Genomic DNA, 49,893 nt, shown 5'->3' on the forward strand with positions numbered 1-49,893 from the left:
GCCTACCCTTGACCTACAGACGCCAGCCCAACGGCTGGCCCAGCTGCTCAATCCAGCAGCTTGACCAACCGTTGCTTCGACCGGTTGAGATCGCCCCCTTCACAAGGTAGCCAGGAGCATGGGGGCGATAGCCGCGGGATGGCGGACGCTGTTGCCTCAGTTGGCTACTGGCCATGCCCGTCTCAGGCGGGTCGCCTGGAACGGACGGGCAGGGTCATCAGTCGGTGATTGATGCGCCGTGGACTGGCGGCACCGCCAACTGCAGCGCCAGCCGGATCGGTTCTGCCCGCCGCAGCGCATCGGCAGGTTAGTCGCCCGGCAGGAGTGGCAGAACAGGGCTGTGCGCGAGGACGCAGATCAGCGATCGCCCCATCGTGGGCTCGGGATGCATGCGGGCACGGCGGCGCAGGCCAGCCCGGGATCAGCCGGTTCGGGTGCGCCTGGTGAACCGGATCTGCCCGTCGGGGAGCCGCTCATAGGCGTAGTTGGGGTCGTGGATCCGGCGATGGTCGCTCGCACACAACAGGACCATGTTGGCCAGATCGGTTCGGCCGCCTTCGGACCAGGGTTTGAGGTGATGGGCTTCGGTCCAGGCGGCGGGTGCGTCGCAGTCTTCGGCTTGGCAGCACTTGTCCCGTAACCGGAGTGCCTTGTGTTGGACCGGATACGCCAACCGGGCGGTACGGCCGAGGTCGAGGATCTCGGAGTCGGTACCGAGCACCACCGGGACAAGATCCGCGTTACAGGCCATCCGGCGGGCCTCCGCGGCGGTGATCTGCTCCCCGTCGAAACCCAGGGCGGCGGTGCCGAGGTCCTTGTGGAGGTCCTCGACGCTCATGGTGATGAACACCGTGGTGCCGTGGCCACCGTGGCGGGGGAGTTGGTCGACGTCGTAGGTCTCGATCACGCGGGCGAAGGCTTGGCCCAGGAGCCGGTCGTAGGGTGCTTTGCGGCCCTTGTCCTCGGCCGAGAGCTTCCGGGGCTGGGCCAGGGAGTCCAGCAGGGTGCGCAGCCGCAGCCCGACCGCACGCGAGACCCTCGCCTGGATGTCGATGGTGCCGTCACCGTTGTCGCGTGACTGGAAGAAGGTGCGCCGTTGGGCGTGCTCCTCTTCCCGCTGGAGTGCTTTGGCCTCGGCCTGCTCGAATCGCTCCGGGTCGATCTCGGCCAGGATCCGTTTCCCGACGATCTTCAACTCGTTCGCCGTCAACCGGGTCGCATAGTCGACCAGCAGCTTCTCGGCGAGGATCAGGTCCTCGGCACTCGCGGCCGGGTCGGCCTCGATGGCATCGAGAGCGTGGGTGATCACCCTCGCCTTGTCTTGGGACACCACCCCCTCGGCCAGGCCATCGGCAACAAGGTCGTACTTGGTCACCGCGGCGGCGAGCTTCACCTGGGAGCGGGCCACGCCCTTGTCGACCAACAGTTCAGTGCGCATCCATCCGGATGCGTCCTTGGCGCTGGTCTCCTCGGCGATGTCGCCGGCCGTGGCCAGCACCCGGAGCTTCAACGCGGCTTGTTGGGCCTGGAGCTTCTCCAACCGCTCCAGCAGGTCCTTCTTCTGCCCGGTGCGCCAGTAGGCCGGATCGGTGGCCAGCAGGTCTTGGAGGGCGGACTCGATGGCGGTCAAGGCAGCGTCGATCGCATCGCCGGGGTTGGTGTCCCCGTGGTCGATCGAGCGGCCGAGACTCATCGCTGCCCTCTCCTTCAGAGGTGTGCTGTGATGGCTCTGATTCTACGCTTCTCGCGCCCTGTCTGGCCACCTATTTTCCCTGATCAGAGACCATTTTCGCGGTGAGCGAACGACCTAGCATCTGTGGATGGTAAGTGGCCCGAAAGGCCACCCTCCACCCCATCAACCTCACCCCTCCCGAAGCACGATTCCGCTGCGCCACACCCGGGCCGCCGCCCCGATAGCCAGCCAAGTTTTTTCTCGATCTGGTCCGGAGTCCAGGACCGCCGAAGGCGGCCGGCGAAGCCGGCGCCCGAAGGGCGTCCTTGACGCCGGTCCAGATCGAGAAGACCTCCAAGAACGGGTCGGCGGCCCCACGCCAACCACAAGAAACAGTCAGCGACAGAGCCCAACCAGAAAAACAGCCCTAAGCCGCCGGATGCTCGTACGCCGCCGCAACCCGCTCGCGGAGCTTCGCGTGGATCTCCTCCGGCGTGCGCTGCGTACGCTGGCGGTGGTTGCGCGCAATGATGACGCCTGTCGCGGTGACTCCGGCCAGTCCGGCGAGACCGACGATCTTCCACACGCGTGCACTGCCGAAACTCATAGGACCCCCTGCTCACGATGTCTGATGACACCACTATCTCCCTTGCCGACGCCGTGGACCAGACCCGGACCGGTGATCTGTGGCTCTTCCGCGGGCGTTCGGTCGCCGACCGGGCGATCCGGATGCTCAGCAACGCCCCGGTCAATCATGTCGGGATGGCGGTGGTGCTCGACGACCTGCCGCCGCTGATGTGGCACGCCGAGCTCGGCAAGGGGCTGCTCGATCTCTATACCGGCACCCACCACCGTGGCGTACAGCTCCATGATCTGCGTGCCGCGGTCGAGCAGTGGGCGGGGCGTTACGAGCAGCAGGTCTGGCTGCGCCAGCTGACTGCCGACATCGACCGCCCTCGCGAGGACGCGCTGCTCCGGACGATCGCCCGGCTCGACGGCACACCGTTCCCCTCGACCGCCGCCCTGGCCGGACGCTGGGCGCGGGGGAGAGTGCGCTCGAAGGCAGGCCTCGAGCAGGTCTTCTGTGCCGAGGTCGTCGCTGCGACCTATCAGGAGATGGGCCTGCTCGACGACGAGCGCCCGACCAACTACTACGACCCGGGTCGCTTCTGGTCGGGCGACCACCTGGCCCTGCAGGACGGCGCCGTCCTAGGTAGTGAGGTACGCGTCGTCGGCTGAACCGCGGCCCGCGAGGCGGAGGGCGACGGAGACCTCGCCGCTCTCGACCAGGGTGCCGATGACGAGCGCACGGAGCCCGCGAAGCAGCGCGTCGGGGTCGACCAGGTCGGGTGCTGCGAGGGCGTGCAGCAGGTAGCCGTGCACGAGGGCGAGCACGGAGCCGGGGTCGGTCCGGGTCGCGCCCGCCACGGTCGCCGCGCGGTCCGCGACGGCACGACCGGCGGTGAGCGCCTCGGCCACCACCGGGCGGAACTGCGGTTCGCGGGCGGCGTGGAGCAACCCCTCGAGGAAGGCGAGCGAGTCGGTCGGCGGGGACATCAGCGCCGCGGCGAACGCCTCGGCCATCGCGTCGGTGCCGGACTCCGTCGCGGCGAGCTCGTCGGCGAGCGTACGCAGCCGGGCGACGTCCTCGGCGACGCCCGTGCGCATCGCTTCGGCCGCCAGGTCCGTGATCGAGTCGAAGAAGTAGCCGACTGTGGCCAGCGGTAGCCCGGCGCGCTCGGTCACGGCCCGATGGGTGACCCCGGCGATGCCCTTCTCGGCGGCCACCTCGATGGTGGCGCGGACGAGGGCGTCGCGTCGCTGCCTGGCGCTGTCGCCGTGCCGTCGCTTCATGCGCAGAGTGTTTCACGCGAGCCGACAAGAAGTCTGGAAGATCTTCTAGACTTTTGCGAGCCGATCCAGCACGCTGTCCGACATGACCGCACCGGCCCGCGTCCACGCCTTCACCGACGACGCCCTCGGAAACCACGACGCTGTCGAGCTCGCCCGCCTCATCCGGGCGAGAGAGCTGAGCGCGGGCGAGGTCGAGGCGGCGGCGGTCGCCCGGCTGCGACATGTGGCCCCGGGCCTGCACGCGATGGCGTACGAGGCCTACGACGCGCCCCGCCGCCCGGACGCCGACACCGGCCTGCTCCATGGTGTGCCGACCCTGCTCAAGGACAACACCGACCTGCTCGGGATGCCGACCAACCACGGGTCGGAGGCGTTCCGGGCGCGTCCGGCCACACACGACGGGCGATACACGACGCAGTTCCTCAGTGCCGGGGTGACCGTGCTGGGCAAGAGCCGGATGCCCGAGTTCGGGCTGAACGCGACCACCGAGTTCCGAAGCGGGCCGCCGACGCCAAACCCCTGGAACACGCGCCACTCCGTCGGGGCATCCTCCGGCGGGGCGGCAGCGCTGGTCGCCGCCGGAGCCGTGCCGATCGCGCACGCCAACGACGGCGGCGGCTCTATCCGGATCCCGGCCGCGGCCGCCGGACTCGTCGGGCTCAAGCCGAGCAGGGGAAGGCACATCGACGGCGAGATGGCCCGCACCCTGCCGATCAACATGGTCAGCGAAGGGGTGGTGACCAGGACGGTACGCGACACCGCGACCTTCCATGCCGCGCTCGAGCGGCACTGGCGCAACCCGGCGCTGCCGCCCCTCGGGCTCGTCGAGGGCCCCGCGCGGCGGCGGCTCCGGGTCGCGATGATCATCGAGTCGGTGACCGATGCTGTCGTGGACACGCCGACGAAGACGGCCGTGGAACGCACCGCGACCCTGCTGGAGGAGCAGGGCCACAGCGTCGAGCCGGTCCCGATCCCCGTCGACGCGCGCTTTGGGGACGACTTCCTCAGCTACTGGGGTCTGCTCGCCTTCCTCGCCGGCAACCTCGGCCGCCTGACCATCGACCGGACGCTCGACCAAGGCCGCCTCGACGGCCTCACCGACGGCCTGCGTCGCGCCTTCGCCTCCGGCGGCTGGCGCCGTACGCCGATCGCGCTGCTCCGCCTGCGGCGGGCCGCGACGGCGTACGCCTCCGTCTTCGACCAGCACGACGTGGTCCTGTGCCCGGTCGTCGCCGGCGTCACCCCGCCGCTGGGTCATCTCTCCCCGAACGTGCCGTTCGAGGACCTCGTCGACCGGCTCCGTCGTCACGTCGCGTTCACGCCGCTGCAGAACATCACCGGTGCGCCGGCGATCTCGCTGCCGATGGGGCTCAGCGAGGAGGGGCTGCCGATCGGCGTCCAGCTCTCCGCGGCGTACGGCGACGAGCGGACGCTCCTCGAGCTCGCCTACGCTCTCGAGGAGCAGTCGCCGTGGCCACGCATCCAGCAGTGAGCGAGGTCAGAGCATCGTCGAGGCCTTCTCCAGCACCCGGCGCAGGATCTGCTCCATCTCGTCGAACTCGGCCTGGCCCACGGTGAGGGGCGGGGAGAGCTGGATGACCGGCTCGCCGCGGTCGTCGGCGCGGCAGTAGAGGCCCTCGGACCACAGCGCCTTGGAGACGTATCCGTAGAGGATCCGCTCGCACTCCTCCTCGGTGAAGGTCTCCTTGGTCGCGCGGTCCTTGACCAGCTCGATGCCGTAGAAGTAGCCGGTGCCGCGTACGTCGCCGACGACCGGCAGGTCCTTCAGCTTCTCCAGGGTCGCCAGGAAGGCGTCCTCGTTGCGGCGTACGTTGCCGAGCAGGTCCTCGGCCTCGAAGAGGTCGAGGTTGGCCATCGCCACCGCGGTGGAGACGGGGTGACCGCCGAAGGTGTAGCCGTGGTAGAAGGTCTCCTCGCCCTCGAGGAAGGGCGCCATCAGCCGGTCGGAGATGATCGTCGCGCCCAGCGGCGCGTATCCCGAGGTCAGCCCCTTGGCGGAGGTGATCATGTCGGGCACGTAGCCGAACCGCTCGCAGCCGAACATCGTGCCCAGCCGCCCGTAGGCGCAGATGACCTCGTCGGAGACGAGCAGCACGTCGTACTCGTCGCAGATCTCCCGCACCCGCTGGAAGTAGCCCGGGGGAGGCGGGAAGCAGCCGCCCGAGTTCTGCACCGGCTCCAGGAAGACCGCGGCCACGGTGTCGGGGCCCTCGGCGCGGATCACGACCTCGATCTGGTCGGCGCACCAGCGTCCGAACGCCTCCGGGTCGCTCCCGTCCATCAGCCCACCGGTGATCTCCGAGGCCCGGTAGATGTTGGTGTTCGGCACCCGGAAGGTCGAGGGGACCAGCGGCTCGAACGGCGCCTTGATGTCGGCCAGGCCGGTGATCGACAGCGCCCCGTGCGTGGTGCCGTGATAGGCGATGTTGCGCCCGATCACCTTGTGCTTGCCCGGCTTCCCGCGCAGCTTGAAGTAGTTCTTGGCCAGCTTCCACGCGGTCTCGACGGCCTCGGAGCCGGAGTTGGTGAAGAAGACCCGGTTCAGGTCGCCGGGGGCCAGTGAGGCCAGCCGTGCGGCCAGCTCGATCGCCGGCTCGTGCGCGTAGGACCACAGCGGGTGGAAGGCCAGCTGCTTGGCCTGCTCCGCGCCCGCGTCGGCGAGCTCCGCGCGCCCGTGGCCGACCTGGGAGACGAAGAGCCCCGCGAGACCGTCGAGATAGCGGTTGCCCTCGATGTCGTAGATGTAGGCGCCCTCACCCCTGGCGATGATCGGCACGTCGGCCTCTGCGTAGCTCGAATGCCGCGTGAAGTGCATCCAGAGATGGTCCTTGGCGTCGCGCTGCAGCTGCTCGTAGTTGCCGGTCATGACTCAATGGTCACCCAATGCATCTCGCTTTCGCAAGCGAATCAGTAGCAAACCATCAATTCCACTTCGGATTCGGTTGTGACATCCCTGTTACAGGAAGGAGTTAGTCTCTACCGCATGGCTGACCAGACCTTCAGGAACGTGATCGGCGGCGAGCTGCGCGAGGCCGCCGACGCCGCGACGTACGACGTCGTCGACCCCGCTACCGGCGAGGTCTACGCGCAGGCGGCGATGTCGGGGGAGACCGACGTCGACCAGGCGTACGCCGCGGCCGCATCGGCCTTCGAGGCCTGGGGCGAGACCACACCCCAGGAGCGCAGCCTGGCTCTGCTCCGGATCGCCGACGCGATGGAGGCCCGGGCCGAGGAGCTGACCGCCGTGGAGGTCAAGGACACCGGCAAGCCGTTCCAGCTGACCCTGGAGGAGGAGCTGCCGCCGACGATCGACCACTTCCGCTTCTTCGCGGGCGCCGCGCGGACCTTGGAGGGGAAGAGCGCAGGCGAATACCTCCAGGACCACACCTCCTGGATCCGCCGCGAGCCGATCGGCGTGATCGGGCAGGTCACGCCGTGGAACTACCCGCTCGCGATGATGTCGTGGAAGATCGCCCCGGCCCTGGCCGCCGGCAACACGGTCGTCCTCAAGCCCTCCGACACCACCCCGGCCAGCTCGGCGCTGCTGGCCGAGCTCGCCCAGGAGTTCCTGCCGCCGGGCGTGCTCAACCTCGTCACCGGCGACCGCAACACCGGCCGCGCGCTGATCCGGCACAAGACGCCCCAGATGGTCGCCATCACCGGCTCGGTGCGCGCCGGCATGGAGGTCGCCGCCACCGCGGCGCAGGACGTCAAGCGGGTCCACCTCGAGCTCGGCGGCAAGGCGCCGGTCATCGTCTTCGACGACGCCGACATCGACAAGGCGGTCGCCGGCATCGCCGCGGCGGGCTACTTCAACGCCGGCCAGGACTGCACGGCCGCGACCCGGGTGCTGGTGCAGGAAGGCATCCACGACGAGTTCGTCGCGGCACTCGCCGAGGCGGCCCGCAACACCACCGTCGGCCTCCCCGGCGACAACACCGACGTCGGCGCGCTCAACAACCCCGGCCAGCTCGCCCGGGTCGCGGGCATGGTCGACCGCCTCCCGGACCACGCCACGATCGCGGCCGGCGGCGCGCCGGCACGGGTCGAGGGCGGTGAGAACGGCTACTTCTACCAGCCCACGGTCCTGGCCGGGCTCCGTCAGGACGACGAGCAGATCCAGCAGGAGATCTTCGGTCCGGTGATCACCGTGCAGCGGTTCGCCGACGAGGCCGAGGTGCTCAGATGTGCCAACGATGTCGACTACGGCCTCGGGTCGAGCGTGTGGACCAAGGACCACGCCACCGCCCTGCGGGTCAGCAAGCGCCTCGACTTCGGCGTGGTGTGGATCAACACCCACATCCCCTACATCTCCGAGATGCCCCACGGCGGCTTCAAGCACTCCGGCTACGGCAAGGACCTCTCCGTCTACGGGTTCGAGGACTACACCCGGATCAAGCACGTCATGTCCTTCATCGGCGAGTAATCCGCTAGACAAACGTGTGGGCGTGCGACCCTCGATGTGCGGGCCGGTGGCGTCCGTGAAAGCATCGAGCGCCGTTTCGCGTACCTCCGCGACTCGGACCCAGCAATGGAAGCAGCCGAACCCCCACACGAGGTGCACCCCACATGTCAGCCAAGCAGTGGCGGACAGATGTCCAAGGTCTCCGGGCCATTGCCGTAGGCCTGGTCGTCGCTGCCCACGCGGGCATCCCGCACACCGAGGGCGGGTTCGTCGGCGTCGACGTCTTCTTCGTCCTCTCCGGCTTCCTGATCACCACCCTGCTGCTGCGCGAGGCTGACACATCAGGAACGGTCAGCATCCCGCAGTTCTACGCGCGCCGCGCCCGCCGGATCCTGCCGGCGGCCACTCTGGTGATTCTGGTCGTCCTGGCGTACGCCGCCTGGCAGCTGCCCACCACGAGGCTCACCGACGCGGCCGCGGACGGCACATGGGCGGCGTTCTTCCTGGCCAACGTGCACTTCGCGGCCGAAGGGGTGCAGTACTTCCAGCCCAGCGAGCCCTCGCCCTTCCAGCACTACTGGTCGCTTTCGGTGGAGGAGCAGTTCTACCTCGTCTGGCCGGTGCTGGCGCTCCTGCTCATCCCGAGGCTCGGACGCAAGGGCTTCGCCGTCGTCGCCGCGGTGATCGCGGTCGCGAGCCTGGCCTGGTCGATCCACGCCACCGGCGAGAACCCGACCGCCGCCTACTTCTCCACCCCGGCGCGCGCCTACGAGCTCGCCGCCGGCGCGCTGCTGGCCTGCTGGGGCGGCCGGCTCAAGGGCGCCGCGAGCATCGCCGCCGGCCTCGGCGGAGCCGCGGCGATCCTGGTCGCCACCGTCATCTTCAGCGAGGCCACCCCGTTCCCCGGCTGGCAGGCGCTGGTGCCCACCCTCGGCACGGTCGCGCTGCTCGCCTCCGGCGCCAACGCCCCGACCGCGAGGCTGCTGGCGATCCGCCCGCTGCGGTATGTCGGGGACATCTCCTACTCCCTCTACCTGTGGCACTGGCCGCTGATCGTGCTCGCGCCGGAATTCCTTCACCTCGGCAACGCCGCGCTCGAGATGACGGTCGCGGTCGCCGCCGCGCTGCTCCTCTCCGCCCTGAGCCACCGCTTCATCGAGCTCCCGTTCCAACGCAAGCAGGTGCCCGTGCTCTCCCACGGGCTGCGCTCGCTGGCTCTGTGGCCGGCAGCGCTCGTGCTGGCGGTCGGTAGCGGTTGGCTGACGACCGGCTATGCCGCGTACGCAGAGAAGGAGCGGGCCGCCCAGGCGCAGGCGTGGTTCGCGGCCAACGAGGTCCCCGACACCGCTGCCGAGACCGGCGGCCCGCCGCAGGTGCAGCGCGAGCTCCGCGCCGCCCTCGACATCGCCGACCGCGGTGGCCCGATCCCGCCCGGCGTGCTCGGCGAGGAGATCACCGAGGACCGGTGGCAGAAGACGTACGGCGACTGCTACGCCAACTACGGAGACACCCGCGGCGCCGACTGCACCCTCGGCGACACCGACGCGAAGAAGACCGTCGCCGTCGTCGGCGACTCCCACGCCGGCATGTGGCTGACCGCCTTCGACGACCTCGGCAAGGAGAACGGCTTCCGGGTGGTGCCGGTCGTGAAGGTCGGCTGCGCCCCCTATCCGGTCCAGCACCGCGGCAAGAAGATGACCCAGGCCGAGTGCGACGACTTCCGCGACTGGTCCGCAGACCGCCTCGAGCGCCTCGACCCCGACACGATCGTCTCGACGGCTCGGGGTCAGCTCTTCATGCCGAAGACGTACGACGGGATGGACCGTGACGAGCAGTGGTCGCAGGCCGTACGCAGCACGGTGAAGGCATATCGGGAGATCTCCCGCAAGGTGGTCGTCCTCGGCGACGTGCCCAAGGTCGACCAGAACCCCGCCGACTGCATCAGTGCCCCCGAGGCCGACCAGAGCTCCTGCCTCAGCGACCCGGACTCGCGCGAGACCAGCAGCAACGAGCTCACCGAGGCGGCCCTGGAGGGCACCAAGGCCGCGTACGTCGACACCCAGCGATTCGTGTGCGCCGAGGACCGCTGCCCGCTGGTCGTGGGGGAGAAGGTCACCTACTACGACGACTCGCACCTGACCGAGTCCTGGGTCCGTCATGTCACGCCGCGGCTCGGCGTCATCCTGGCCCCGCTGATCTGACGCAGATTTAACTGGGACGCGCGTTTTGGAGTTTGCCTTTACGTGCATCTTTGTGGCTTAATTGTGGCCAGACGTTGCAAAACGTTTCATGCGCAGCCCTGGACCCGTGGGGGAGTCCGGGGCTGTTGCTATTTCCGGGGTCGTCGACGCCACTGTCCTTGTGCCAATCGGGGTCTTTTCGCAGTGCGATTCGAATAGCCTTCACTAGACTCCGCGCGATCGGATCGATGCCGGATCGATGCCCGCTAGGAGACTCGGATGGCGCAACACCCGGACCTGTCGTCCGCCAAGCCGTGGGCGTTGACCTCGGTTGTCGGGGCCGTGGCGATGGCAGCGCTCGCCTATCTGCAGTCCGTCTTCCAAGGTCAGGCCGGGATCTTCGCCGTCGTCGCGGGCATCGGCTGTGTCGTCGTCGCGGTGGTGCTCAACGCGCTGCTCGCCTGGGACGCGGCGAGGAAGCGCGCCATCCCGGCCACGTCGGCGGCCCTGATGATGACCGCAGCGGTCTATGACGAGGATGAGGAGGTCGTCGGCTACGCGGTCCCGGTGACCAAGCGTCACCTGATGACCTCGGCGGCCGTCGTCCTCGCGGCGAGTGAAACGACGGTCGCCGACGGGATGTTCGTGCGGGTCCACTGGAAGTTTCCGGCGGAGTCACGCGACGTCGCCGTGACCGCACTGCCGGGTGGCTATGCGCTGCTCACCCTGATGCCCGAGGACAAGCTGCCTCGGCAGGTGAAGAATGCTGCGCTGGTCCGGCGACATGTCGAGAACGCGCTGGTGGTCGCCGAGGCCTGGCACGGGGACGGCAACCGTGAGCTCGGCGGACGTGCGCACGCCGTGGGCGAGCACAACCGAGTCGTCAACCTCGACGCCGAGAAGACCGCGACCGGCGAGGAGTTGATCGGTGCGCCGCTGCTGCAGACGGGCAACCGGAAGGTCGTCGGACTGCTCGACGGCACCGACGACCGCGGCCCGCGCTACCTGCCGTTGACCCGCGACAAGGCGCGGGCCCTGGTGGGCGGTGCCTCCTGGTGGCGCAGCACGGGGTGGCTGGTCCCGGCCGCGGTCGCCGCGGTGATCGCCCTGCTGGCGGCGATCCAGCCGATCCTCGGCTCCGGGGATAGCGGCCTGGTTCCGGCAGCCGCCTGCGAAGGAGACGCGACCAGGCTGAGCGTCGTGGTCAGCACGGAGAAGGACGGTCTCATCGACCAGCTGGCCGCCGACTTCAACGAGGAGTACCGGGGCGAGGACGGCGCGTGCGCCGACGTCCAGGTGTTCGGCGTCAATTCCGGTGACGCCGCCGAGGCGATCGCCACCGGCTGGGTCGCGGCCCCCGACGACCGGCTGGAGTGCCCGGTCGACGACCCGGAGGACTGCGAGGTCGTCGAGGCGCGCAAGCCGGACCTCTGGCTGCCGACCGAGTCGGTCTGGCCGGAGCTCCTGGCGGCCGGCGAGCTCGGTGAGGACGGTGCCGGCGAGCTGGCCGACAACGACGGCGAATGGACCTCGGTCGCCTCCTCCGTCCTGACGATCCTGATGCCCGCGGCGAAGCGGGAGAAGCTCTCGCGCTCGCCCGACTGGGACGAGCTGCTGACCAAGGCCGCGGGCGGCGATCTCGCGATCGCGATCGACGACCCGATCGGCTCGACCTCGGGGATGGCGACCTCGGTCGCCCTCAACGAGGCGCTGGTCGCCGACCACGACGAGGAGGACGCGGTCGGGCTGCTGCGCGACGCGATCGCTTCGGTGCCCGACGAGCTCGCAGGCGAGGACATCACCCGGCTGATGAACCGCGTCTACCAGAACCCGGACCTCCTCGCCCAGATGGATGCCGTGGTGGCGCAGGAGCAGACCGCGTACCTCTACAACTGCCAGGATCCGCTCGGCTCCGACGACTTCTCCTGTCACGACACGCTGACCGAGGACCGCCGGATGGTCGCGGTGAGCCCGGACGACACCATCTACGCGTTCGATCACCCCGCGGTCCCGATGGCCTCACTCGACTCCGCCGAGGCGAAGCGGTCGGTATCGGAGGCCTTCGTCGACTACCTGAGGACGAAGAAGGCGCAGAACGAGTTTCGTGCCTGGGGCTTCCGAGCCGCCGGTTCGCCGGAGAAGGCCACCGATCAGCTCCAGGACGTGGTCGACGCCGACGACGTCGAGACCGTGACCCCATGGCCGGAACCGAAGACGGTCAACCAGTGGCGGCACCAGTGGCAGAACGTACGCCTTCCCGTACGCGTGCTGCTCTCTATCGACACCTCGGGCTCGATGGAGCAGATCGACGGTCAGGACCGCCGGGTCCGCCTCGATGGCTTCACTGACGCCTGCACCAAGGAGGCGACCGCCAACCCGACGTACCTCCAGGTCGCGAAGAGCGCGGCGCTCAACGCCATCGGCGAGCTCAAGGACGGCCGCGACTCGGTGGGCCTGGACTGGTTCCCGCCTGCCGGGACGGACACCTCCACCGAGATCAAGCCACTGAGCGGTACGACCCGTGCGCAGCTCAAACGGGAGATCTGTGGGCTGACGGCCTATGGCGAGACACCGTTGTACGACGCGATCCGCGACGCAAGCGCCTCGATCAACGCCTCCGAGACCGAGGTCTCGGACCGTACGGTGATCGTCCTCCTCTCCGACGGCGGCCAGAACCCGCCACAGAGCCTCGACGCCCTGATGGACGAGATCGGCGGCGAGGGGGCGATCCCGGTCATCGCCGTCGGGATCGGGGACCAGGCACCCATCGACGTGCTCGGCAGGCTGACGGAGGAGACCGGGGGAGCGCTGCGCAACCTGAGCGAGCCGGCGGACGTGGCCAACCTCGACCGCGTCCTGGTCGACGTCTTCCAGGGGCTTGCCGGGAAGGTCTCCTGACGGGGCCTACCGCTTGGCGCCTTCTCAGCCTCTGCTGGGAAGATGGGTGGGTGAATGAGCAGCGACCACGCGACGTGGTGATCCTCGGCTCGACCGGGTCCATCGGCACCCAGGCCCTCGACCTGGTGCGGGCCAACCCGGACCGGTTCCGGGTCGTGGCGTTGACCGCGGGCGGGGCCAACAAGGAGCTGTTCGAGGCGCAGATGGCTGAGTTCGCGCCCAAGGTCTCCGGGCTGGGGGAGGAGGCCTCGGTCGAGGCCGCCGCCCTGCCCGCCGACGTGGTGCTCAACGGGATCACCGGCGCCGTCGGCCTGCGCCCGACGCTGGCCGCGCTGGAGGCGGGCAACACGCTCGCCCTGGCCAACAAGGAGTCGCTGATCATCGGCGGACCGCTCGTCAAGCGGGTCGCAGGGGAGGGGCAGATCGTCCCGGTCGACTCCGAGCACTCCGCGATCGCCCAGTCGCTGCGCGCCGGCCGCGCCGAGGAGGTACGCAAGCTGGTGCTGACCGCGTCCGGCGGCCCGTTCCGCGGCCGTTCCCGCGACGAGCTCGCCCAGGTCACGCCGGCGCAGGCGCTCAAGCACCCCAACTTCGCGATGGGCCGGGTGATCACGACCAACTCCGCCACTCTGGTCAACAAGGGTCTGGAGGTCATCGAGGCCCATCTGCTCTTCGACGTACCCTTCGACCGGATCGAGGTCGTCGTCCACCCGCAGCAGTACATCCACTCGATGGTCGAGTTCACCGACGGCGCGGTGGTCGCCCAGCTCGGGCTGCCGACGATGCTGGTGCCGATCTCGATGGGGATGGCGTGGCCTGATCGGGTGCCGGACGCCGAGACGCCGATCGACTGGACCAAGGCCGCCGACTGGCGCTTCGAGCCGCTCGACGACTCTGCTTTTCCCGCGGTGCGCCTCGCCCGCGAGGCCGGCACCCGCGGCGGCACCCACCCCGCGGTCTACAACGCCGCCAACGAGGTCTGCGTGGATGCCTTCCACGAGGGCCGGATCCCGTTCCCCGGCATCGTGGACACGATTGCGGAGGTGATGGCGAGGCATCACGGCGTACGCTCTGAAAGCACCCTCACCATCGAGGACGTGCTCGCCGCCGACGCCTGGGCGCGCGAGGAGACCACTCGGATCCTGGAGACCCGTCCATGAGCTACTTGCTCTACACGCTGGCCGTGATCGGCTTCATTCTCGCGATCCTGGTCTCGATCGGGCTCCACGAGCTCGGCCACATGATCCCGGCGAAGGCGTTCGGCGGGAAGGTGACCCAGTACTTCATCGGCTTCGGGCCGACGGTGTGGTCCAAGCAGGTCGGCGAGACGGAGTACGGCCTCAAGGCGATCCCGCTCGGTGGCTACGTCAAGATCGTCGGGATGCTGCCGCCCGGTGCCGACCAGTTGGGGGAGCGCACCGAGGACGGCGCGCTCAAGGTGCGCAAGTCCAACACCGGCATGTTCACCCAGCTGATCAGCGACGCGCGCTCGGCCGAATGGGAGCTGATCCGTCCCGAGGACGAGCCGCGGCTGTTCTACAAGATGTCGTGGTGGAAGAAGGTCATCGTGATGGCCGGCGGGCCCACGGTGAACATCGCGATCGCATTCTTCGTGCTCTGGGGCGTCTTCGGGATCTACGGGGTCCGCGAGAACGTCGTCGACAAGGGTCATCCGGTCGTCTCGAGCCTGCAGGAGTGCCTGCTGAGCTGGGAGGACCAGGGCCGCGAGTGCCGCGCCAGCGACAAGCCGACCCCGGCCGCCGACGCAGGTCTGAAGCCCGGCGACGAGCTGATCTCGTTCAACGGCACCGAGCTGACCTCATGGGCGGTCGCCCAGGAGCTGATCCGCGACAACATGGACCGCGAGGCCACCATCGTCATCGAGCGCGACGGCGAACGGATGACGCTGCACACCCAGACCGTCGTGCAGGAGCGGGTCAAGGACCTCGACGACACCAGCGCCGACCCGGAGACCGCGAAGGTCGGCTTCTTCGGGATGTCGCCCGAGTCGCACGTGGTCACGACCAAGGAGGGGCCGGTCTACGCGCTCAAAGAGATGGGTGTGATGGCCGAGAACGCCGTCCACTCCCTGCTGAGACTGCCGGTCAAGGTCTGGCACGTCGCGCTCGCGATCGTCGGTGTCGAGGAGCGCTCGGCCGACAGCCCGGTCAGCATCGTCGGCGGCGGCCGCATCGCCGGTGAGATCGCGGCCCACGAGGGCCTCGACGTCGGCGAGAAGGTCGCCAGCTTCGCGTTCCTGGTCGGTGGGTTCAACCTGTTCATCGGCATCTTCAACTTCGTCCCGCTGCTGCCCCTCGACGGCGGTCACATCGCGACGGCGCTGTGGGAGGGCATCCGTCGTGCCTTCGCCAAGGTCTTCCGGCGGCCCGAACCGGGACATGCCGACCCGGCGAAGCTGCTGCCGGTGGCGTACGTCGTGGCCTCGGCGCTCCTGGTGATGGGTGTTGTCCTGATCGTCGCCGACCTCGTCGTCCCACTTCATCTCCAAGCCTGACCCGCCCGTAAGATTGGTAGACATGACGTCGATCCCCACGCCGACAGACATCGGTATGCCGGAGGCACCCGCCCCGGTGCTCGCCCCTCGCCGCAAGACCCGCCAGATCAAGGTCGGGTCGGTGGGCGTCGGCAGCGAGAGCCCCATCTCCGTGCAGTCGATGACGACCACGCTCACCTCCGACGTCAACTCCACGCTGCAGCAGATCGCCGAGCTCACCGCGTCGGGCTGCGACATCGTCCGGGTGGCCTGCCCGAGCCAGGACGACGCCGACGCGCTGCCCGCGATCGCGAAGAAGTCGCAGATCCCGGTGATCGCCGACATCCACTTCCAGCCGAAGTACGTCTTCGCCGCCATCGAGGCCGGCTGCGCGGCGGTCCGGGTCAACCCGGGCAACATCCGCAAGTTCGACGACCAGGTCAAGGAGATCGCCGCGGCCGCCAAGGACCACGGCACCTCGATCCGGATCGGCGTCAACGCGGGATCGCTCGACAAGCGGCTGCTGGAGAAGTACGGCAAGGCCACCCCCGAGGCGCTGGTCGAGTCGGCCATCTGGGAGGCCTCGCTCTTCGAGGAGCACGGCTTCCAGGACTTCAAGATCTCGGTCAAGCACAACGACCCGGTCGTGATGGTGCGCGCCTACGAGCTGCTCGCCGAGGCCGGTGACTGGCCGCTGCATCTCGGCGTCACCGAGGCCGGCCCGGCCTTCCAGGGCACGATCAAGTCCTCGGTCGCCTTCGGCCACCTGCTCAGCCAGGGCATCGGCGACACCATCCGCGTCTCGCTCTCCGCGCCGCCGGTCGAGGAGGTCAAGGTCGGCATCCAGATCCTGGAGTCGCTCAACCTCAAGCCGCGCCGCCTCGAGATCGTCTCCTGCCCCAGCTGTGGTCGTGCGCAGGTCGACGTCTACACGCTCGCCGAGCAGGTCACCGCGGGTCTCGACGGCCTCGAGGTCCCGCTGCGGGTCGCGGTCATGGGCTGCGTCGTCAACGGCCCCGGTGAGGCTCGCGAGGCCGACCTCGGCGTCGCCTCCGGCAATGGCAAGGGCCAGATCTTCGTCAAGGGCGAGGTCATCAAGACCGTTCCCGAGGCCGCCATCGTCGAGACCCTGATCGAGGAGGCGCTGAAGATCGCCGAGGGCATGGAGCCCGTCGAGGGCGCCGGCGCGCAGGTGTCCGTCAGCGGCTGACGGGGTGGATGTTCACCGAGGTAACTCGGTGAACGGTCGCTTCCTTCGTGGAACTCCACGAAGGCAGTGCGCACCCACCGAGTTACCTCGGTCAGCATCCCGCGGCGCAGACGCAAGAAGGCCCGGTCCGAACCGTCGGACCGGGCCTCTTCGTCTGTTTCGCGGCGTCCCCCTCGCGTACGTCGCGAAACGATGTCGGCGGTGTCACCAGTGCATCAGCCTGGAGACCACGCCGAGGAACCCGAGGTGGAGCAGTGCTCCGAGTGGGTCCGTGGTGATCAGGTGGCCCCAGGCGAGTGCGGCCTGGCCCATCTGGTTTCCGAGGGCGGTGGCGAACCCGTCCAGCCCGCCGTGGGTCCACAGGTGGACGACGACGAACCGGATGCCCGGCACGACCAGGAAGAGGACGAGTGCGGCCTTGACCGGGAGGATCCAGGACAGCGAGCCGCTGTCGGTGGAGCGCAGGTTGCCGGTACGCACCCAGCGGGTGCCGCTGCTGCCGTTGAAGCGGACCTTGGTGCGGCCTGCGGCGGTGGCGACGACGACACCGCGCTTTCCGGCGCGGGTGCCGCCGCGGGCCCGGACGGTTTCGCCGGGGCGCATGAAGTTGCTGATCATGACAGCGCTCCTTCCGTGAGGACGACGGACACGGACGAGGTGCCGGCGGCTGCCTGACACGTGGGCGGCTCGGCGCTGAGCAGCTGGTTGAAGCCGAACACGACAAGAAGCGTGACGGCGAAGGTGGCGATGCTGAACTTGTGGTTCCTCATGGTCATCATCTCCTTCAGCGGTGGGGCCCGTAGGTGGGGCCGGCGCTGTCCCTGATGGGGACAACTCCACGGTGGCGGAGGCCACATCCGTCTCGCCAGAGGGCGGGTGGGAGTGGGGACGATGTGAAGACAGTCCCAGGTGAGTTGGGACGTTTCTGGGACAGAAGTGGGACGCCTGCGAGATACTCTCAACCGCGAACGCGGGCGACTCGGTGAGGGGAAATGACCGACGAATCTCTCTCACCGGAGCAGTTCAACGGTGAATTGCGCGCCTGGATCCGGCAGGTGACCGGAAAAGCTGATGGTGGCGCCGGTGTGGCGATGGCCCGGAGCACCTTCTACCGGCGTACGTCCGGCTCGAAGCTGATGCCGCTCGACGAGCTCATCCGCGTGGTCGGCGGCGCGGTGCCCCGCACCCTCGACCCGGCCCATCGGGGCGAGTGGATCCGGAAGAACACCGGCATCTGGCAGGCGAAGTGGTGGAAGGCGTACGCCTGGCGTGGCGAGGACACCGCGGTGCCCGGGCCCGTGCTGACCCCGGCCACACCGGCGGCCCCGGTTCCTCCCACCAGCTCCCGGCTGACCTTCCCGCGGGCACGGGTGGCGGCGCTGAGCGGATTGACGACGCAGCAGCCCACGATCCCGCTCATCGAGGCGCTCGGCCGCTGGCTGGACGACCCCGAGTCCAACCTCTTCTTCCTCACCGGCCCCTCTGGCTCGGGAAAGACGGTCGAGACTCGGGAGTGGACCGCCTCGCAGGAGCAGGTGCGCTACATCAGCCTGCGCGACGGCGCGGTCGACTACGGCGCCCTGGTCGACGAGGACCGCTCGCCGATCGTGATCGACGACTTCGACCTGATCTCCTCCAGCGCCGAGGAGCACGGTGTCACCCGCCCCGACCTGAGCGAGCTGCGCTCGGCCTTCGGCCGCGGCGGACGGTTCGTGGTGATCAGCAAGCGCAACCTGCAGACCGAGCGCGACGAGCTCGCCGAACAGCTGCGCAGCCCGGCTCGGCTGGAGGACCTCGGGGTCGAGTCGGCGATGGTCGTACGCGTCGAGCCGATCTCCCCGGTCGAGGTGCGCGCCCTCGGCGAGGAGCGCGGCGGTGACGACAGGCTGCGCAACCTGGCCGCGGAGATGGAGCGCGGGGGCGGGTTCTTCCCCGCGACCCCGATGGTCCTCAAGCAGCTCTACGCCTCCCTCGAGGAGGGCGCTCCAGCGCCCCGGACCCAGTGGGACGGCTACACCGTCCATCTCAAGCACGTCTGCGGTCAGCCGTGGGACCGGAAGAGCTCACGCATCCCCAGTCGGGTGCGGTTCCAGACCTACCGCGACATCGCCTGGGACCTGTTCACCGGGATGGACGAGCCGACCTCGCAGGAGCAGGACCTGATCCCGGTCCCGCGCGTCTCGGAGTGGCTGTTCGCCAACCTGCAGCGCGACCTCGACATCACCCGGCAGCGGGACTTCCTGACGTACGAATGGATCGCCGACCTGCTCGACCACTCCGAGGTCTTCGGCGTGACCGGCCGGACCAGGGACGGGGTGGAGTCGGCGGAGTTCGCCCACGAGACCTTCTACCAGTACTTCGTCGCCGAGGGCATCCGCGACCGACTGCGCGACGGGCACGGGATGGCGCTGGACGGCGCCCGCTTCGCGGACATGCACATGGGGCCGCTGGTGATGACGTTCCTCAAGGCCGGTTTCCAGCCCGGTGACCTGGACGCGGTGGCCCGGCTGAGCGTACGCGAGAGCCTGTCCTGGATGGACCGGCTGATCTGCCTCTACCTGACCGAGGAGCGCGAGGACTACGGCGACCTGCTCGACCAGGCGCCGGAGCGCTACTGGGACGAGCTGGAGTTCGTGCTGGAGGCGTTCCGGTCGCTGTTCCTGCGGAAGGCAGCGATGTTCCAGCTGATCCTGCGCGGCCGGGTTCCGGTCGACGGCTACCTCGAGATCCTGAACCGCGAGGAGGACCCCGGCGCGGTCGCCCGCGAGCGCGACGTGCTCGGCTGGGGCACCGACATCACCGACGCCCTGGTCCATCGGCTGCACCATCCGACCCTCGCCCCGGCGATTCCGATTACCGCGTACCGGCTCGGGCAAATGGGTGATATCACTTGCGTGAGCCATCTCGAGGGTCTCACTGGTCTGCCGCCCGCCCATCAGGACGTGGTGAGGTCGGCGATCCACCGGATCAAGGAGCGCCATGAGCACAGCGTCTGAGTCAGGCACCCCGCCGCGAGCTCCCGTGCTCGTCCTCGGTGCGACCGGCGACCTCGGCAGCGCGGTCGCGCGCCGGCTCAGCGCGGAGGGCACCCCGGTGATCCTGCACGCCTACAGCCGGACCACCGAGCTGGCCTACCTCGCCGACGAGACCGGGGCGGTCGCGCGGGTGGAGGGTGACCTGACCACCGACGACGGCGTGGACGCCCTGGCCGAGACGCTCGCCGGGTTCGAGACGCTGTCGGGGCTCATCAACTGCTCCGGCGTCAACCCCAGTCCCGACACGGTCGCCGAGATCGACCGGTCCGAGTGGCAGCTCACCCTCGACCTCAACCTGACCTCGGTGTGGCGCACGGCCTCGCTCGCGCTGCCGAAGCTTCGGGCGGCCAGGTCCGGCGCGGTCGTCCTGGTCAGCTCCGTCTTCGGGATCCGTACGCCGTCGCGACGGGCCGCCTACGGCGTGTCCAAGCACGCGCTGACCGGGCTCGCCCAGGCGATCGCGCAGGAGGAGGAGGGCATCGTCCGGGCCAACGTCGTCGCTCCCGGCCCGATGTGGAGCGAGTCGTCGCGGCAGGTCTTCGTCAAGCACGCCCGCAAGGAGGGGGTGACCGTCGACCAGTACATCTCCTATCGGGCCGCGCGCATCCCCGGACACCGCTTCGTCACCGCCGACGCCGTCGCGAAGGTCTGCGTCTTCCTCGCCTCCGACATGGCCGGCGCCATCAACGGACAGTGTGTCGTCGCAGACGGCGGCGAGTACTGACCGGCGGCGCGCAATCTGCAATTAACCCGAGATGCCACTGATGCGCCGCCGGGCTGTCTAGGCTTCGCCTAGCGCCTCCACACGTCTTTTGTTTCCCTCTTCAGACTGGCGACAACGTTGACCAATTTCTGGCTTGCCATCGATCACGCAGACGATGCGCTGTTCCGTACCCCGGACTCCTCCGACATCCGGCCCGACATCCTCGATCTGGTGGCCGACACCCCCGGTTGGGGCATCGTCGTGCGTCCCACGCAGGGCCACGGCGACGTACGCCGCGAGCTCGCCTGCGCCGGGCTCCCGGACATCGAGACCGTCGATGAGCTCGTCGTCCCGCAGAGATCGACCGACGCGGTGAAGATCGGGTTCGACGACCACCAGACCGAGTGCGCGCGGATGGCCCTCGACATCCTGGAGCGTCTCCCCGGCTATGACCGGGTCTTCCTCGAGCCGTACTGCACGACGCCCGGCTGCCTCGGGGATCTGGCCACCCTCGCCACGCGGTCACAGTGTGGCGGCATCGTGCTCAAGCTCAAGGTCAACGACGAGGGCCTGGAGAACATCGAGCGGGCCGACCTCGGAAGAGCCTCCTGGGTCGCGCGGTCCGACGGGATGGGCTGGGACGACTTCAGCGAGCGGCTGCCGCGGGTCAAGGCGCTCGGCGCCCGCGGCGTGATGGTGGGCAGGGCGGTCTGGGGAGACACCGGCGAGGCCGGCCAGGACGTACGTCTCAAGACCATCGGCGAGCGAATGCACACCATCGAACGCATCTTTGCCTGATCCGGTCCGCGAGCCGCAGGGCGACGTACAACCGGATTGGCCCTAGGCTCGGAGACATGCTGACGACGCGCCAGGGGATCCGCCCGCTGCACGCGGGTGATCTCAGCGCGTTCCTCGACCTGACCGCGCAGGATCCGGTGGTCAACGTGTTCGCGGAGTACCGGGCGCGCACCACCAACCTCGAGCCGCGCTGGCTCGGCGGTGAGATCTGGGGCCGATGGGACGGCGGCGACCTGGTCGCGGCCTGTCACGTCGGCGCCAACCTGGTCCCGATCCAGGCCACCGAGGAGGATGCGTACGCCTTCGGTGAGCGGGCTCGCAGCCGGGTCCGCACCGTCTCGACGGTCGTCGGGCGGCAGGCCGCGGTGCGGGCGCTGTGGGGATCGATCGGCGAGTCCTGGGGCACGCCGCGCGACCAGCGCTGGGAGCAGCCGCATCTCGAGCAGCAACTGCAGAGCCTGGTCGAGCCCGACCCGTTCGTACGCCGCACCGTCCGCGCCGACATGGACGCCCTCTATCCGGCGTGCGTGGCGATGTACACCGAGGAGGTCGGGATCTCGCCGGAGACCGGCGGCGGCCGCGACCTCTACCGCGCCCGGGTGCTGCAGCTGATCTCGCGCGGGTGGTCCTTCGCCCGGATCGAGGACGGCGAGGTCGTCTTCAAGGCGGAGGTCGCTTGCGCGACCCCCGAGGCCGCCCAGATCCAGGGGGTCTGGGTGCCCGAGCACCGCCGCGGCGAGGGCCTCGCTGCCCGCGGGATGGCCGCGGTCTGCGACATCGTCCGCAGCGAGATCGCCCCACGCGTATCGCTCTACGTCAACGAGTGGAACGCCCCCGCGCGCCGCGCCTACGAGCGGGCCGGCTTCCTCGAGACGGCCCGCTTCTCCACCATCATGTTCTGACCCTCAGGAGTACGCCCGCCAGGCTCGCTCGCAGTCAGTGGCCTCGCAGCGCACGTGCCATGGCGTGCCGCTGCTCGGGTGGGACCGCATCAGGATCCGGGTGTTGGTCTCCCAGGCGTACATCCACAGCCCGTTGGGGTTGCGGTAGGTGGTCAGCAACGTGCCGCGGAGGCTGCGGCGGCGGACCACGTCGGCGTGGTTCTCGTGCTCGATCGCGTTGGTCGCGAAGCGGGCGCCATCGGGCGAGAACGACGCGACCGCCTCCAAGCACCCGCGCCAGAGCGTCGTGGCGGGCGCGGTGACGGTCGAGACCACCGAGCAGGCGTCGAGGTTCGACGGGTCCTTCGTGTACGTCGCCAGCCGGTTGGTGGCGAAGCTGCCCGCGTACGCTGCCCGGGAGGCGATCGTCTTGACCGTGCCGGCCTTCCAGTCCCACACCAGCGTGCGCGGGGTGCTGTAGGCGCCCAGGAGCACGCGGGTGCCGCCCACGTCGATCGGATCGGGCCTGGTGGCTGCCCTGAAGGTGTGTCGGGCGACGACCGCGCCGGTGGTGGCGCTGCGTACCTGGGCCTGGATTCCGCCGCTGCTCAGGGTGGCCGTCTTGAGCAGGTAGCGGCCGTCGGCCGACAGTCTCGCCTTGTCCGCGTAGTACATGTCGGTGAGGTTCCGCTGCGCGACATCGAGCTGGACCCGGATGATCTGGTCGATGTTGCGGTTGCGGACCCGCAGCACGAACCCGCTCCCTGAGCGGCCCAGAAGGGTGAACTCGTCGAGGTCGTCGCCGACGAGGGCGACCGGCGTCTTCATGCCGGTCGCAGGGTCGACCACCGAGACCGACTCGGACGACGGACGGTGCAGGTAGGGAACGGTCGGACTGTCGCCGATGGGCAGCGGAAGGGGACGTACGTCGACGGTCGGAGCCGCCGCAGAAGCCGGTGTCGTCAGGGAGACCGGAAGCATGAGAGCAACGAGGATGGCCGTGGCCAGTGCCGGGATTCGGATACGTCTCATGGAGGGATGACGTGTACGGGCAGGGGTCGGTTGCAACACGCTCCTAACCGGTTCGCGGGACCGGTCCTGCGAGCCGTACGCTTGCCCGCATGATCGCCCGTATGTCGACCCTGTTCGTGCGGACCCTGCGTGAGGATCCCGCCGACGCCGAGGTCGCGAGCCACAAGCTGCTTGTCCGTGCCGGCTACATCCGCCGCGCCGCTCCGGGGATCTACTCGTGGCTGCCGCTGGGACTGCGCGTGCTCGGCAAGGTCGAGGGGATCATCCGCGAGGAGATGGCCGCGATCGGCGCCCAGGAGGTGCACTTCCCGGCGCTGCTGCCGCGCGAGCCCTACGAGGCGACCGGCCGCTGGACGGAGTACGGCGACGGCATCTTCCGGCTCAAGGACCGCAAGGAGGCCGACTATCTGCTCGGCCCCACGCACGAGGAGATGTTCACGCTCCTGGTCAAGGACCTCTACGGCTCCTACAAGGACCTGCCGCTGGCCATCTACCAGATCCAGACGAAGTACCGCGACGAGGCGCGTCCCCGTGCGGGGCTGCTGCGCGGTCGCGAGTTCATCATGAAGGACTCCTACTCCTTCGACTACACCGACGAGGGGCTGGCGGCGGCCTACGACGCCCACCGCGCGGCGTACGTCAAGGTCTTCGACCGCCTCGGGTTCGAGTACGTCATCGTCAAGGCCACCTCCGGCGCGATGGGCGGCTCGGCCTCCGAGGAGTTCCTGGCCGTTTCCGAGGCGGGCGAGGACACCTTCGTACGCTCGCCCGGCGGCTACGCCGCCAACGTCGAGGCGGTCACGACGCTGGCACCCGAGCCGCTCTCCTACGAGGACGTGCCGGCCGCTCACGCCGAGGACACTCCCGACACCCCGACGATCCAGACGCTCGTCGACCACCTCAACGAGGCGTTCCCGCGCGAGGACCGTCCCTGGGAGGCCGGCGACACGCTGAAGAACGTGCTGGTGACGCTGCGTCACCCCGACGGCACCGTCGAGCCGCTCGCCATCGGCCTGCCCGGTGACCGCGACGTCGACATCAAGCGCCTCGAGGGACAGCTGGAGCCGATCGAGGTCGAGCCCATGGACGACGTCGAGCTGAAGAAGCACGCCTCGCTCGTGAAGGGCTACATCGGACCCGAGGTGCTCGGCGAGAAGTCCGAGTCCGGGATCCGCTACCTGGTCGACCCGCGCGTGGTCACCGGCACCCGCTGGGTGACCGGCGCCAACGTCGACGGCAAGCACGTCATCGACCTGGTCGCCGGCCGCGACTTCACCCCCGACGGCACCATCGAGGCCGCCGAGGTCCGCGAGGGCGACCCGGCTCCCGACGGCTCCGGCCCGCTGACGCTGGCCCGCGGCATCGAGATGGGCCACGTCTTCCAGCTCGGCCGCAAGTACGCCGACGCGCTGGGGCTCCAGGTGCTCGACGAGAACGGCAAGCTCGTCACCGTCACCATGGGCTCCTACGGCATCGGCGTCACCCGCGCCGTGGCCGCCATCGCCGAGGGCACGCTCGACGAGATCGGTCTCGCCTGGCCCCGGAACGTCGCTCCGTACGACATCCACCTCGTCGCGACAGGCAAGGACGCCGCCGTCTTCGAGGCCGCCGAGAAGCTCGCGGGTGAGCTCGAGGCCGCCGGCATCGACGTGCTCTACGACGACCGCCCCAAGGTCTCGCCCGGCGTGAAGTTCAAGGACGCCGAGCTCATCGGCGTCCCGACCATCGTCACCGTCGGCAAGGGCCTGGTCGAGGGCAAGGTCGAGGTCAAGGACCGCAAGAGCGGCGAGAAGACCGAGGTCGCTCTCGCCGACGCTGTCGCCCACCTCACCGAGGTCGTCCGCGGCTGACATCACCGGAACTTCTCGGGTGTTTCCTGCACTTCTCGGGTGTTGCAACGCCAGAGAAGTGCAGGCATACCCGGTTAACCGGGGATTCCAACCGCCGGGAATGCGGCAAGATCGACCCCATGACGGGGGACAGGATTCTTGACCGTACGCTCGCATTGCGGGTGGCGAGTGCCGCGGAGGCGGCTGCGGGGATCGGGCCGGGGAAGACGGTGGCCTTCTCGGGGTTCGCCGGGGTCGGGCGACCGAAGGCCGTGCCCGAGGCACTGGGGCTGGTCCGGGAGTGGCCGGAGGGCGTCGACGTACGTCACTCGCGGGTCGCCCAGCACGCGGCCTCCGGGTTCTACGGCGCTCTCGACGTCGCGGTGGTCGAGGTGGCGGCGATCCTGCCCAACGGGCTGCTCGTCCCGGGGAGCAGCGTCGGCAACAACCAGACGTGGCTCGACGTCGCCGACGCCGTGATCCTCGAGGTCAACAGCTGGCATCCGCGCGGGCTCGAGGGCTTCCACGACATCCATCACGGCTCCCAGCTGCCGCCGGCGCGGGCGCCGATCCAGCTGACGACGCCGATGCAGCGGATCGGTGACCCCTTCCTGCTCGTCGATCCGGCCAAGGTCGTCGCCGTCGTCGAGACCGATCGCCCCGACCGAGGCTCACCGCCGCGCGTGATCGACGAGGAGAGCCGCGCGATAGCCGAGCTCGTCGTGGACTTCCTCCTCCATGAGGTACGCAACGGCCGCCTGCATCACAGCCTGCTCCCGCTCCACGCCGGTGCGGGTCCCGTCGCCGACGCGGTGCTCACCGGGCTCCAGGACGCCGAGCTCGAGCACCTGACGGCCTACACCGACACCCTCCGGGACGGTCTGCTCGACCTGCTCGACTCCGGGAAGCTGATCGGAGTCTCGGCCACGTCCTTCGGCCTCTCCGAGGCGGGCGCTCGCCGGTTCAACGACGACGTCCACCACTACAAGGGCCGAGTCCTGCTACGCCCGCAGGAGACTTCGAACCACCCCGAGGTCATCCGGCGGCTCGGCCTCATCGCGATCGACTCGATGGCCGAGGCCGACATCCACGGCAACGTGAACGCCCTCGGCGGCTCGGGTGACTTCGCGAGCAACGCCCACCTCAACATCTTCGCCGCCCCCTCCACCGCCGAGCGAGGCGCCGTCTCGCGCATCGTGCCGTTCGTCGGCCACGTCGACCACACCGCGCACGACGTGCAGGTCATCATCACCGAGCAGGGTGTGGCCGACCTGCGCGGCATCTCTCCCGCCGCCCGCGCGCGGCGGATCATCGATCACTGTGCCCATCCCGACTTCCGCGCGGAGCTCAACGATCTGGTCGGCTCGGCGCAGCTGTCCCGCTGAGAAATCACGGTGAGCCGGCCGGTGTCGCACCGCTAGGGTCGTGGCCATGGCGATCGACGCGGTGATCTTCGACTGGGGCGGCACGCTGACGAAGTGGCACGACATCGACTTCCACGCGGAGTCGCTGGCGCTCGCGCAGGCGGTGAGCGGTGCCTGCGACGACGACCACCCAGTCAACGCGACCAGGCTCCACCAGGCGGGAGAGACGATCTGGGCCCGCAGCCGCGACCACCAACAGAGCTCGACGATCGGCGACCTCTTCGACGAGGCCGGCCTCGAGCACGACCCGGACCTGCTCGACGCCTACTACGAGTTCTGGGAGCCACACACCCTGACCGACCCCGAGGTCGGGCCGCTGTGGGAGGCGCTCCGCGCCGACGGCGTACGCGTCGGGGTGCTGTCCAACACGATCTGGCCGCGTGCGTGGCACCGCGGGTTCTTCGAGCGCGACGGGGTGCTCGATCTGCTCGACGGGGACGTCTACACCTCCGAGGTTCCCTGGACGAAGCCCGCCGAAGAGGCCTTCCACGCGGCGATGGAGGCCGTGAAGGTCTCGGATCCGTCTCGATGCGTCTACGTGGGCGACAGGCTCTTCGACGATGTGTACGGTGCTCAGAAGGCCGGTCTGCGGGCGATCCACATCCCGCACAGCAACATCCCGAGCAGCCAGGTGGGGCACAGCGAGGGCTCGCCGGACGCCGTCGCGCAACGACTGAGCGACATACACCAGATCGTTCGCTCCTGGGAATGAGGCCGGGAAAAGTTGCAAGTTCTTGCAATGCGCTTTTGCGGGTCTGGGCCATCCTGAGCGGGGATTGCATACTTCTGCAAGAGAGGTTCAGCCCCAGGCGACTTCTCAGGCCTCGTGTCCAGGCCAAAACCTGGCCCGCGAGCCGCCCGGTCTCGGGAGACATCTCGGGAGTCTCCCGCGCCGGACGGTTCGCGGGCCATCTCGGCTTTTGAGGATCAGGTCCCCGGGAACGCCCGCGGTTTCGCGCCCAGATCGAGCTGGCGCGCGGCCGCCCGGCACAGCAGCTGGATGAGCAGCGTCCGGTCGGTGCCGGTCGCCTTCGGGGCCAGTGAGAGGTAGGTCGCGGTGGTGTCCTGCTCCAGCTGCAGCGCCGCGGCGCCGATGCCGGCCTCCGACCCGATCCGGCCGGGCAGGTCGTAGACGGCGGAGGGCGCGACCGGCTCGATCCCGGCGGCCACCACGTGCGCGGCCAGCGCCTCCCGGGCGTTCACGTGGTCGTCGTACGCATCGGTGAGCGCCCGCGCCAGAGCCGGCGAGGATGTCGCCGAGGTGCGCCCGCCGAGGGCGCCCAGGACGTAGATCGCGGAGTGCTCGACCGCGAGCGCCGCCTGGAGCGCTTCGGTCGAGGTCGATGTCGCGGTCGTCATGCCAGACCTCGTCCGTGCAGGAGCTGCTGCTGACCGGCGGCGGCTGAGGCGAGCAGCGTGATCAGCTGCGGGTCGGCCGCGCGTCCGGCCGCGGCGGTGAGTGTCGTGACCAGGGCGACCTGGCGTTCCTGCCAGCGCCCCTTCGCCGGCGCCGCGCTGACGCCCTTGGTCGGCGCCAGCGCCTCGATGTGCACACGATGGAGTTGCACGAACTCGGACGGGGCGCCCTTATCGGCGCCGAGGATCTCCGCGACCGTGGCGTCGATCACACTCTGGTCGGGGTTGGCGGGGGCCGGGGGAGTGCTCGGTGGAGGGGCTTTGACAGGATCCAGCATCTCCGAGGCCGAACACGCCGAGGCGGCCAGCGGGGCAACCACGGCGACACCTACGGCGGTGCGTCTCGAGAGCATCCGGAGGGCACGTGCGCTGGTCACGTGAGGAACCCTAACCACACCCGGCGGGAGTCGCGTCAGCGGCTTTCCAACACAGCCGCGCGCTGTTCGAGACGCCCGAGGCGTACAGGTATGGTGTGACCAGAAGTGCTGCGTGCTCGGAGGCGCATATAACAGGACCGGACAACAGGATGCAGGGGGAGATCGCGTTGAGTGCTGAGCGGAAGGACGCGATCGCGAGTGCCATCGAAAAGGCGCTCGCAGACCCGCTTCAGGCCCTGGGCTTCGATATCGAGGCCGTGGAGATCACGCCGGCCGGCAAGCGCCGGATCCTGCGGATCGCCGTCGACAAGGACGGTGGGATCACCCATGAGGAGGTCACCGAGGCAACCCGTGAGGTCAACCGGGTCCTCGACGAGTCCGACGTCATGGGCGAGCAGCCCTACACGCTCGAGGTGACCTCTCCCGGGGTCGACCGGCCGCTGACCCTGCCGCGCCACTGGCGCCGCAACAAGGGTCGCCTGGTCAAGGTCACCACCGCCGACGGCTCCGCGTTCACCGGACGGGTCAAGGAGTCCGACGAGGAGCGCGCGAGCCTCGAGGTGAGCGGCAAGCGCCGTGATGTGGCGTACGCGGACGTGAAGAAGGCGCTTGTGCAGATCGAGTTCAAGCGGATCGACGAGGGGGAGTAGGCCATGGACATCGATATGAGCATCCTGCGGATGCTGGAGCGGGAGCGGGAGATCTCGCTCGATGTGCTCGTCGAGGCGATCGAGCAGGGACTGCTGACCGCCTACCACAAGACCACCGGCGCCCAGACGAAGGCGCGGGTCGACCTGGACCGCAAGACCGGGCACGTACGCGTGCTGGCCGCCGAGGTCGACGACGAGGGCAACGTCGTCGGCGAGTACGACGACACGCCCGAGGGCTTCGGCCGGATCGCCGCCACCACCGCCAAGCAGATCGTGCTGCAGCGGCTGCGCGACGCCGAGGACGACGTGAAGTTCGGCGAGTTCTCCGGCAAGGAGGGCGACATCCTCTCCGGCGTCATCCAGCAGGGCCGCAACCCCGACGACGTGCTCGTCGACCTGGGCCGGCTCGAAGGCGTCATCCCGCTCTCCGAGCGCGTGCCGGGCGAGGACTACAGCCACGGGACGCGGATCAAGGCTCTCGTGGTCAGCGTGCGCAAGGGCATGCGTGGCCCGCAGATCACCCTCTCGCGCTCCCACCCCAACCTGGTCAAGAAGCTCTTCTCCTTCGAGGTGCCCGAGATCGCCGACGGCACCGTCGAGATCTCCGCGATCGCCCGTGAGGCCGGCCACCGCACCAAGATCGCGGTCAAGTCGACCGTCCCCGGCGTCAACGCCAAGGGCGCCTGCATCGGCCCGATGGGCCAGCGGGTCCGCCAGGTCATGTCCGAGCTGCAGGGCGAGAAGATCGACATCGTCGACTGGTCCGAGGACCCGAAGGTGCTCGTCGCCTCCGCGCTCTCGCCGGCCCGGGTCTCCTCGGTGCAGATCATCGACGAGGCGACCAAGTCGGCCCGTGTCGTGGTGCCGGACTATCAGCTCTCCCTGGCCATCGGCAAGGAGGGGCAGAACGCCCGCCTGGCCGCCCGCCTCACCGGCTGGCGCATCGACATCCGCTCCGACGAGGAGACCCCGGTCGCCTGAGCACCGCGGGTCACTAACCTGTGCGGCATGGCGAGCGTGCGTGAGACCACTCTGACCGACTCCGAGGGCGTCCTGCTGGAACCGGAGGGCGCCACGACCGGCGTACTCGTGCTCTCGGGGTCATCGGGACGGATCGAGACCGACCGGTGCCGGATGCTCGCCTCGCACGGGGTGGCTGCGGCGTCGATCCGCTACTTCGGTGGTCCCGGACAGCCGGGCGAGGCTCGGCTGATTCCGCTGGAGACGTTCGACGGCGTCCTCGCCGACCTCCACGCCCGCTACCAGCGGCTGGTGGTGCTCGGGACGTCCTGGGGCGCCCAGGCCGCGCTCCTGCTGGGCACCCTGCACCCTGAGATCGACGCGGTGGTCGGGATCTCCCCGACGTACGTCTCCTGGGCGGGGCTGAGCGACGAGCGGCCCCAGCGGTCCTCGTGGACGCTGCGGGGCGAGCAGGTGCCGTTCGTGCCGTTCGACGACGAGGCGACCGAGGAGGCGGTGAAGGAGGGCGACGGGGAGCTCCCGTCGTTCTGCGAGGCTTACCTCTCGGCCCTGGAGAAGTACGCCGACCGGGTGCCCGCCGCGACCATCCCGGTCGAGCGCATCGCCGGTGATGTCGTCCTGGTCGCCGGGGGAGGCGACGCGCTGTGGCCCTCCGTCCTCGCCGCCGAGGCGGTCCGGCGGCGGCGTACGGCCCACGACCTGGAGACGATCGTGGTCACCCATCCCGATGCCGGCCACCGGGTCGTGCTGCCCGGCGAGCCCGCGCTCCCGCTCAGCCAGCGGCTCGCGTGGGGTGGTTCGGAGGCGGTCGACCGCGAGCTCGGCCTGCGGGCCTGGCCGGAGATCGCCGCGATCTTGTGATCGCCGCCATCTGGTGAGGATGGGTCACGGAATAAGAACGACCTGTGCCCCGGTTTCGTCTACCGAACCCCGGAAGCGGTAGTGTTAAGGATCGGTGGCACGCCTCGAAGAAACTACGCAGAACGGACCTGTCCGTACGTGCGTTGGTTGCCGGAAGCGAGCCGCCAAGCGCGAGTTGTTGCGGGTGACCGCCGGCTCGGACCGCAACGGCCAGCTGGCCGTGGTGCCCGATCCGACAGCCACCGCACCCGGGCGTGGGGCGCATGTACACCCCACGCGTGAGTGTTACGAACTCGCGGTGCGCCGGAAGGCGTTCACCCGGGCCCTGTTCCCGAAAGGTAAGGGGCCCACGGGCGGGCTTTCCAGCGCACCGGTGGAGGACTACCTCGACACGCGCCCGACATCCACGACCGTCGCCGACGGTCAACTGACCAGGAACTGGAGCAAAAGCTCATGAGCACTCGATGAGTACTTCGCGATGAGCGTGTTCTACAACCATTAGTGGTCACAGTTTCACCCGGATCTCGGGTCTGTGGCCAGAAGGAGAAACGTGGCTAAGACCCGAGTCCACGAACTCGCCAAAGAGTTCGGAGTCGAGAGCAAGTTCGTTCTCGAGAAGTTCAAGGAGATGGGTGAGTTCGTCAAGTCGGCGAGCTCGACCGTCGAGCTCCCCGCGGAGATGCGTTTCCGCAAGGAGATCGGCCCCGGCCTGAAGGCCGGCGGCAAGGGTGGTTCCGCGTCCTCGGACGAGAAGGCCGCCCCCAAGCCCGGCCCCAAGCCGGCAGCTCCGAGGCCCGCGGCCCCCAAGAAGGCTGCGGACACGGCGCCCGAGAAGCCTGCCGAGGCGCCTGCGGCGTCCAAGCCGGCTGCGCCCAAGCCCGGCCCGAAGCCCCCGGCCAAGAAGGCCGAGGCTCCGCCGGTCGCCCCTGCGGCGTCCGCTGCTCCGGCCGCTCCCAAGCCCAGCCCGAACGCGCCGACCGGCGACCGTCGCTCGGCCGCTCCCAAGCCGGGTGCGCCCCGGCCTGGTGCGCCGAAGCCCGGCGCTCGTCCGCAGACCCCTGCGGCTCGCGGTGGCGCGGGTGGCGCCGGCGGCGCCGGTGCCGGTCGTCCCGGACCGCGTCCGGTCGGCAAGCCCGGCGCTCCGCGCCCGGGCAACAACCCGTTCTCCTCCAACCAGGGCATGGGGCGTCCGCGTCCCGGCGGCCAGGGTGGAGGCCAGGGTCAAGGTGGCCAGGGCGGTGCCCCGGCCGGCGGCGACCAGCGTCCGCCGCGTCCTGCTGCTGCCCGTGAGGGCGGCCAGGCAGGTGGCCGTCCCGGCATGCCGCGTCCCAACCCGGCGATGATGCCGAAGTCCCCGGCCGCGTTCGGTGCCCGTCCTGGTGGCGGTCCCGGTGGCCGTGCCGGTGCTCCGGGTCGTCCCGGTGGCGGCGGTGGTCGTGCTGGTGCTCCGGGTCGTCCCGGTGGCGGCGGCGGTGCCGGTCGTCCCGGTGGCGGCGGCTTCGGCGGCGGTCCCGGTGGCGGTCGCCCCGGTGCCGGTCGTCCCGGTGGTCGCGGAACGACCCAGGGTGCCTTCGGTCGCCCGGGTGGTCCCTCGCGCCGTGGCCGGAAGTCGAAGCGGGCGCGTCGCCAGGAGTTCGAGGCCATGGAGGCCCCGACCATCGGCGGCATCCGCGTACGCAAGGGCAACGGCGAGACCGTACGTCTCGCCCGTGGCGCCTCGCTGACCGACTTCGCCGAGAAGATCAACGTCGACCCGGCTCAGCTGGTGCAGATGCTGTTCGGCCTCGGTGAGATGGTCACCGCGACCGAGTCCGTCAACGACGAGACCCTCGAGCTGCTCGGTGAGGAGCTCAACTACATCGTCCAGGTCGTCTCCCCCGAGGACGAGGACCGCGAGCTGCTGGAGTCCTTCGACATCGAGCTCGGCGACGAGGGCGACGAGTCCGACTGGACGGTCCGACCGCCGGTCGTCACCGTCATGGGTCACGTCGACCACGGTAAGACCAAGCTGCTCGACGCCATCCGTGACGCCAACGTCATCGAGGGCGAGGCCGGTGGCATCACCCAGCACATCGGTGCCTACCAGGTCTCGACCGAGGTCGACGGCAACGAGCGCAAGATCACCTTCATCGACACCCCGGGTCACGAGGCGTTCACCGCCATGCGTGCCCGCGGTTCGCAGTCCTCGGACCTCGCGATCCTCGTGGTCGCGGCCGATGACGGTGTGATGCCGCAGACCATCGAGGCGCTCAACCACGCCAAGGCGGCCGGTGTCCCGATCGTGGTCGCGATCAACAAGATCGACAAGCCGGAGGCGGACCCGACCAAGGTCCGTGGCCAGCTGACCGAGTACGGCCTCATCCCCGAGGAGTACGGCGGCGACACGATGTTCGTCGAGATCTCGGCGAAGTCGCGGATCAACATCGAGGGCCTTCTCGAGGCCGTCGTTCTGACTGCCGACGCCTCGCTCGACCTGCAGGCCAACGCCAGCCAGGACGCGCAGGGCATCGTGATCGAGGCTCACCTCGACCGCGGTCGCGGCCCCGTCGCGACCATCCTGGTCCAGCGCGGCACGCTGCGCGTGGGTGAGTCCATCGTCGCCGGTCCGGCCCACGGCCGTGTCCGCGCGATGATCGACGAGTACGGTCACGAGATCACCGAGGCGACTCCGTCGCGTCCGGCGATGGTCCTGGGTCTCTCGGCGGTGCCGGGTGCCGGTCAGAGCTTCCTGGTCGTCGAGGACGACCGCATGGCTCGCCAGATCGCCGAGAAGCGCGAGGCACGCGAGCGTGCCGCGCAGCAGGCCAAGCGCCGCGTACGCCGCACGCTGGAGGACTTCATGGCCTCCATGGAGAAGGGCGAGAGCCAGGAGCTCAACCTCATCCTCAAGGGCGACGTGTCCGGTTCGGTCGAGGCGCTCGAGGACGCACTGGCCAAGATCGACGTGGGTGGCGACGAGGTCTCCATCCGGGTCATCGACCGCGGTGTCGGTGCGATCACCGAGACCAACGTCGACCTGGCTGCTGCCTCCGACGCGATCATCATCGGCTTCAACGTCCGCCCGCAGGGCAAGGCGACGGAGCTGGCCGATCGCGAGGGTGTCGAGATCCGCTACTACTCGGTCATCTACCAGGCGATCGAGGAGATCGAGGCGGCCCTCAAGGGCATGCTCAAGCCGGAGTACGAGGAGAAGGTCCTCGGCAAGGCGGAGATCCGTGCGATCTTCCGCTCGTCGAAGGCCGGAAACATCGCCGGTTGTATGGTCACCGAGGGCCTCATCCGCCGCAACGCCAAGGTTCGAGTCCTGCGCGACGGCGCCGTGGCGGCCGACAACCTCGACCTGGCCTCGCTGCGCCGCGAGAAGGACGACGCCTCCGAGGTCCGCGAGGGCTTCGAGTGCGGTCTGGTCCTGAAGAACTTCCAGGACATCAAGGAAGGCGACATCATCGAAGCCTTCGAGATGGTGGAGATTCCCCGGGGCTGACCCCAGCCCCTGCCGAGTCGGCGCATCTTGACGAAAAGATGCGCCGACTCGGCGCGTTCTCACCGAAAATGACGCCGAGTCGGCTCGTCATGACGAGCCGACTCGGCGGACTTCTCGGTCAGTTTGCGCCGACTCGGCGCTTTTTTGAGAGAGTTTGAGATATGAGCAGCCCTCGCGTACGCCGCATTGCTGACCGGATCAAGGTGATCGTCGCCCAGATGCTGGAGCGGCGGATCAAGGATCCGCGGATCGGGTTCGTCACCGTCACCGACGTGCGCGTCACCGGCGACAGTCAGCAGGCCACGATCTTCTACACGGTGCTCGGCGCCGACTCGGAGGCGGAGCTGGCCGGCACGGCCGCCGCGCTGGAGTCGGCCAAGGGGCTGATCCGCTCCGAGGTCGCCAAGCAGCTCGGCACCCGCACCGCGCCGACGCTGGAGTTCATCCACGACGCGCTGCCGGAGACCGCCCGCCACCTCGACGACGTGCTCGCGCGCGCCAAGGCACAGGACGACGCGGTCGCCGCTGCGCGCGGGGAGACCTACGCCGGCGAGCCGGACCCCTACAAGAAGCCCCGCGACGCCGAGGACGACTGGGACGAGGACGACGAGGAGTGAGCTCTCCTGTCGCCGGGCTCGTCATCGTCGACAAGCCCGCCGGGGTCACCTCCCACGACGTCGTCGCGCGCGTACGCCGCCTGGCCGGCACCCGCAAGGTCGGACATGCCGGCACCCTGGATCCGATGGCCACCGGCGTACTGGTGCTGGGGGTCGAGCGGGCCACCCGGCTCCTCGGTCACCTGATGCTGACCGAGAAGTCCTATGACGCGACCGTGCGTCTGGGGATCTCGACCACCACCGACGACGCCGAGGGCGAGGTCGTCGCCGAGACGACCGCGAGCGGTCTGACCGAGGACGAGGTACGCAGCGCCTTCGCCACCCAGGTCGGCGACATCCTCCAGGTGCCGACCGCGGTGTCGGCGATCAAGGTCGACGGCAAGCGCGCCTACCAACGCGTACGCGACGGGGAGCAGGTCGAGCTGAAGGCGCGACCGGTCACGGTGCACGAGCTCACCGTCGGTGAGCTCCGGAGCGAGGGCGACGTGGTCGACGTCGACATCTCCGTGCGCTGCTCCTCCGGCACCTACATCCGGGCGATCGCCCGCGACGTCGGCGCGGCGCTCGGGGTCGGTGGACATCTGACGATGCTGCGTCGCACCGCGGTCGGACCGTACGACCTCGCGGCCGCGAAGACGCTCGACGAGCTCGCCGACGAGTTCGGTGTGCTGGGGCTCAGCGACGCGGCCAGGGCCGCCTTCCCGGCGTACGACCTCTCCGAGGAGCAGGCGCAGGACGTCCGCTACGGGCGCAAGCTCGGGCTCGGGCTCGACGGGCTGACCGCCGTCTTCGCCCCCGACGGGGAGTTCCTGGCGCTCTACGAGCCGGTCGGAGCGCAGAGTGCCAAGGCGGCAGCCGTCTTCGTGGGGTGAACCACCACGGGCCCGCGAGCCCGGTGGGCGGTAAAGCCTGCGAGGATGATGCTCTTGTGGAGCAGAACGGATCGGCCGAGACGCTACGGCTCACTGACGCGTGGTTCCGGCGCAACGGGCTCACCTACTTCGTTCCGGAGGAGCGCGATGCGGTGCGAGCGGCGATGCGGCCGCGGCGTACGGTTCGGATCGGTCTGGTAGTCGTGATAGTCGCAGTGGCGGCAGGGGTCGCGCTGGCGTGGGTGACCGGCGACGTCGGCGCCGGGCCGGCGTTGCTGCTGACCCTCGGCGGGGCCGCGGCCGGGTGGTATGCGCTGACCGCGATGCGGTTCCGCCCGATCCTCACCTGGGCGGTGGGACGTACCTTCGGATCACTGCCACGGCTGCTGCCGATGGCCCTGCGTGCGCTGCCCCTGCTGCTGCTCTTCATCACGTTCCTCTTCATCAACGCCGAGGTCTGGGAGATGTCGGCGAACCTCGACGCGGGCGCGTTGTGGCTGGTGACGCTGTTGTTCGGTGGGTCAGCGGTGGCGTTCCTCCTGGTCCGACTGCCCGAGGAGGTCGACCGGATCGACGACGACGTGGACGCCGAGTTCCTCCTCCGCACCTGCGCGCGCACGCCGCTGGAGACCGCGTGCGCAGAGCTCGTCGAGGGCGCCCGCGACGGCAAGAGCACCGACCCGGCGGAGTTCGCCCATGTGTCCGGTTATGAGCGCTGGAACCTGGTGCTCGCGCTGCTGGTCATCCAGGCCACCCAGGTGCTGCTGATCGCGTTCGCGGTCTTCGCGTTCTTCCTGGTCTTCGGGGCGATCGTGATGACCGACGGCGTCCAGATGGGCTGGACTGGGCAGGAGTCCCTGCACAACCTGTCCTGGCTGCCCAACGTGTCGGGTGAGCTGGTCAAGGTGGCGCTGTTCCTCTCCGCCTTCTCCTCGCTCTACGTCACGGTCTCGACGGTCACCGACGAGATCTACCGCGAGCAGTTCTTTGGCACGGTGCTGCGTGAGATCGAACGAGCGGTCGGGATGCGCGCGGTCTATCTCGCTCTCCGCGCCCGCCAGTCGGCCCAGGTCCGATCCCAGTGAGCAACCACCGATATTCTGTCCGGGTGTTGTGGCGAAGTCTCAGTGAGGTGCCATCCGGTCTGGGCCGTACGGCCGTCGTGATCGGCAACTTCGACGGCGTCCATCTCGGGCACCAGCATGTGCTGCGCCGGGGGCGCGAGGTGGCGGACGCCAAGGACCTCACCCTGGTGGCGGTCACCTTCGACCCGCACCCGATGGCGGTGCTGCGGCCCGAGCACGCCCCCGGTGTGCTCACCACGATGGAGGAGCGCGCCGAGCTCCTGCTGGCGGCCGGTGCCGACGCCGTGCTCGCGCTGCCGTTCGACATGGAGATGGCCAACTGGTCACCCGACGACTTCGCCCAGCGCGTGCTGGTCGACGCGCTGCACGCAGAGGCGTGCGTGGTCGGCGCCAACTTCCGCTACGGCTGCAAGGCCGCCGGTGACGTGGCCGACCTGGTCGCCTACGGCAAGATCCACGACTTCTCCGCCGAGGGGATCCCGCTCGACGGCGGGCCCCAGGTGTGGTCCTCGACCTACATCCGTACGTGTCTGGCGACCGGTGACGTCACCGGCGCCGCCGAGGCGCTCGGCCGTCCCTACTCGGTCCGCGGGGTCGTCGTGAAGGGCGACCAGCGTGGCCGCGAGCTCGGCTTCCCGACGGCCAACGTGCCCACCGACTCGCTGACCGCGGTGCCGCCCGACGGCATCTACGCGGGCTGGCTGACGAGGCGCGACACCGGCGAGCGGTTCCCCGCCGCCATCTCGGTCGGCACGAACCCCACCTTCGAGGGCGTGGTCGGTCGCCGGGTCGAGTCCTACGTGCTCGACCGCGACGACCTGGAGCTCTACGGCGTCGAGGTCGAGGTCGCCTTCGTGGAGCGGCTGCGCGGCATGGTCGCCTTCGAGGGGATCGACGCACTCGTCGAGCAGATGCGCGCCGACGTGGTGCGGGCACGCGCCATCCTTCAGCAGAGTCTTACCGAGCCGTAGACCCCGCGGCCTGTTCAGCAGGGTCCAGGTGCGGTTGAATTGTTGGCTATGGATCCCCACCCCACCCCAACGTCCGCCTACGAGACCGAGGTCGAGGCCGAGCGCCCCCGCGGCGGCATCCCGGCCTTCCTCAACGCGGTCCTGGTCACCGGTGGCCTCTGGGTCCTGCAGTTCCTCTCCGGCTCCGCCCCGTTCTCGACCTGGATGGAGGAGAACGGCACCGACTCGGCCGGCTGGGTGGCCGCGCTGCTCGGCGACCGGCTCACCTACTTCGGCGACGGCTCCTTCAGCGGCCTCTTCTCCGGCGACGACCTGGTGAACTCCGCCGTCCTCACCGGCACCGTCTTCGTGCTCACTTGGCTGTTGACCTGGCTCGGCACCATCGGCATCTGGCCGCGGGCGTTCTGGCCGGTGTTCCTCGGCTGCTGGTTCGCCGCGATCGTCGCCACCGCCGCCGGACAGGTGGCCGGGAGCCTCTACTCCTACCTCGCCGGCAACTCGGCGTCGTTCGTGGCGACGCTCGGCGAAGCGCTCGAGTCGGGTGCTGCGTACGGACTGACCTACGGGTGGGCGACCGGCTTCCTGATCGCGCTGATCTGGCTCGCGGTGCCGGGCAAGAGCGACGAGGTGGAGGAGTACACGCCGATGTCCTCGCTCATCTCCGGCGGATCCGGCGGCCCTGGTGGCCCCGCGGGCCCCGGTGGGCCCGGTGGACCCGGCGGCCCCGGGAGAGCGCCGGGTGGCTACGGCCAGCAGCTGCGCGCCAGCGTCGCGGTGCCGACCGCCCAGACCCGCCTCGCGCCCGCCTCGCCGTCGGGGCGGCCCGTTCAGCCCGTCCAGGTACGCACCTTCACCGGCCCCGTCCGGGGCTCCGGGCCGGCCGGCGACACGGCCGCCTGGAAGGACTTCGTCCGCGACGTACGCGGCCGGTCCTAGCCGAGCCCGTTCCAGCGCCGGGTTCCGGGCCGGCTCCTCGACGTCGCTGAGCTCTTCGGCGACGCGCGGTGCAATGCTCTGGCAAGTAGTGCGCACTGCGTAGTAGTGTGCGAAGCATGGATACCACCCAACTGCTCAAAGGGGTGCTCGACCTGACCGTCCTGGCCGTTGTCGACGGCGAGGACGCGTACGGCTATGACATCGTCCGCAAGCTCCGCGACAGCGGGCTCACGGACGTCGGCGACGCTTCGGTCTACGGCACCCTGCGGCGGCTGTACGCCGCGGGCGCCCTGACGTCCTACGTCGTCCCGTCGGAGTCGGGTCCGCACCGTAAGTACTACGGCATCACACCTGCCGGTCAAGGCCAGCTCAAGCAGCAGAGCGAGGACTGGTCCCACTTCTCCACCACCGTCACCGAGATCCTCCGAGGGGCAAGCGCATGACGACCACAGATGCCGAGCCGAACGTCGCGCCGGAGGTGCGGCTCTTCCTGGCTCGCGTACGCCGCGAGCTCGACGACCTCGACCCGGAGGTGCTCAGCGACATCACCGACGGGCTCGAGGCCGACTTCACCGAGCTGGTCGAGGAGCGCGGTCCCGATGCGCTCGGGGACCCGGTCGAGTACGCCAAGGAGCTGCGGGCCGCGGCGGGCATCCCGGTAGGCGTGAAGGCGCCTCGGGGGTTCGCGGAGCGTGTCGACGGGCTCCTGGACGCCGGCCACGACCGCTTCGACGCGGCGGTCGCCAAGCTCGGGGAGCTGCTGCGTACGGACCTGGGGCCGGTGGTCGCCTGGCTGCGGCCGCTGTGGTGGATCGTGCGTGCCTGGGCGGCCGTCTGGCTGGTCTCGGTGTTCCTCAGCTGGCAGATGTCGAGCGCCCCGGCGGTGGTGTTGCTCATCGTCGCCGTGGCGATCAGCATGTTCGTCGGCGCCGGCCGGGTCTGGCCCGGTGGCGAGCGGGGGACCGCCGCACGTGTCGTGCTCCTGGGGCTGAACGCCTTGGCCGCCTTCGTGCTCTTCCTGTGCTGGGCGTCCTGGGGCGGGGGAGGGAGCGAGTACGACCGCGGCTGGAGCGACGGCTTCAACGAGGCCGGTGCCGGCGGCGGCTACGGCGCGCCGATCGACGAGCAGGCCGGGATCTACTCCGACGGGAGATGGGTCAGCAACATCTACCCGTACGACGCCGCGGGCAAGCCGCTGACCGGCGTCCAGCTCTTCGACCAGGAGGGAAAGCCGATCGACGTCGTCACCCAGCCCGACTGCACCTCGACGAGCGCCGCGCCGCTCCCGCCGGTCATCGGCGACGAGCTCGACATGGCCGAGGTCGTCTGCACCGACGAGATGACCGGTGAGCCGCTGCAGCCACGGATCTTCTACCCGTGGTCCAACGGTGCCGCGCAGCTCTACAACGTCTTCCCGCTGCCCAGCCGGGTCCAGCCGGACACCGCGCTCGACCCGAACGCGTTCGCGGACGGGAGCGAGAACGCGCCGGCGATCCAGGAGCCGCCGCTGGCGACCGTACCGAAGGTGTCGCTGCCCGGCGTGACCACGAGCTCGCCGAGCGCATCTCCGAGCGCGTCCGCGGGTACCAATGTCAGGCCATGACCCGACCTGATGCAACCGATCCTGGTTCTCCAGCGTCGATCCAGATGGCGGAGAGACGAGGTGAGGGTGATGAAGCTGTGGTGGAGGTTGCGCCGGCTGGTGGCGCGCCTGGTGCTCGTGGCGTGATCCGGCGGCGATTCGGGGCGTACGCCGGCTCGCTGTTAATCTTCTCGGGTTGTCGACCCATGGGGGTCGGCGGCTCAAGCCGTGAAATCGGCCGCGGACCAAGAGTGCCCCGGTGAACAGGCCCGGGCGCGCCGCGCAACGAGTAGGCCTACGGGCCGGAAGGGAGCCTTCGCATGGCAGTTGGAACTGACGCGGAGACCAAGAAGAAGATCATCGCCGAGTACGCCACGACCGAGGGTGACACCGGCTCGCCGGAGGTGCAGATCGCGCTGCTGTCGCACCGCATCTCCCACCTGACCGACCACCTCAAGGAGCACAAGCACGACCACCACAGCCGTCGTGGTCTGCTGCTGCTCGTCGGCCAGCGCCGCCGCCTTCTCAACTACCTTCAGAAGAAGGACATCGAGCGCTACCGCTCGATCATCGAGAAGCTCGGCCTTCGTCGTTGATCTCCTGATCTTCGTAAGCGGCGGGCCGCCCCCACACCGGGGGCGGCCCGTTCGCCTGTTTTAGGGAAGGTTGGGCCCGCAGCGGGGTTCTTGGGGCGATTCTGATCGATCTCGGATGAATCAGGCGCAGTGTTGAGACCGTGCATCGACAGATTGCGGGCAAACTGACCGGGCCGAAGACCAAGTACGTCGTGGTGGTGTTCTGGCTGCTCGCCGTGGTCGCCCTCGGCGGGTTCGCCGGGAAGCTGACCGAGGTGCAGAACAACGAGGCCAGCTCGTGGCTGCCGGAGTCGGCGGAGTCGACCCGCGGCTTCGACAAGATGAGCCCCTTCCAGGACCCCAACGCGATCCCCACCACGCTCGTCTACACCTCGACCACCACCACCGGAGCCGACCTCGCCGCGGTCGCCTCGAGCGACATCGCCGAGCTCAGTGGTCTCGACGGGGTCGAGGGCGAGATCGAGCCGCCGCTGTTGTCCGAGGACGGCGAGGTCGCCCAGCTCACCGTGACCTTCGACCTCGGTTCCGACGGCTGGAACAAGATGCCCGACCTCGTCGACGAGGTCCGCGGGATCGCCGACCACGACGGCGTACGGCTGCACGTCACCGGCCAGGGTGGCTCCGCGGCCGACGCGGCGGAGGCGTTCGGCGGCATCGACACGACGCTGCTGCTGGCTGCGCTCGCGGTGGTCGTGATCATCTTGCTGTTCGTCTATCGCAGCCCGGTGCTGTGGCTCTTCCCGATCGTCTCGGTGGTGGTCGGCCTGGGCGTGACGATGGGCCTGGTCTACTTCCTGGCGAAGGAGGCAGGGCTGACCGTCAACGGCCAGAGCCAGGCCATCTTGAGCATCCTGGCGATCGGTGCCGGCACCGACTACGCCCTGCTGCTGGTCTCGCGCTACCGCGAGGAGCTGCGCAACTTCGAGGACCGTCACGACGCGATGGCGCATGCCCTGCACCGTGCCGCTCCGGCGATCCTCGCCAGCGCCGTGACCGTCGCCCTGGCCATGCTCTGCCTGACCTTCGCGGAGATGAACTCGACCTCGGGGATGGGGCCGGTCGTGGCCGTCGGGATCGGGGTGACCTATCTGGTGATGGTCACCCTGCTGCCCGCCCTGCTGGTCATCTGCGGCCGCTGGGTCTTCTGGCCGAAGCGTCCGGCGTACGGGTCGGTGGATCCGACCGACACCGGACTGTGGGCGAGGGTCGGCCGGATGGTCTCGGTCCGGCCGCGCAGGGTCTGGGTGGTGACGACCGGTATTCTGCTCCTCGCCTGCCTCGGCCTGTTCCGGCTCGACGCCAACGGGCTGGCATCGGACGAGACCTACACCAAGGAGTTCGACTCGATCACCGGCCAGCAGGTGCTGATCGACCACGAGATGGCCGACCAGTCCAACCAGCTGCTCGTGGTCGCCGACGCGGCGGCGCAGGAGCAGGTGCAGCAGGCGCTCGACGGCGTCGACGGGCTGGTGCCCACCGCGACCCCGGCGGGGGAGATGGTGAGCTTCCCGCTCGGTCCGCCGCAGGACGGCGTCGTCGCGATCGCAGCGGTGGTGGACGCGGACGTGACCTCGCCCGAGGCGTACGACATCGTGGCCGCCGCACGGGCGGAGGTGCAGGAGGTGGACGGCTCGAGCGCGCTGGTCACCGGGACCTCGGCGATGATGTTCGACACCCTCGAGGCCAGTCAGCGCGACAACCTGGTGATCATCCCGATCGTCCTGCTGGTCGTGCTGCTGGTGTTGATGGTGCTCCTGCGGGCGCTGGTCGCCCCGCTGATCCTGCTCGGCACCGTGATCCTGTCGTTCGGGGCGGCACTCGGCATCTCCGTGCTGCTCTTCGAGTTCGTCTTCGGCTTCGCCGGCACGGATCCGGGGTTCCCCCTGTTCGCGTTCGTGTTCCTGGTCGCGCTGGGCATCGACTACAACATCTTCCTGATGACCAGGGTGCGTGAGGAGTCGCAGGTCCTCGGCACCCGGGCAGGGGCGCTCGTCGGCCTGACCTCGACCGGTGGCGTGATCACCTCGGCGGGCGTCGTCCTCGCCGCGACGTTCCTGGTGCTCGGCTCGCTGCCGATGGTCTTCCTGGCCGAGATCGGGGTGACCGTCGCGCTGGGGGTCATGCTCGACACGATGATCGTCCGGTCGATCCTGGTCACCGCCATCAACCTCGATGCCGGCGATCGGATCTGGTGGCCGAGCCGTCTGGCGAAACCTAAACAAGAGTAAGTTGCTCATGTTAATATCTCGGCATGACGTCCCCAGGTCTGAACCGACGCACCTTCCTCACCACCGCGGCGCTCGGGGCGGCAGCTGTGGGCGCCACCCAGGTCACTGACTCGGTGACGGCCAGTGCCGCTGCGGGTGCTCCAGCGATCCTCAAGCCGCTGCCCGTCGAGCGGTTCATCGACTACGGCACCAACGCCGAGACCCGCTGGGACTCGGTCGACCCGCGCCGCTACCTGACCCCGCAGGCCGACCTCTTCGTGCGCAACCACACCGCGACCCCGCGGATCGACCCGGAGACGTACGAGCTGGAGATCTTCGGGGACGGGCTGCGCGACCCGGCCGGTGTCCGGCTCACTCTTGACGACCTCAAGGCCTTCCGGCACGTCGAGACGACCTCGGTGCACGAGTGCACCGGGAACGGCCGCAGCTTCTTCGTCACCCAGCAGGGTCAGGAGGTCAGCGGCACCCGGTGGACGCTGGGCGCGGTGGGTGCGGTCCGCTGGAAGGGCGTACGCCTGGCCGACGTCCTGACCGCCGTCGGCATCCGTCAGGATGCGCTCTCGGTGCAGGCGAGCGGGCTCGACGCCAGCTACGTGGACAAGGGTGTCGACTACGGCCGGGTGCGGCGCCCGTTCCCGATCGAGAAGGCCTTCGACGACGCCCTGCTCGTCTGGGGCGCCAACGGTGAGGACCTGCTGCCCGACCACGGCTTCCCGCTGCGGCTGCTGCTGCCCGGCTGGATCGGCATCGCGAGCATCAAGTGGCTCGGCTCGCTGGAGGTGGCCACGAGCGTGCTGACCTCGCCGTGGGACACGAAGTGGTACAACGTCGACGGCCCGCTCACCGTCAACCCGGTCCGCTCCGCCCTCGAGCTCGAGTGGAACGCCGAGCTCCCGGCCGGGGACAGGATCGTGCTGAGCGGCCGCGCCTGGTCCGGCAAGGCGCCGATCGCGCGGGTCGAGATCAGCACCGACGGGGGAGCGACCTGGGCGCGGGCGGTTCCGCACGCCCCGGGCCGTCCGACCGGCGGCCATGGCCTCGGCTGGGCGCAGTGGGACCACACCTGGCGCAACCCCGAGCCGGGGGCGTACGAGATTCTCGTCCGTGCCACCGACCGGGCCGGCCGCACCCAGCCCGACGTCGCCGCCCACAATCCCGGCGGCTACCTCTTCGACGCCGTCGTACGCCACCCCGTCACCGTCGTGTGATGCCCCGCCGGGGGCACGCGCGTGCCTCCGTTCCGCATTTCGGGCAGGGGACGGATAGGCTGAGCGATGAGTGCTAGCGCCAGCCGCGCGGGCACTCGGAAAATGGAACACATCACCAGGAGCGGCCCGCCCGTCCGGCTCGGTCCTCGGTAGTGATTCCCAGGTCCGTCGCGGACCTGAGGGTCTCGATCGAAGACCGGCCCCGTGCACAACGAGTGCACATGCCCGGCGCGGGGGCGCTCCGAGACCTAGACAAGGACGAATCCTTGACTGAACCAGTCATCACTGCCGTCGAGACGACCATCGACAACGGCAAGTTCGGCACCCGCACCGTCAAGTTCGAGACCGGGCTGCTCGCCCGGCAGGCCGCGGGTTCCGTGACCGCCTACCTCGACGACGAGACGATGCTGCTCTCGGCGACCACCGCCTCCAAGCAGCCGAAGGACCACTTCGACTTCTTCCCGCTCACCATCGACGTCGAGGAGCGGATGTACGCCGCGGGCAAGATCCCCGGCTCCTTCTTCCGCTCCGAGGGCCGCCCGGGCGAGGACGCGATCCTCACCTGCCGCCTGATCGACCGCCCGCTGCGCCCGACCTTCAAGAAGGGTCTGCGCAACGAGGTCCAGGTCGTCATCACCGTCATGGCGCTCGACCCCGACCAGCCCTACGACGTGCTCGCGATCAACGCCGCGTCGATGTCCACCCAGCTCTCCGGCCTGCCGTTCTCCGGCCCGGTCGGCGGCGTGCGCGTCGCCCTGATCGAGGGCCAGTGGGTCGCCTTCCCGACCCACAGCCAGCTCGAGAACGCCGTCTTCGACATGGTCGTCGCCGGCCGCGTCACCGACACCGGCGACGTCGCCATCATGATGGTCGAGGCCGAGTCCACCGAGAAGACCTGGGACCTGGTCCAGTCCGGCCACCAGGCGCCGACCGAGCCGATCGTGGCCGGTGGCCTGGACGCCGCCAAGCCGTTCATCAAGCAGCTGGTCGAGGCGCAGGCCGAGCTGGCCAAGCAGGCCGCCAAGCCGGTGCAGGACTACCCGGTCTTCCTGGACTACCAGGACGACGTCTACGAGGCCGTCGAGGCCACCGTGGGTGCCGACGTCACCGACCTCTACAGCGTCAAGGGCTCGCGCGAGCGCGTCCTGACCAAGCTGGAGCGCGAGGAGGAGGGCGACCGGATCAAGGTCGCCCTGCTCGAGAAGCTCGGCGCCCAGTTCGAGGGTCGCGAGGGCGAGATCGGTGCGGCGTACAAGGCCATCACCAAGAAGGCCATCCGCACCCAGGTCCTGCGCGACAAGGTCCGCATCGACGGTCGTGGCCTGGCCGACATCCGTCCGCTGCACTCCGAGGTCGGCGTGATCCCGCGGGTCCACGGCTCGGCGCTCTTCGAGCGCGGCGAGACCCAGATCCTGGGTGTCACCACCCTCGACATGCTCAAGATGGAGCAGCAGCTCGACACGCTCTCCCCGGAGAAGCACCGTCGCTACATGCACAAGTACATCTTCCCGCCGTTCTCCACCGGTGAGACCGGCCGCGTGGGCTCGCCCAAGCGTCGCGAGGTCGGCCACGGTGCGCTCGCCCGCCGCGCGCTCCTGCCGGTGCTCCCGAGCCGCGAGGAGTTCCCCTACGCGATCCGCCAGCTCTCCGAGGCGATGGGCTCCAACGGCTCCACCTCGATGGGCTCGGTCTGCGCCTCGACGATGTCGCTGCTCAACGCCGGTGTCCCGCTCAAGGCTCCGGTCGCCGGCATCGCGATGGGTCTGATCTCCGGTGAGATCGACGGCGAGACGAAGTATGTCGCGCTGACCGACATCCTTGGTGCCGAGGACGCCTTCGGCGACATGGACTTCAAGGTCGCCGGCACCGCGGAGTTCGTGACCGCTCTGCAGCTCGACACCAAGCTCGACGGCATCCCGGCCGAGGTCCTCGCCCAGGCCCTCAACCAGGCCAAGGACGCGCGTACGACCATCCTGGACGTCATGCACGAGGCCATCGGCGGTGTCGAGGAGATGGCTCCGACCGCTCCGCGGATCATCACCGTGAAGGTCCCCGTGGACAAGATCGGCGAGCTGATCGGGCCCAAGGGCAAGGTCATCAACCAGATCCAGGACGACACCGGTGCCCAGATCTCCATCGAGGACGACGGCACGGTGCTCATCGGCGCGACCGACGGCGGCGCGGCCGAGGCCGCCCGTGCCGCGGTCAACGCGATCGCCAACCCGACCATGCCCGAGGTCGGCGAGCGCTACCTCGGCACGGTCGTGAAGACGACCAACTTCGGCGCGTTCGTCGCCCTGCTCCCGGGCAAGGACGGCCTGCTCCACATCACCAAGCTGCGCGCCCTCAACGGCGGCAAGCGGGTCGAGTCGGTGGAGGACGTCGTCGAGGTCGGCCAGAAGATCCAGGTCGAGATCGCCGAGATCGACGACCGCGGCAAGCTCTCGCTGGCCCCGGTGCTCGAGGAGGAGGCTCCTTCCGAGGACGCTCCTGCGGAGACCGCCACCGAGGCCGCAGACGAGGAGTGACCTTGGCGTCACGCACCACCCGGGGGACCGGTCGACACGCAGGTGTCGGCCGGTCCTCCGGCTATAACCAGGAGCCCGGCACCACCGTCACGCTCGAGCAGACCGAGGTCAACGGCGCGGTGACATCGCTCGTCCGCCGCACGGTCCATCCCTCGGGCCTGCGGATCGTGACCGAGCAGATGGCCGGGGTCCGCTCGGCCGCCATCGGCGTCTTCATCGGCGTCGGTTCCCGGGACGAGACCGCGCGTCAGCACGGCTGCTCCCACTTCCTCGAGCACCTGCTGTTCAAGGGCACCCCGTCGCGTACGGCCCTGGAGATCTCCTCCTCGATGGACCGCGTCGGCGGAGAGTTCAACGCCTACACCGCCAAGGAGTACACGTGCTTCCACGCGCGGGTGCTCGACGTCGACCTGCCGCTGGCGATCGACGTCGTGGGCGACATGCTGACCTCCTCGCTGATCACGGAGGAGGACGTGGAGGCCGAGCGTGACGTGATCCTCGACGAGATCGCGATGCACGACGACGACCCCGACGACGTGATCCACAACCTCGTCTCCGCGCAGGCGTGGGGCGCCGAGACACCGCTCGGGCGCGGCATCGCCGGCACGGAGTCCTCGATCACCGCGCTGACCCGCGAGGAGATCAACGACTTCTACCAGGCGCACTACGTGGCGCCCAGGATGGTCGTCTCGGTCGCCGGCAACCTCGACCACGACGAGGTCGTGGCGATGGTGGAGAAGGCGTTCTCCGGCTCGGGCTTCCTGCGGGGATCGGCCGCGCCGGTGCCTCCGCGGGAGGGATCGCCGCTCGAGGTCGCTCCCGGCGAGGTCAGCGCCCAGCGGCCGCTGGAGCAGGTCAACGTCATCCTCGCCCGTGAGGGTCTGCAGCGTGGAGACGACCGTCGCTTCGCCTTCGAGGTGGTCAACACCGCCGTCGGCGGCGCGACCTCATCACGGCTCTTCCAGGAGGTCCGCGAACACCGGGGCCTGGCCTACTCGGTCTACTCCTACGCCTACAGCCACGCCGAGACGGGTCTCTTCGGGGTCCAGGTCGGCTGCCTACCGGCCAAGCTAGACGAGGTCCTCGAGGTCGTACGCTCCGAGCTGGCCGCCGTCGCCCGCGACGGCATAACCGCCGAGGAGCTCGAGCTCGGCAAGGGCCAGCTGCGCGGTGGCCTCGTGCTGGGCCTGGAGGACTCCGCCTCCCGGATGTCCCGTATCGGCCGCGCCGAGCTGGTCCACCGCGAGCTCTACTCGATCGACGAGGTGCTGGCACGGATCGACGCAGTCACTCTGGACGAGTGCCGTGAGGTGGCCGCCGAGATCCTCACCCGGCCGGAGATCCTGGCGGTAGTGGGACCGGCCTGACGCCGAGTCGGCGCGTTCTGACCGGACATTCGGCCGAGTCGGCTCGTCATGACGAGCCGACTCCGCGCTTCGCGCGGTTACTCCTTCACTCGGCGCGAGCGGACGAGCAAGCTCGCCGCTCGACCTCGCTCCAGTCGTCTCGGCGAGGTCTGGGTCAGCGCTTGCCGATGATCCCGACGGCGGCGGGGACCTTGGAGTCGACGATGGAGACGCGGAACCCGGCGTCGGCCAGGGCCTTGCTCGACTTCTCGATGATCTCGGGGACCTGCTCGCGCTGGGTGGCCTCGTAGAAGAGGTTGACCGTGCCGCCGGGGAGCACGCGCTCGTGGAGCAGCGCGATCTCGGCGGATGCGTCACGCACCCAGAACAGGTTGACGTTGAACGCGAACACCTTCGTCAGCCGCTTGACCGGGACCCGCAGCGTCGCGAGGTCGATCTGGCGAACCGTGAGGCGTCCTGCCTCCAGGTACTTCGCGCAGCGTCGCTTCGTACGATCGACACCCGACTCCGAGCGATCGATCGCAAATAGCTTTCCGGTCTCCAGCCGGCTACAGATCAGCTCGGCACCAGCCCCCGGGCCACAGCCGATCTCAAGGACATGATCGTTCGGTTGAATGTCCATGAAATCAACGGCCCAACGGATCCGAGCAGGGATCGTCTGCACCACCATGGGTCCAAGACTGCCAGATCCTCCTACGGTTCCGCTCACAGCCCCTTCGACAAGCTCTGAACAAGCCTCGCGATTTGTTCACCGGATGGTGGTGGATCGTTGCTGGAGCGTGATCTATAGGGTGTGGCCTCATGACTAAGGTGGCTGTTCTCGGTGCACGTGGCAAGCTCGGTTCGGCGGTCTGCGAGGCCGTCGAGTCCGCCGACGACCTGGAGCTCGTCGCCAGGATCGGTCGCGACGACGAGCTCTCGGTGATCACCGACGCCGGTGCCGAGGTCGCCGTCGACGTCACCACGCTCGAGGCGGTGATGGGCAATGCGGAGTTCTGCCTGTCCCATGGCGTGCACACGGTGATCGGCACCTCGGGCTTCGGGCCCGACCGCGTCGAGCAGCTTGAGACCTGGCTGGCGAAGACCCCGGGCGTCGGCGCGATGGTGGTGCCCAACTTCTCGGTCGGCGCGGTGCTGATGATGCGGTTCGCCGAGCTCGCCGCGGCCCACTTCCCGTCGGTGGAGATCGTCGAGACCCACCACGAGCGGAAGGCCGACGCTCCTTCGGGTACGGCACGCAGGACCGCCGAGCTCGTCGCTGCGGCGCGTCGCGAGGCCGGGGTGGACCCGGCGCCCGACGCGACCACCTCGGCCCTCGACGGGGCCCGTGGGGCCTCTGTGGACGGCATCCCGGTCCACTCCCTGCGCATGTCCGGATCGGTCGCCCACCAGGAGGTCATCCTCGGCGGTGTCGGCGAGCTCCTGACCATCCGTCACGACTCGCTCTCGCACGCCTCCTTCGCCCACGGCGTACTCGCCGCGATCCGCGGCATCGGCTCGCGGCCCGGGCTCACGATCGGCCTGGAGGACGTCCTCGGCCTCTGACCCCGAGTCCGCACCTGTGGATGCCGAGAATGCAGTTGTGGGGGGGGGGGGGGGGGGGGGGGGGTGGGGGGCGGGCGGGGGGGGGGGGGGGGGGGGGGGGGGGGGGGGGGGGGGGGGCCCCGGGGGGCGGGGGGGGGGGGGGCGGGGGCCCCG

The 49,893-nt window shown here is 69.4% G+C and carries 43 protein-coding genes; 33 read left to right on the forward strand and 10 right to left on the reverse strand.

Annotated features, from left to right (window positions below; all coding sequences use genetic code 11):
- Positions 1–421 precede the first annotated feature (421 nt).
- Entirely contained in the window at positions 422–1,693 is a 1,272-nt protein-coding gene (locus ACIO3S_RS22875; RefSeq protein ID WP_400467986.1) for a DUF222 domain-containing protein, read from the reverse strand.
- A 406-nt stretch (positions 1,694–2,099) separates the two neighbouring features.
- Positions 2,100–2,279, reverse strand: a complete 180-nt coding sequence (locus tag ACIO3S_RS22880; RefSeq protein WP_160024453.1) for a hypothetical protein — start codon at positions 2,277–2,279, stop codon at positions 2,100–2,102.
- 17 nt (positions 2,280–2,296) lie between these two features.
- Here ACIO3S_RS22880 and ACIO3S_RS22885 point away from each other — a divergent pair, with 17 nt between their 5' ends.
- Positions 2,297–2,911: a hypothetical protein gene (locus tag ACIO3S_RS22885; RefSeq protein WP_400467987.1), complete on the forward strand. Its 615-nt coding sequence runs from the start codon at positions 2,297–2,299 to the stop codon at positions 2,909–2,911.
- Here ACIO3S_RS22885 and ACIO3S_RS22890 read toward each other — a convergent pair.
- On the reverse strand, positions 2,882–3,526 hold the full coding sequence (locus ACIO3S_RS22890; protein ID WP_350719110.1) for a TetR family transcriptional regulator: 645 nt from the start codon (positions 3,524–3,526) through the stop codon (positions 2,882–2,884). The genes ACIO3S_RS22885 and ACIO3S_RS22890 overlap by 30 nt on opposite strands.
- 82 nt (positions 3,527–3,608) lie before the next feature.
- Here ACIO3S_RS22890 and ACIO3S_RS22895 point away from each other — a divergent pair, with 82 nt between their 5' ends.
- Positions 3,609–5,018: an amidase gene (locus ACIO3S_RS22895; protein WP_400467988.1), complete on the forward strand. Its 1,410-nt coding sequence runs from the start codon at positions 3,609–3,611 to the stop codon at positions 5,016–5,018.
- A 6-nt stretch (positions 5,019–5,024) separates the two neighbouring features.
- On the opposite strand, the gene ACIO3S_RS22900 is transcribed toward ACIO3S_RS22895, so the two are convergent.
- Positions 5,025–6,413 (reverse strand): aspartate aminotransferase family protein, encoded by a 1,389-nt coding sequence (locus ACIO3S_RS22900; protein ID WP_400467989.1) that lies wholly within the window; start codon positions 6,411–6,413, stop codon positions 5,025–5,027.
- 117 nt (positions 6,414–6,530) lie between these two features.
- Between ACIO3S_RS22900 and ACIO3S_RS22905 the strand changes: the two genes are divergently transcribed.
- The 6 genes from ACIO3S_RS22905 (at position 6,531) to ispG (ending at position 16,734) form a co-directional block, all read left to right on the forward strand.
- Positions 6,531–7,973, forward strand: a complete 1,443-nt coding sequence (locus tag ACIO3S_RS22905) for a gamma-aminobutyraldehyde dehydrogenase (protein WP_400467990.1) — start codon at positions 6,531–6,533, stop codon at positions 7,971–7,973.
- Between the two features lie 143 nt (positions 7,974–8,116).
- A complete protein-coding gene (locus ACIO3S_RS22910; protein WP_400467991.1) occupies positions 8,117–10,153 on the forward strand; it encodes an acyltransferase family protein in 2,037 nt (678 codons plus the stop codon).
- A gap of 258 nt (positions 10,154–10,411) precedes the next feature.
- A complete protein-coding gene (locus tag ACIO3S_RS22915) occupies positions 10,412–13,030 on the forward strand; it encodes a substrate-binding domain-containing protein (protein ID WP_400467992.1) in 2,619 nt (872 codons plus the stop codon).
- A gap of 50 nt (positions 13,031–13,080) precedes the next feature.
- On the forward strand, positions 13,081–14,190 hold the full coding sequence (gene dxr, locus ACIO3S_RS22920) for a 1-deoxy-D-xylulose-5-phosphate reductoisomerase (RefSeq protein WP_400467993.1): 1,110 nt from the start codon (positions 13,081–13,083) through the stop codon (positions 14,188–14,190).
- A complete protein-coding gene (locus ACIO3S_RS22925; protein WP_400467994.1) occupies positions 14,187–15,545 on the forward strand; it encodes a M50 family metallopeptidase in 1,359 nt (452 codons plus the stop codon). The genes dxr and ACIO3S_RS22925 overlap by 4 nt, the downstream gene beginning before the upstream one ends.
- Before the next feature lie 22 nt (positions 15,546–15,567).
- Positions 15,568–16,734 carry a flavodoxin-dependent (E)-4-hydroxy-3-methylbut-2-enyl-diphosphate synthase gene (gene ispG / locus ACIO3S_RS22930; RefSeq protein ID WP_350844145.1) on the forward strand — a complete coding sequence of 389 codons (1,167 nt, stop codon included), beginning with the start codon at positions 15,568–15,570 and terminating at the stop codon, positions 16,732–16,734.
- A gap of 204 nt (positions 16,735–16,938) precedes the next feature.
- Here ispG and ACIO3S_RS22935 read toward each other — a convergent pair whose 3' ends face one another.
- The gene (locus tag ACIO3S_RS22935; RefSeq protein WP_400467995.1) at positions 16,939–17,352 is read right to left on the reverse strand and encodes a hypothetical protein; all 414 of its coding nucleotides are present in this window, start codon (positions 17,350–17,352) and stop codon (positions 16,939–16,941) included.
- Positions 17,349–17,504 (reverse strand): hypothetical protein, encoded by a 156-nt coding sequence (locus ACIO3S_RS22940; protein ID WP_328531666.1) that lies wholly within the window; start codon positions 17,502–17,504, stop codon positions 17,349–17,351. Before ACIO3S_RS22940 ends, ACIO3S_RS22935 begins: the two co-directional genes overlap by 4 nt.
- A 222-nt stretch (positions 17,505–17,726) precedes the next feature.
- Between ACIO3S_RS22940 and ACIO3S_RS22945 the strand changes: the two genes are divergently transcribed.
- From ACIO3S_RS22945 to ACIO3S_RS22960, 4 genes are all read left to right on the forward strand, one after another.
- Positions 17,727–19,730, forward strand: a complete 2,004-nt coding sequence (locus ACIO3S_RS22945; protein WP_400467996.1) for a hypothetical protein — start codon at positions 17,727–17,729, stop codon at positions 19,728–19,730.
- Positions 19,714–20,493, forward strand: a complete 780-nt coding sequence (locus ACIO3S_RS22950) for an SDR family NAD(P)-dependent oxidoreductase (protein WP_400467997.1) — start codon at positions 19,714–19,716, stop codon at positions 20,491–20,493. Before ACIO3S_RS22945 ends, ACIO3S_RS22950 begins: the two co-directional genes overlap by 17 nt.
- Positions 20,494–20,610: 117 nt before the next feature.
- The gene (locus ACIO3S_RS22955) at positions 20,611–21,270 is read left to right on the forward strand and encodes a hypothetical protein (protein WP_400467998.1); all 660 of its coding nucleotides are present in this window, start codon (positions 20,611–20,613) and stop codon (positions 21,268–21,270) included.
- 56 nt (positions 21,271–21,326) lie between these two features.
- Complete coding sequence (locus ACIO3S_RS22960; RefSeq protein WP_400467999.1) at positions 21,327–22,172, forward strand: GNAT family N-acetyltransferase; 846 nt, start codon at positions 21,327–21,329, stop codon at positions 22,170–22,172.
- Positions 22,173–22,175: 3 nt separating this feature from the next.
- Here ACIO3S_RS22960 and ACIO3S_RS22965 read toward each other — a convergent pair whose 3' ends face one another.
- Positions 22,176–23,183: a hypothetical protein gene (locus ACIO3S_RS22965; protein WP_400468000.1), complete on the reverse strand. Its 1,008-nt coding sequence runs from the start codon at positions 23,181–23,183 to the stop codon at positions 22,176–22,178.
- A gap of 89 nt (positions 23,184–23,272) precedes the next feature.
- Here ACIO3S_RS22965 and ACIO3S_RS22970 point away from each other — a divergent pair, with 89 nt between their 5' ends.
- The 3 genes from ACIO3S_RS22970 to ACIO3S_RS22980 all read left to right on the forward strand — a co-directional run bounded on the left by ACIO3S_RS22970 (position 23,273) and on the right by ACIO3S_RS22980 (position 27,148).
- On the forward strand, positions 23,273–25,033 hold the full coding sequence (locus tag ACIO3S_RS22970; protein ID WP_400468001.1) for a proline--tRNA ligase: 1,761 nt from the start codon (positions 23,273–23,275) through the stop codon (positions 25,031–25,033).
- Between the two features lie 119 nt (positions 25,034–25,152).
- Positions 25,153–26,397, forward strand: a complete 1,245-nt coding sequence (locus tag ACIO3S_RS22975; RefSeq protein WP_400468002.1) for an acetyl-CoA hydrolase/transferase C-terminal domain-containing protein — start codon at positions 25,153–25,155, stop codon at positions 26,395–26,397.
- Between the two features lie 46 nt (positions 26,398–26,443).
- Positions 26,444–27,148, forward strand: coding sequence for an HAD family hydrolase (locus ACIO3S_RS22980; protein WP_400468003.1), 705 nt, complete (start codon positions 26,444–26,446; stop codon positions 27,146–27,148).
- A 215-nt stretch (positions 27,149–27,363) separates the two neighbouring features.
- Here the strand turns inward: ACIO3S_RS22980 and ACIO3S_RS22985 are convergent, their stop codons facing one another.
- Both ACIO3S_RS22985 and ACIO3S_RS22990 read right to left on the reverse strand, forming a co-directional pair.
- Positions 27,364–27,795: a DUF4439 domain-containing protein gene (locus tag ACIO3S_RS22985; protein WP_400468004.1), complete on the reverse strand. Its 432-nt coding sequence runs from the start codon at positions 27,793–27,795 to the stop codon at positions 27,364–27,366.
- A complete protein-coding gene (locus tag ACIO3S_RS22990) occupies positions 27,792–28,229 on the reverse strand; it encodes a hypothetical protein (RefSeq protein WP_400468005.1) in 438 nt (145 codons plus the stop codon). The genes ACIO3S_RS22985 and ACIO3S_RS22990 overlap by 4 nt, the downstream gene beginning before the upstream one ends.
- A 167-nt stretch (positions 28,230–28,396) precedes the next feature.
- On the opposite strand from ACIO3S_RS22990, the gene rimP reads away from it, so the two are divergent.
- The 17 genes from rimP to ACIO3S_RS23075 all read left to right on the forward strand — a co-directional run bounded on the left by rimP (position 28,397) and on the right by ACIO3S_RS23075 (position 48,195).
- The gene (rimP, locus tag ACIO3S_RS22995; RefSeq protein ID WP_355018014.1) at positions 28,397–28,879 is read left to right on the forward strand and encodes a ribosome maturation factor RimP; all 483 of its coding nucleotides are present in this window, start codon (positions 28,397–28,399) and stop codon (positions 28,877–28,879) included.
- Positions 28,880–28,882: 3 nt separating this feature from the next.
- A complete protein-coding gene (gene nusA / locus ACIO3S_RS23000) occupies positions 28,883–29,860 on the forward strand; it encodes a transcription termination factor NusA (RefSeq protein WP_160024427.1) in 978 nt (325 codons plus the stop codon).
- Positions 29,861–29,887: 27 nt separating this feature from the next.
- Positions 29,888–30,721, forward strand: a complete 834-nt coding sequence (locus tag ACIO3S_RS23005) for an alpha/beta fold hydrolase (protein ID WP_400468006.1) — start codon at positions 29,888–29,890, stop codon at positions 30,719–30,721.
- A 94-nt stretch (positions 30,722–30,815) separates the two neighbouring features.
- Complete coding sequence (locus tag ACIO3S_RS23010) at positions 30,816–31,178, forward strand: YlxR family protein (RefSeq protein ID WP_400468007.1); 363 nt, start codon at positions 30,816–30,818, stop codon at positions 31,176–31,178.
- 93 nt (positions 31,179–31,271) lie between these two features.
- The gene (gene infB / locus ACIO3S_RS23015) at positions 31,272–34,205 is read left to right on the forward strand and encodes a translation initiation factor IF-2 (RefSeq protein WP_400468008.1); all 2,934 of its coding nucleotides are present in this window, start codon (positions 31,272–31,274) and stop codon (positions 34,203–34,205) included.
- A 161-nt stretch (positions 34,206–34,366) separates the two neighbouring features.
- Positions 34,367–34,822 carry a 30S ribosome-binding factor RbfA gene (gene rbfA / locus ACIO3S_RS23020; protein WP_400468009.1) on the forward strand — a complete coding sequence of 152 codons (456 nt, stop codon included), beginning with the start codon at positions 34,367–34,369 and terminating at the stop codon, positions 34,820–34,822.
- Positions 34,819–35,694: a tRNA pseudouridine(55) synthase TruB gene (truB, locus tag ACIO3S_RS23025; protein WP_400468010.1), complete on the forward strand. Its 876-nt coding sequence runs from the start codon at positions 34,819–34,821 to the stop codon at positions 35,692–35,694. The genes rbfA and truB overlap by 4 nt, the downstream gene beginning before the upstream one ends.
- A gap of 56 nt (positions 35,695–35,750) precedes the next feature.
- Positions 35,751–36,779: a hypothetical protein gene (locus tag ACIO3S_RS23030; protein WP_400468011.1), complete on the forward strand. Its 1,029-nt coding sequence runs from the start codon at positions 35,751–35,753 to the stop codon at positions 36,777–36,779.
- A gap of 26 nt (positions 36,780–36,805) precedes the next feature.
- Positions 36,806–37,750 carry a bifunctional riboflavin kinase/FAD synthetase gene (locus ACIO3S_RS23035; protein WP_400468455.1) on the forward strand — a complete coding sequence of 315 codons (945 nt, stop codon included), beginning with the start codon at positions 36,806–36,808 and terminating at the stop codon, positions 37,748–37,750.
- 48 nt (positions 37,751–37,798) lie between these two features.
- A complete protein-coding gene (locus ACIO3S_RS23040; RefSeq protein WP_400468012.1) occupies positions 37,799–38,686 on the forward strand; it encodes a hypothetical protein in 888 nt (295 codons plus the stop codon).
- 116 nt (positions 38,687–38,802) lie between these two features.
- Positions 38,803–39,129, forward strand: coding sequence for a PadR family transcriptional regulator (locus ACIO3S_RS23045; protein WP_045548854.1), 327 nt, complete (start codon positions 38,803–38,805; stop codon positions 39,127–39,129).
- Positions 39,126–40,289 carry a hypothetical protein gene (locus ACIO3S_RS23050; protein WP_400468013.1) on the forward strand — a complete coding sequence of 388 codons (1,164 nt, stop codon included), beginning with the start codon at positions 39,126–39,128 and terminating at the stop codon, positions 40,287–40,289. Before ACIO3S_RS23045 ends, ACIO3S_RS23050 begins: the two co-directional genes overlap by 4 nt.
- Positions 40,290–40,588: 299 nt before the next feature.
- Entirely contained in the window at positions 40,589–40,864 is a 276-nt protein-coding gene (gene rpsO / locus ACIO3S_RS23055; RefSeq protein ID WP_008363208.1) for a 30S ribosomal protein S15, read from the forward strand.
- Between the two features lie 140 nt (positions 40,865–41,004).
- Positions 41,005–43,092, forward strand: a complete 2,088-nt coding sequence (locus tag ACIO3S_RS23060) for an MMPL family transporter (RefSeq protein ID WP_400468014.1) — start codon at positions 41,005–41,007, stop codon at positions 43,090–43,092.
- Positions 43,093–43,115: 23 nt separating this feature from the next.
- Positions 43,116–44,300 carry a molybdopterin-dependent oxidoreductase gene (locus ACIO3S_RS23065; protein ID WP_400468015.1) on the forward strand — a complete coding sequence of 395 codons (1,185 nt, stop codon included), beginning with the start codon at positions 43,116–43,118 and terminating at the stop codon, positions 44,298–44,300.
- Between the two features lie 266 nt (positions 44,301–44,566).
- The gene (locus ACIO3S_RS23070; protein ID WP_400468016.1) at positions 44,567–46,828 is read left to right on the forward strand and encodes a polyribonucleotide nucleotidyltransferase; all 2,262 of its coding nucleotides are present in this window, start codon (positions 44,567–44,569) and stop codon (positions 46,826–46,828) included.
- Positions 46,825–48,195: a M16 family metallopeptidase gene (locus ACIO3S_RS23075; protein WP_400468017.1), complete on the forward strand. Its 1,371-nt coding sequence runs from the start codon at positions 46,825–46,827 to the stop codon at positions 48,193–48,195. The genes ACIO3S_RS23070 and ACIO3S_RS23075 overlap by 4 nt, the downstream gene beginning before the upstream one ends.
- A gap of 154 nt (positions 48,196–48,349) precedes the next feature.
- On the opposite strand, the gene ACIO3S_RS23080 is transcribed toward ACIO3S_RS23075, so the two are convergent.
- Positions 48,350–48,817 (reverse strand): class I SAM-dependent methyltransferase, encoded by a 468-nt coding sequence (locus ACIO3S_RS23080; RefSeq protein ID WP_336738557.1) that lies wholly within the window; start codon positions 48,815–48,817, stop codon positions 48,350–48,352.
- Between the two features lie 179 nt (positions 48,818–48,996).
- Between ACIO3S_RS23080 and dapB the strand changes: the two genes are divergently transcribed.
- Complete coding sequence (gene dapB / locus ACIO3S_RS23085) at positions 48,997–49,740, forward strand: 4-hydroxy-tetrahydrodipicolinate reductase (RefSeq protein ID WP_400468018.1); 744 nt, start codon at positions 48,997–48,999, stop codon at positions 49,738–49,740.
- Positions 49,741–49,893 lie beyond the last annotated feature (153 nt).

Origin of the sequence: Nocardioides sp. NPDC087217 (assembly GCF_044744805.1) — a bacterium.
GTDB lineage: Bacteria > Actinomycetota > Actinomycetes > Propionibacteriales > Nocardioidaceae > Nocardioides.

Excerpts from the sequence above, each read along its gene's own strand:
- ACIO3S_RS22875 (WP_400467986.1), bottom strand. The coding sequence starts at position 1,693 with ATGAGTCTCGGCCGCTCGATCGACCACGGGGACACCAACCCCGGCGAT.
- ACIO3S_RS22880 (WP_160024453.1), bottom strand. The coding sequence starts at position 2,279 with ATGAGTTTCGGCAGTGCACGCGTGTGGAAGATCGTCGGTCTCGCCGGA.
- ACIO3S_RS22885 (WP_400467987.1), top strand. The coding sequence starts at position 2,297 with ATGTCTGATGACACCACTATCTCCCTTGCCGACGCCGTGGACCAGACC.
- ACIO3S_RS22890 (WP_350719110.1), bottom strand. The coding sequence starts at position 3,526 with ATGAAGCGACGGCACGGCGACAGCGCCAGGCAGCGACGCGACGCCCTC.
- ACIO3S_RS22895 (WP_400467988.1), top strand. The coding sequence starts at position 3,609 with ATGACCGCACCGGCCCGCGTCCACGCCTTCACCGACGACGCCCTCGGA.
- ACIO3S_RS22900 (WP_400467989.1), bottom strand. The coding sequence starts at position 6,413 with ATGACCGGCAACTACGAGCAGCTGCAGCGCGACGCCAAGGACCATCTC.
- ACIO3S_RS22905 (WP_400467990.1), top strand. The coding sequence starts at position 6,531 with ATGGCTGACCAGACCTTCAGGAACGTGATCGGCGGCGAGCTGCGCGAG.
- ACIO3S_RS22910 (WP_400467991.1), top strand. The coding sequence starts at position 8,117 with ATGTCAGCCAAGCAGTGGCGGACAGATGTCCAAGGTCTCCGGGCCATT.
- ACIO3S_RS22915 (WP_400467992.1), top strand. The coding sequence starts at position 10,412 with ATGGCGCAACACCCGGACCTGTCGTCCGCCAAGCCGTGGGCGTTGACC.
- ACIO3S_RS22925 (WP_400467994.1), top strand. The coding sequence starts at position 14,187 with ATGAGCTACTTGCTCTACACGCTGGCCGTGATCGGCTTCATTCTCGCG.
- ispG (WP_350844145.1), top strand. The coding sequence starts at position 15,568 with ATGACGTCGATCCCCACGCCGACAGACATCGGTATGCCGGAGGCACCC.
- ACIO3S_RS22935 (WP_400467995.1), bottom strand. The coding sequence starts at position 17,352 with ATGATCAGCAACTTCATGCGCCCCGGCGAAACCGTCCGGGCCCGCGGC.
- ACIO3S_RS22940 (WP_328531666.1), bottom strand. The coding sequence starts at position 17,504 with ATGAGGAACCACAAGTTCAGCATCGCCACCTTCGCCGTCACGCTTCTT.
- ACIO3S_RS22945 (WP_400467996.1), top strand. The coding sequence starts at position 17,727 with ATGACCGACGAATCTCTCTCACCGGAGCAGTTCAACGGTGAATTGCGC.
- ACIO3S_RS22950 (WP_400467997.1), top strand. The coding sequence starts at position 19,714 with ATGAGCACAGCGTCTGAGTCAGGCACCCCGCCGCGAGCTCCCGTGCTC.
- ACIO3S_RS22960 (WP_400467999.1), top strand. The coding sequence starts at position 21,327 with ATGCTGACGACGCGCCAGGGGATCCGCCCGCTGCACGCGGGTGATCTC.
- ACIO3S_RS22965 (WP_400468000.1), bottom strand. The coding sequence starts at position 23,183 with ATGAGACGTATCCGAATCCCGGCACTGGCCACGGCCATCCTCGTTGCT.
- ACIO3S_RS22970 (WP_400468001.1), top strand. The coding sequence starts at position 23,273 with ATGATCGCCCGTATGTCGACCCTGTTCGTGCGGACCCTGCGTGAGGAT.
- ACIO3S_RS22975 (WP_400468002.1), top strand. The coding sequence starts at position 25,153 with ATGACGGGGGACAGGATTCTTGACCGTACGCTCGCATTGCGGGTGGCG.
- ACIO3S_RS22980 (WP_400468003.1), top strand. The coding sequence starts at position 26,444 with ATGGCGATCGACGCGGTGATCTTCGACTGGGGCGGCACGCTGACGAAG.
- ACIO3S_RS22985 (WP_400468004.1), bottom strand. The coding sequence starts at position 27,795 with ATGACGACCGCGACATCGACCTCGACCGAAGCGCTCCAGGCGGCGCTC.
- nusA (WP_160024427.1), top strand. The coding sequence starts at position 28,883 with ATGGACATCGATATGAGCATCCTGCGGATGCTGGAGCGGGAGCGGGAG.
- ACIO3S_RS23005 (WP_400468006.1), top strand. The coding sequence starts at position 29,888 with ATGGCGAGCGTGCGTGAGACCACTCTGACCGACTCCGAGGGCGTCCTG.
- rbfA (WP_400468009.1), top strand. The coding sequence starts at position 34,367 with ATGAGCAGCCCTCGCGTACGCCGCATTGCTGACCGGATCAAGGTGATC.
- ACIO3S_RS23040 (WP_400468012.1), top strand. The coding sequence starts at position 37,799 with ATGGATCCCCACCCCACCCCAACGTCCGCCTACGAGACCGAGGTCGAG.
- ACIO3S_RS23045 (WP_045548854.1), top strand. The coding sequence starts at position 38,803 with ATGGATACCACCCAACTGCTCAAAGGGGTGCTCGACCTGACCGTCCTG.
- ACIO3S_RS23050 (WP_400468013.1), top strand. The coding sequence starts at position 39,126 with ATGACGACCACAGATGCCGAGCCGAACGTCGCGCCGGAGGTGCGGCTC.
- rpsO (WP_008363208.1), top strand. The coding sequence starts at position 40,589 with ATGGCAGTTGGAACTGACGCGGAGACCAAGAAGAAGATCATCGCCGAG.
- ACIO3S_RS23065 (WP_400468015.1), top strand. The coding sequence starts at position 43,116 with ATGACGTCCCCAGGTCTGAACCGACGCACCTTCCTCACCACCGCGGCG.
- ACIO3S_RS23080 (WP_336738557.1), bottom strand. The coding sequence starts at position 48,817 with ATGGACATTCAACCGAACGATCATGTCCTTGAGATCGGCTGTGGCCCG.
- dapB (WP_400468018.1), top strand. The coding sequence starts at position 48,997 with ATGACTAAGGTGGCTGTTCTCGGTGCACGTGGCAAGCTCGGTTCGGCG.